The sequence below is a fragment of the Treponema berlinense genome (assembly GCF_900167025.1).
In the GTDB taxonomy this organism is placed as follows: domain Bacteria; phylum Spirochaetota; class Spirochaetia; order Treponematales; family Treponemataceae; genus Treponema_D; species Treponema_D berlinense.
This window is the reverse complement of record NZ_FUXC01000003.1, coordinates 123,799-181,469: the sequence shown is the minus strand read 5'-3', so window position 1 is coordinate 181,469 and position 57,671 is coordinate 123,799. Positions and strand designations below refer to the sequence as shown.

General features: G+C 39.9%; 44 protein-coding genes (2 of these 44 only partly in view). 12 read left to right on the top strand and 32 right to left on the bottom strand.

What is annotated here, in order from left to right; all coding sequences use genetic code 11:
- The 3 genes in view from B5D47_RS04255 to cysS are tightly spaced (at most 54 nt apart) and all read right to left on the bottom strand, a layout consistent with a single transcriptional unit that may run on beyond the window.
- On the bottom strand, positions 1 to 566 hold the 5' portion of the coding sequence (locus tag B5D47_RS04255; protein WP_143592604.1) for an anti-sigma factor family protein. It extends 151 nt beyond the left edge of the window; 566 of the gene's 717 nt are visible here — the first part of the coding sequence; it begins with the start codon at positions 564 to 566; its stop codon lies off the left edge, out of view.
- Positions 547 to 1,104, bottom strand: coding sequence for an RNA polymerase sigma factor (locus B5D47_RS04250; RefSeq protein ID WP_078930587.1), 558 nt, complete (start codon positions 1,102 to 1,104; stop codon positions 547 to 549). The genes B5D47_RS04255 and B5D47_RS04250 overlap by 20 nt, the downstream gene beginning before the upstream one ends.
- Positions 1,105 to 1,158: 54 nt before the next feature.
- Positions 1,159 to 2,703 (bottom strand): cysteine--tRNA ligase, encoded by a 1,545-nt coding sequence (gene cysS / locus B5D47_RS04245; protein WP_078930586.1) that lies wholly within the window; start codon positions 2,701 to 2,703, stop codon positions 1,159 to 1,161.
- A 177-nt stretch (positions 2,704 to 2,880) separates the two neighbouring features.
- On the opposite strand from cysS, the gene murB reads away from it, so the two are divergent.
- The 3 genes from murB (at position 2,881) to B5D47_RS04230 (ending at position 5,713) form a co-directional block, all read left to right on the top strand.
- On the top strand, positions 2,881 to 3,900 hold the full coding sequence (gene murB / locus B5D47_RS04240; protein WP_159443483.1) for a UDP-N-acetylmuramate dehydrogenase: 1,020 nt from the start codon (positions 2,881 to 2,883) through the stop codon (positions 3,898 to 3,900).
- 71 nt (positions 3,901 to 3,971) lie between these two features.
- Entirely contained in the window at positions 3,972 to 5,168 is a 1,197-nt protein-coding gene (locus B5D47_RS04235) for a Crp/Fnr family transcriptional regulator (protein ID WP_078930584.1), read from the top strand.
- Between the two features lie 5 nt (positions 5,169 to 5,173).
- Positions 5,174 to 5,713 carry a hypothetical protein gene (locus B5D47_RS04230; RefSeq protein WP_234969894.1) on the top strand — a complete coding sequence of 180 codons (540 nt, stop codon included), beginning with the start codon at positions 5,174 to 5,176 and terminating at the stop codon, positions 5,711 to 5,713.
- Positions 5,714 to 5,715: 2 nt separating this feature from the next.
- Here B5D47_RS04230 and B5D47_RS04225 read toward each other — a convergent pair whose 3' ends face one another.
- The 6 genes from B5D47_RS04225 to B5D47_RS04200 all read right to left on the bottom strand — a co-directional run bounded on the left by B5D47_RS04225 (position 5,716) and on the right by B5D47_RS04200 (position 11,203).
- Positions 5,716 to 6,156: a DUF192 domain-containing protein gene (locus tag B5D47_RS04225; RefSeq protein WP_078930583.1), complete on the bottom strand. Its 441-nt coding sequence runs from the start codon at positions 6,154 to 6,156 to the stop codon at positions 5,716 to 5,718.
- A gap of 2 nt (positions 6,157 to 6,158) precedes the next feature.
- Positions 6,159 to 7,304 carry a tetratricopeptide repeat protein gene (locus B5D47_RS04220; RefSeq protein WP_078930582.1) on the bottom strand — a complete coding sequence of 382 codons (1,146 nt, stop codon included), beginning with the start codon at positions 7,302 to 7,304 and terminating at the stop codon, positions 6,159 to 6,161.
- 164 nt (positions 7,305 to 7,468) lie between these two features.
- A complete protein-coding gene (locus tag B5D47_RS04215; protein WP_200806545.1) occupies positions 7,469 to 8,449 on the bottom strand; it encodes a PilZ domain-containing protein in 981 nt (326 codons plus the stop codon).
- Between the two features lie 50 nt (positions 8,450 to 8,499).
- On the bottom strand, positions 8,500 to 9,366 hold the full coding sequence (locus tag B5D47_RS04210) for a phosphodiester glycosidase family protein (protein WP_078930581.1): 867 nt from the start codon (positions 9,364 to 9,366) through the stop codon (positions 8,500 to 8,502).
- A gap of 57 nt (positions 9,367 to 9,423) precedes the next feature.
- Complete coding sequence (locus tag B5D47_RS04205) at positions 9,424 to 10,053, bottom strand: helix-turn-helix domain-containing protein (protein ID WP_078930580.1); 630 nt, start codon at positions 10,051 to 10,053, stop codon at positions 9,424 to 9,426.
- Positions 10,028 to 11,203, bottom strand: coding sequence for a hypothetical protein (locus B5D47_RS04200; protein WP_234969893.1), 1,176 nt, complete (start codon positions 11,201 to 11,203; stop codon positions 10,028 to 10,030). The genes B5D47_RS04205 and B5D47_RS04200 overlap by 26 nt, the downstream gene beginning before the upstream one ends.
- 62 nt (positions 11,204 to 11,265) lie before the next feature.
- On the opposite strand from B5D47_RS04200, the gene B5D47_RS04195 reads away from it, so the two are divergent.
- Positions 11,266 to 12,555, top strand: a complete 1,290-nt coding sequence (locus tag B5D47_RS04195) for a vWA domain-containing protein (RefSeq protein WP_078930578.1) — start codon at positions 11,266 to 11,268, stop codon at positions 12,553 to 12,555.
- 201 nt (positions 12,556 to 12,756) lie between these two features.
- Here B5D47_RS04195 and B5D47_RS04190 read toward each other — a convergent pair whose 3' ends face one another.
- Positions 12,757 to 13,161, bottom strand: a complete 405-nt coding sequence (locus B5D47_RS04190) for an outer membrane protein assembly factor BamD (RefSeq protein ID WP_078930577.1) — start codon at positions 13,159 to 13,161, stop codon at positions 12,757 to 12,759.
- Positions 13,162 to 13,410: 249 nt separating this feature from the next.
- On the opposite strand from B5D47_RS04190, the gene B5D47_RS04185 reads away from it, so the two are divergent.
- Positions 13,411 to 14,910 (top strand): glycine hydroxymethyltransferase, encoded by a 1,500-nt coding sequence (locus tag B5D47_RS04185; RefSeq protein WP_078930576.1) that lies wholly within the window; start codon positions 13,411 to 13,413, stop codon positions 14,908 to 14,910.
- Between the two features lie 90 nt (positions 14,911 to 15,000).
- Here the strand turns inward: B5D47_RS04185 and B5D47_RS04180 are convergent, their stop codons facing one another.
- From B5D47_RS04180 to B5D47_RS04155, 6 genes are all read right to left on the bottom strand, one after another.
- Positions 15,001 to 16,617 (bottom strand): mannitol dehydrogenase family protein, encoded by a 1,617-nt coding sequence (locus tag B5D47_RS04180; RefSeq protein WP_078930575.1) that lies wholly within the window; start codon positions 16,615 to 16,617, stop codon positions 15,001 to 15,003.
- A gap of 132 nt (positions 16,618 to 16,749) precedes the next feature.
- Entirely contained in the window at positions 16,750 to 17,421 is a 672-nt protein-coding gene (locus tag B5D47_RS04175; RefSeq protein ID WP_078930574.1) for a GntR family transcriptional regulator, read from the bottom strand.
- 205 nt (positions 17,422 to 17,626) lie between these two features.
- Positions 17,627 to 18,697: a mannonate dehydratase gene (uxuA, locus tag B5D47_RS04170; RefSeq protein ID WP_078930573.1), complete on the bottom strand. Its 1,071-nt coding sequence runs from the start codon at positions 18,695 to 18,697 to the stop codon at positions 17,627 to 17,629.
- A 69-nt stretch (positions 18,698 to 18,766) separates the two neighbouring features.
- Complete coding sequence (locus B5D47_RS04165; protein ID WP_078930572.1) at positions 18,767 to 20,071, bottom strand: TRAP transporter large permease; 1,305 nt, start codon at positions 20,069 to 20,071, stop codon at positions 18,767 to 18,769.
- Entirely contained in the window at positions 20,064 to 20,777 is a 714-nt protein-coding gene (locus tag B5D47_RS04160) for a TRAP transporter small permease (RefSeq protein ID WP_234969892.1), read from the bottom strand. The genes B5D47_RS04165 and B5D47_RS04160 overlap by 8 nt, the downstream gene beginning before the upstream one ends.
- Before the next feature lie 60 nt (positions 20,778 to 20,837).
- Entirely contained in the window at positions 20,838 to 21,827 is a 990-nt protein-coding gene (locus B5D47_RS04155; protein ID WP_078930571.1) for a TRAP transporter substrate-binding protein, read from the bottom strand.
- A gap of 187 nt (positions 21,828 to 22,014) precedes the next feature.
- On the opposite strand from B5D47_RS04155, the gene B5D47_RS04150 reads away from it, so the two are divergent.
- From B5D47_RS04150 to B5D47_RS04140, 3 genes are all read left to right on the top strand, one after another.
- Entirely contained in the window at positions 22,015 to 22,404 is a 390-nt protein-coding gene (locus B5D47_RS04150) for a desulfoferrodoxin family protein (RefSeq protein WP_078930570.1), read from the top strand.
- Between the two features lie 402 nt (positions 22,405 to 22,806).
- Positions 22,807 to 23,613, top strand: coding sequence for a helix-turn-helix transcriptional regulator (locus tag B5D47_RS04145; RefSeq protein ID WP_078930569.1), 807 nt, complete (start codon positions 22,807 to 22,809; stop codon positions 23,611 to 23,613).
- Positions 23,614 to 23,672: 59 nt separating this feature from the next.
- Positions 23,673 to 25,199 (top strand): DUF5312 family protein, encoded by a 1,527-nt coding sequence (locus B5D47_RS04140; RefSeq protein WP_078930568.1) that lies wholly within the window; start codon positions 23,673 to 23,675, stop codon positions 25,197 to 25,199.
- A 114-nt stretch (positions 25,200 to 25,313) separates the two neighbouring features.
- On the opposite strand, the gene B5D47_RS04135 is transcribed toward B5D47_RS04140, so the two are convergent.
- The gene (locus B5D47_RS04135; RefSeq protein WP_078930567.1) at positions 25,314 to 25,967 is read right to left on the bottom strand and encodes a methionine ABC transporter permease; all 654 of its coding nucleotides are present in this window, start codon (positions 25,965 to 25,967) and stop codon (positions 25,314 to 25,316) included.
- Complete coding sequence (locus B5D47_RS04130; RefSeq protein WP_078930566.1) at positions 25,951 to 26,979, bottom strand: methionine ABC transporter ATP-binding protein; 1,029 nt, start codon at positions 26,977 to 26,979, stop codon at positions 25,951 to 25,953. The genes B5D47_RS04135 and B5D47_RS04130 overlap by 17 nt, the downstream gene beginning before the upstream one ends.
- A 169-nt stretch (positions 26,980 to 27,148) precedes the next feature.
- On the opposite strand from B5D47_RS04130, the gene B5D47_RS04125 reads away from it, so the two are divergent.
- Positions 27,149 to 27,811, top strand: a complete 663-nt coding sequence (locus B5D47_RS04125) for a CarD family transcriptional regulator (protein WP_078930565.1) — start codon at positions 27,149 to 27,151, stop codon at positions 27,809 to 27,811.
- Positions 27,738 to 29,060, top strand: coding sequence for a 2-C-methyl-D-erythritol 2,4-cyclodiphosphate synthase (ispF, locus tag B5D47_RS04120; RefSeq protein ID WP_234969891.1), 1,323 nt, complete (start codon positions 27,738 to 27,740; stop codon positions 29,058 to 29,060). The genes B5D47_RS04125 and ispF overlap by 74 nt, the downstream gene beginning before the upstream one ends.
- Positions 29,061 to 29,150: 90 nt before the next feature.
- On the opposite strand, the gene B5D47_RS04115 is transcribed toward ispF, so the two are convergent.
- The 12 genes from B5D47_RS04115 to B5D47_RS04060 all read right to left on the bottom strand — a co-directional run bounded on the left by B5D47_RS04115 (position 29,151) and on the right by B5D47_RS04060 (position 52,212).
- Positions 29,151 to 32,861 (bottom strand): SpiroCoCo family coiled-coil protein, encoded by a 3,711-nt coding sequence (locus B5D47_RS04115; protein WP_143592603.1) that lies wholly within the window; start codon positions 32,859 to 32,861, stop codon positions 29,151 to 29,153.
- Between the two features lie 158 nt (positions 32,862 to 33,019).
- Positions 33,020 to 33,691 carry an HAD family hydrolase gene (locus B5D47_RS04110; protein WP_078930562.1) on the bottom strand — a complete coding sequence of 224 codons (672 nt, stop codon included), beginning with the start codon at positions 33,689 to 33,691 and terminating at the stop codon, positions 33,020 to 33,022.
- A gap of 45 nt (positions 33,692 to 33,736) precedes the next feature.
- A complete protein-coding gene (locus tag B5D47_RS04105; protein WP_078930561.1) occupies positions 33,737 to 34,747 on the bottom strand; it encodes a hypothetical protein in 1,011 nt (336 codons plus the stop codon).
- Positions 34,748 to 35,152, bottom strand: coding sequence for an ExbD/TolR family protein (locus B5D47_RS04100; RefSeq protein WP_078930560.1), 405 nt, complete (start codon positions 35,150 to 35,152; stop codon positions 34,748 to 34,750).
- Positions 35,152 to 35,763, bottom strand: a complete 612-nt coding sequence (locus B5D47_RS04095) for a MotA/TolQ/ExbB proton channel family protein (RefSeq protein ID WP_078930559.1) — start codon at positions 35,761 to 35,763, stop codon at positions 35,152 to 35,154. The genes B5D47_RS04100 and B5D47_RS04095 overlap by 1 nt, the downstream gene beginning before the upstream one ends.
- A 25-nt stretch (positions 35,764 to 35,788) precedes the next feature.
- Positions 35,789 to 37,465 carry a hypothetical protein gene (locus B5D47_RS04090; protein WP_078930558.1) on the bottom strand — a complete coding sequence of 559 codons (1,677 nt, stop codon included), beginning with the start codon at positions 37,463 to 37,465 and terminating at the stop codon, positions 35,789 to 35,791.
- A 67-nt stretch (positions 37,466 to 37,532) separates the two neighbouring features.
- Positions 37,533 to 40,478 carry a tetratricopeptide repeat protein gene (locus B5D47_RS04085; protein ID WP_078930557.1) on the bottom strand — a complete coding sequence of 982 codons (2,946 nt, stop codon included), beginning with the start codon at positions 40,476 to 40,478 and terminating at the stop codon, positions 37,533 to 37,535.
- Between the two features lie 28 nt (positions 40,479 to 40,506).
- Positions 40,507 to 41,898 (bottom strand): hypothetical protein, encoded by a 1,392-nt coding sequence (locus tag B5D47_RS04080; RefSeq protein WP_078930556.1) that lies wholly within the window; start codon positions 41,896 to 41,898, stop codon positions 40,507 to 40,509.
- A 195-nt stretch (positions 41,899 to 42,093) separates the two neighbouring features.
- Positions 42,094 to 43,686 carry a chitobiase/beta-hexosaminidase C-terminal domain-containing protein gene (locus B5D47_RS04075; protein ID WP_200806544.1) on the bottom strand — a complete coding sequence of 531 codons (1,593 nt, stop codon included), beginning with the start codon at positions 43,684 to 43,686 and terminating at the stop codon, positions 42,094 to 42,096.
- Positions 43,687 to 44,138: 452 nt separating this feature from the next.
- Complete coding sequence (locus tag B5D47_RS04070) at positions 44,139 to 48,701, bottom strand: 2-hydroxyacyl-CoA dehydratase (protein ID WP_078930554.1); 4,563 nt, start codon at positions 48,699 to 48,701, stop codon at positions 44,139 to 44,141.
- Between the two features lie 242 nt (positions 48,702 to 48,943).
- Positions 48,944 to 50,455: a hypothetical protein gene (locus B5D47_RS04065; RefSeq protein ID WP_143592602.1), complete on the bottom strand. Its 1,512-nt coding sequence runs from the start codon at positions 50,453 to 50,455 to the stop codon at positions 48,944 to 48,946.
- Positions 50,434 to 52,212, bottom strand: coding sequence for an adenylate/guanylate cyclase domain-containing protein (locus B5D47_RS04060; RefSeq protein ID WP_078930552.1), 1,779 nt, complete (start codon positions 52,210 to 52,212; stop codon positions 50,434 to 50,436). The genes B5D47_RS04065 and B5D47_RS04060 overlap by 22 nt, the downstream gene beginning before the upstream one ends.
- 109 nt (positions 52,213 to 52,321) lie before the next feature.
- Between B5D47_RS04060 and murJ the strand changes: the two genes are divergently transcribed.
- Positions 52,322 to 54,016, top strand: coding sequence for a murein biosynthesis integral membrane protein MurJ (gene murJ / locus B5D47_RS04055; protein ID WP_078930551.1), 1,695 nt, complete (start codon positions 52,322 to 52,324; stop codon positions 54,014 to 54,016).
- Positions 54,017 to 54,103: 87 nt separating this feature from the next.
- On the top strand, positions 54,104 to 55,249 hold the full coding sequence (locus tag B5D47_RS04050; RefSeq protein WP_078930550.1) for a M24 family metallopeptidase: 1,146 nt from the start codon (positions 54,104 to 54,106) through the stop codon (positions 55,247 to 55,249).
- On the opposite strand, the gene B5D47_RS04045 is transcribed toward B5D47_RS04050, so the two are convergent.
- Both B5D47_RS04045 and B5D47_RS04040 read right to left on the bottom strand, forming a co-directional pair.
- Positions 55,246 to 57,177 carry a tetratricopeptide repeat protein gene (locus B5D47_RS04045; RefSeq protein WP_078930549.1) on the bottom strand — a complete coding sequence of 644 codons (1,932 nt, stop codon included), beginning with the start codon at positions 57,175 to 57,177 and terminating at the stop codon, positions 55,246 to 55,248. The genes B5D47_RS04050 and B5D47_RS04045 overlap by 4 nt on opposite strands.
- A gap of 32 nt (positions 57,178 to 57,209) precedes the next feature.
- Positions 57,210 to 57,671 carry the end of a LamG-like jellyroll fold domain-containing protein gene (locus B5D47_RS04040; RefSeq protein ID WP_234969890.1) on the bottom strand. Its footprint extends 1,053 nt past the window's final position, so 462 of the gene's 1,515 nt are visible here — the last part of the coding sequence; its start codon lies off the right edge, out of view; it ends in the stop codon at positions 57,210 to 57,212.

Here is a 57,671-nt window from a genome sequence, read left to right as displayed (position 1 = left end):
GCCGAAACAACCTTCTGGTTTGGATTTAGAACCTGCAAATCGGCATTTTCTTCTTTTGATTCAGTTTTTTCTTCAATCTGTTTGGCAGAACTGAGAGCCGTAGAAATTTTTAAGCTGTCTAAATTTCCATCAACTACAACCCTGCTTTCTTGTATCGGCTTTATCTGGGTTCGGGCAATGGCAGTAAGTTCTTTCTGTTCTTTTGAATTTGATTTTAAACTGAGCGGAGTTACAATAACCGCAAAAACCGCGGCAGCAGCCGCAAAACCGCTCACCCATTTTATGTACGGCCGAATAATGTATGACTTTTCGCAGCGCTCAGCTGTTTCCTTAAAGCGCATCTTTGTCTGGAGGCGGGCAAAACTCTGATCAAGATAGGTCTGGTCAAGTTTTACAGAAAGAGCATCTTCCCTAAAAGGAACAGAAACCTTTTTAAGTTTTTCGAGCTCGGCCTGACATTTTTCGCAACCTGCAACATGGGTTTCGTATTCCTTTAAAAATTCTTCCGGGAGTTCGCCATCGAGATAAATTGAATGAAGATCTTTTTCAGGACAAGTAGACATCATCGCCTCCAATGAGTTTTTCCAGTTGTTCTCGGGCACGGAACATGCGAATTTTTACATTTCCTTCCGTAATTCCCAAAACTTTTCCGATTTCTTTATAATTCAAATCTCCGTATTCACGAAGAATGATTACCTCTTTTAATGTTTTAGGCAGTTTTTTCAAGGCGGCAAGCGCGATTTTTTGAGTTTCCTGCCTTAACAAATCTGTTTCGCCGGAAGTCTGTTGACGTCTGTCTTCGTAAAGAGCCTTTTTATAAGCAGTTCTTTCTCTTTTTTTACGGAGCGCATAATTCAGCGAAGCATTTTTTACTACCCTTATAAGCCAGAATTTTGCGTCGTTCATTGTAGGAAACGACATTTTTTTCTCGCTGGCCTTTATGTAAGAATCGTGAACAATGTCTTCCGCTGCATCTTCATCATTTACAATACGCCACGAAACTTTAAAGAGAAGAATCATAGTTTCATTGTAAATGCGGCGAAAATCCGCGGAGTTTGCAGCATTCAACGGTTTTTCACTGGCTTCCACATTATTAGAAATCATCTTTGCCTCAAAAAGTTACAGGAAAAATAAGAAAAATCTTATTTTCAGTTTATTTTAATTTCGTTTCCAGGTTGGTCCCTGCGGCGTGTCTATAATTGTAATTCCGCGGGCTGCAAGGTCGTTGCGGATCTGGTCGGCTTTTGCAAAATCCTTTGCTTTTTTTGCCGCAGTGCGTTCTTCAACAAGAGCAGTAATCTCTGCAGCTTCGCTGTCGCCTGCGTGGTCGTCCAAATGCGCAGATGATTCTTTTTCGAGTTTTTTTGCAACTTCGATTGCGTTTTCAATCACTTTGAGCGAAAGAACTTTGTCCATCGTAAAAATATCGGCAAGACAGTCAACTGCAGCCCGGCCTTTTCCGTTTGTTTCTTTCTGCATTGCTGCCATTGCAACTGGAGTCAAAAGGTCGTTTTCGAGGCCTTCGCGGAATTTTTTAAGATTTTCGCTTTCGCCGTCCTTGTGCAATTTTTCGGCGATAGAGGCGAGTTTTTCGGCAAAATTTTCTTTTGTAAGTTCCAGTCCTTCATCTTTTGCTTTTAGAATAAGTTTGGCAACGCGTTCATTCAAAGCCGCGCGTCCATTTTTTGCACCGTCCATCGCGTCCCAAGAAAAATAAATCTGCTTGCGGTAGTGTCCGCCCAAAAGAAAAAATCTGTAGTCGAGGGCGTCATAACCTTTGTCCAGAAGAGTCTGCAACCGTAAGAAATTTCCAGAAGACTTCGACATTTTGTTTCCGCCTTCGATTACCAGAAATTCATTATGAAGCCAGTATTTTACCCACGGACCTTCAGCCCTTTCTTCAGCCGAAAAACTTCCTTCTGACTGCGCAATTTCGTTTGTGTGGTGGACAGGAATGTGGTCAACTCCGCCAGTGTGAATGTCGATGTGCTTTCCAAGATATTTCATACTCATAGCCGAACACTCAATATGCCAGCCAGGATAACCGCGTCCCCACGGACTGTCCCAAGTCATCGCCTGATTTTCAAATTTTGATTTTGTAAACCATAAAACAAAGTCGCCCGGATTTCGTTTATTTTCGTCGATAATCGAAAGCTTGCGTCTTCCGGCGCCTGCCTTTAATTCGTCAAGATTTAAATTTGCGAGATCTCCGTAACCAGGAAAAGTCGAAATGTCAAAATAAAGGTTTCCGCCGGCAGTATAAGTGTGGCCGTTAGCTTCGATTTTTTTTATAAGCTCAATCATATCCGAAATATGCTCGGTCGCCTTGCAGATAACATCAGGATGGCGAATATTGAGCGCGTCAATGTCGGACATAAAAGCGTCCGTGTAAAATTTTGCAACGTCGAGAACGCTCTGATGGCGCTCTTCAGCAGTTTTTACCATTTTATCTTCGCCGTCGTCAGCATCTCCTGTCAAATGACCAACGTCCGTAATATTCATGACATGCTTAATGTCGTAACCCAAATAAGTCAAAGTTTTGTCCAGAATATCCAGAAAAACGTAAGCGCGAAGGTTTCCAATGTGGGCGTAGTTGTAAACTGTCGGTCCGCAGCCATAAAAACCGACATATTTTTTATTCGGATCAACAGGAACAAATTCTTCCATTTTGCGACCCATTGTGTTAAAAAGTCTAAGTGCCATATTTTTCTCCAGAAAACTTAATTTATGTATTTGGTGTTGTGGTTTTGCAACAGACCGAAAACTCAAATTTTCACATATATACTAAAACAATTGAGATTTCTATTCAATTATTGCGAAAAAACAATAAATATCAAAACGCTCATAGTTTGCACGGCTTTTTTCTGCTATAATTTTTTTATGAAAAATCTTGCTTTTAAGGATATTCTTTTAAAAAATAATTTTTTTGGCGAAATAAAAACCGGCGAGCTTCTTGCAGGCCACAGTTCTATGCACGTCGGCGGCAGAGCGGAACTTTTTTTGGAACCTTTTGACGAAAAAAGCCTCATTTTAGCTTTAGATGCTGCCGCCAGTTGCGGTTTAAAATATTTTTTGGCTGGCGGTGGAAGCAATGTTGTTTTTCCGGATGAAGGACTTAATCTTGTTATTTGCACAAGAAAACTCGGAAAAGACGAATCTGTACAACTTTTAGAAAACGACAGAATTGTTTGTTCTGCAGGAACAGGCTGGGGTTCTGTCCTTAATTTTTGCAAAAAAAACAACCTTGGCGGATTAGAAGCTTTTACTGCGCTGAGCGGAACTACAGGCGGAGCTGTTTTTATGAACGCCTGCTGCTTTGGTCTTGCAGCCTCTGACAGGCTTTTAAGCGTAAGATATTTTGACACTCAAAAAAACAAGATTTTGACTTATAAAACTGAAAAAAACGACTGGGATTATAAAAAATCGCCTTTCCAGCCCTGCAAAAAAATGCAAAAAGGGGGCGTTGCGGGGGATTTTCCCCCGCTCGAAGGGGAAGCGGAAAACGCGGAAGCGGTTGGAGCGGGGGGAAGGCTTTCCCCTTCTTCTAAAAAAATAATTCTTTCGGCGGAATTTTCAGTAACTTCGGGTTTTGACGACGAACTTTCCTTGCAGGTAAAACAAAAACGCTCTGAACTCGGGCATTTTCGCGCTCCAAGCTGTGGCTCGGCCTTTAAAAACGACCCGGAACGCAAAATTGTCGCTGGAAAACTGATTGATGAATGCGGTTTTAAGGGATTTTCGGTCGGTGGTGCTCAAATTGCGCCCTGGCACGCGAATTTTATTATAAATCCGGAGCAAAAAGCGCGTTCGGCTGATATTCTGGAACTCGTGGAAATTGTACAGGAAGCTGTCCTTAAAAAACAGGGAGTTTTTCTTGAACCGGAAATAATTTTTGCCTGATTTTTGATTTTTCAAGGCTTACAAATTCCGTATTATCCATTATAATTTTTGATTAAGAAGCGGGGAAAATCGTGATTCAGTTACAGTTCGTAAATTTTAAGCAGGGTTCGTATATCACAGTCGAAGGACGTCCTCAGAATAATATTTTTTATATTATTCAATGCGGAAATGTGCGCGTTCATAGAGGGGATTCGATTCCCGGTCAAAAAGAGGAAATGCTCGGTCCTGGAGACTTTATCGGCGTAATTTCCTGCATGTCGAACCATTCGCAGATGGACACGGTGCTTGCGCTTACTGACGTTGTCTGCATTTCTGTCCGCCGCGAACAATATCCTGAACTTATCGAAAAAAACACTCCTGTAGCCATGAAAATTATCCGCACTTTTGCAAACAGAATGCGGCTTTTGAACGACACACTCGTTCTTGCAACCTTAAATAATTCAGCTTCTCAAAGTCCTGAACAGATTTACAGGGTCGCTTCTTATTACGACAAGATGAATAAACCGAGCATCGCCGTTTTTGCTTATTATCAGTATGTAAAGGCCAATCCGGCTGGAATAAATGTTCTTCTCGCAAAAACCAGATTCAACGCATTAAGAGCTAAAAGCAGGGCTGTTTATTTTGAATCGAATCAGGATTTGCTCAGAAAATACCCGAAAGACACGATGATCATGTCTGAACAGCAAAGCGGAGCCGACATGTTCATAATTCAGTCGGGACGCGTAAAAATCTCAAAGGTTGTCGACGGTTCGGAAGTTACGCTTGCAATCCTGAAAAAAGGCGACATGTTTGGCGAAATGGCCCTTCTCGAAAACAAACCTCGCTCCGCCTGCGCAATTGCCGAAGAAGATTGCACACTTATGACCGTAAACCGCTCGAACTTTGACCAGATGGTTCAAACCCAGCCGCAGCTTATTGCAAGACTTACAACAACCTTGGCAGAAAGGCTTTTTCAGACGCAAAGGCAGCTTTTGAACAGCCAGATTCGCGACCCAATCAGCAAGATGACCGATATGCTCGCTCTCCAGATTGAAAAAGCGCGGGTTGCAATCGATCCAAAAAACAAAACTTCGTATCAGACAGATTTAACTCCTTTGGATATTGCCGCTATGTGCGGACTTAGCCAGGACGAAAAAAACATCTTTGTTCCGAAATTTTCACTTTCGCCGGTTATAAAACTTTCGCCGGAAAACAAAATCTTTGTTCCAGACTGTCTTGAACTTATAAAACAAAGTGCCTTTATCCGAAAACAGCACAAGGAACGTTAGTTTTTATGAAAAAAATAAGACTTTTTGCATTCTGCGCATTTGCTTTTTTTAGCTGCGCTGCGCTTTGCTCCGCTCTTCCGAAAGGTTACGGTTCAATTGAACTCGGAATGAGCGTGGACGAAGTAAAATCAGAATTAAAAAAGAACACCGATTTTGGCTATCGAGGCGACAGAGATGTAAGCCTTTCTCCAAAAACAAAACAGGTTTTAATCGAAACTGACGCTTCCAAAAACGCCTATTCTTTTTTTACGCGCTGCTGGTTTCAGTTTGTTGATGATAAACTTTTTTCGATTACGCTCAACTTAAACGAAAAAAAAATCGACCACGCTTCAATTTTTACAAGCCTTTCTAAAAAATACGGAAATCCATCTTCGATAAGCCCGAAACGCTCAGCCTGGCAAGATGATTCTATAATCATGAGCCTTGAACGTCCGCTTACCTTAAAATACATCGATAATGCAAAATTCCAAAAAATGCTCGATGAAGGCAACGTTCAAAAGACAATCGAAGAAAAATCGAAAGATGAATTTTTAGAAAGCCTTTAATTCTATTCTGGCAGAGAAACTTTATCGCCCGTCTTTATTCCATTTTCCTCAAACCAGCCCTTTGGAACTTCGAGGGCATATCTTACGCTTACCGTACTTGTCACAGAAGAAAGCGAAAATGGCGTCATGTCGAAAATGTCGCGGATTGTGCCTGTGCTGTCGATGTATGCAATCGAAAGCGGATGCGGCGTATTCTTCATCCAAAAACTCAAAATCTGGTCGCGCTCAAAAACAAAAATCATTCCTGTTCCTGCCGGAATATTTTTGCGCTCCATAAAACCGCGGTTGCGCTGCGCCTGAGTTTTTGCAACTTCCGCAAGAACACAAACCTGCCCTCTTTTCTGCGTTGTCACCGTCAATTTTTGAACAGGTAGTTTCTGCGCACAAGAAAAAAATGAAAAAATAAAAATATTTGCAAACAAAAATAGAATTGTTTTTTTCATTTTTATACGTCCATTTTTAGCAGTTCTGCAGCAGCAAGCTTGTCATTTGGATCATATTCAAGAACAGTCTGAAAATACGCCGCAGCGTCAGAAGGATTTCCTTCTTTTAGCGCCAAATATCCCAAATTAGAAATAATTTTTGTATTTTCAGGTTCAATAGAAAGCGCTGTCTGCAAAGCTTCTTTTGCTTTTGGCAGATTCTGCTCTTCCATAAAGCAGATTGCAAGCTCATTGTAGGTGTCGGCCCTTTTTCCGCCTTCGAGGGTAAGAGTTTTTTCAAAGGCTTTTTTAGCATCTTCGTATCTTTTCTGCTGTCTTAATCCCCAGCCAAGCATAAACCACGCATTCCAAACCGCAGGATTTTTTTCCAAAAAGACACGAATTTCATCAAGCCCTTTTTCAACTTCGCCCTTATTTATAAAATCGTAAGCAGCCTTAAAATGATCATCTTCCATATTGCGGTTGCTGATTTCATTTAACAGTTCCTGGGCGCGATTTTTTTTATAAAGTCCATTCTCGCCCATTTCGTCGTCTGTCATTTCGCAGGTCAGCGCCAGATAAGTTTCAAAACAACTTTTTGCTTCTTTAAAATTATGCTTTTTAAGATAATAAAAACCAGCATTAAAAAAAGCATCCGGAACAGCCGGCTCTGCATCCATCGCCTGTCTGTAATAAAAAAGCGCGTCAGCATCGTAAGCGTCGGCATCGTCATAAAGACCGGAAGTTCTGTACGAATCCGCGCGCTGATCAAAAAAGAGGGCTGTATTCAAAATTGTCGCAATATCTTCCGGATCAAAGCCGCGAAGAGAAGCGTAAATTTCTTCCGCCAGATCGTAATCCTGATTTTTTGTCTTTAAAATCGCCGCTTCAGTCAGTTCTTTTTTCAAATTCGGGCGCGCCTTTCCAAGAATCGAACGGTAATACAAAATATTTTTATTGTCGCTGTCGTAAGCCATGACAGTAAGCAAACCTGCAAGAATCTGCTCTTCCGTCAATTCTTTCATATTAAAAGTTCCAGGATCATCCTTTTCCTTTTTTTGCACAGGAAGCGGAATTGTCGGATCAATCGGCATTGCCTTTTGAGTAAAATGAAAATCTTCCGGTAATTCAATAAAATAAACTGATTCAAGTGGATCTGTCGGTTTCATAAAAATATTTCCTTATAAAAACTTAATTTTTAAATTCGGGTGGCTTTTTTTACTTCGTAAAAAAAACGGGCTTTCCGGGGTTCCGCTACCGCTCCATTGCTACGCTTCGCTTAAACGCAACGGCTTTCGCCGCCCCTACAATCCCTGCCACATAAGCAACTTTTTTAAGCGTTGCCATTTGTTTCAGGTGTTTCCGGCTGACTTGCCTGCGTTTTTTCAGTCTGCGCAGGAGCATTTTGAGCCGTCTGCCCCGGCTGGGAACTGGCAGGAGCATTTTGTTTTTGAGCCGCCATCTTTGCCTGCATCGCCCTTTGCTGGGCAATCTGGTCGCTTGCAGAAAGCTGGGTTTTTCTTACAGCCGTCAAAAAGTTATTTATATGCAATTTATAAGAAAGCGGAACAATTTTATCTGCAAATGTTATGCTGCAGGCAACAATATCTTTTCTTCCTTCAATCACTTCCGAAGAAACAATCACACCGTTAAGGGTTATAACTTCGTTCGGATCTTCAAATTCAAGTCTGAGCTGGGCAGGTTTATTCGTCAAAAATTGAGAAAGTCCCAAAAGTATAATCTTTGCCCCGGAAAAAGACAAATTGCGTACAATACAGTGGCGAGGAACGTTTTGAATCAAAACAATCGCCTCTTCACGAACAAGCCCGAGTTTGCGTTTAGAATTTTCGTTGATTAAAATTCTTTCTTCGCGACGACGTACCGCATTTGTATTTGCTTCAAGAAGACGGCCAACCGCCTCAATTAAATCGTCTGGCGGACGCTGGTTAAAAGCAATCGTAATTACGGCGAGTTCCGACGAATTCATATACGGAACAATATTTGTAACATGTCCTGCAACAAAAAAACTCATTAAATCATTTTCTGATTCGAGAAAACAAAAGCGCAAATTTATGCCGGAAGTTGACTGGTCAGAAAGAGCCTGAAAAGCACCGCCTTTTGCGCCGACAATAATCTTAGCCTGCAAAAAAGAAGTCGAATTTATGATACAAGGCCATTGTCCGCGATTACATTTTATATAAATTTGCCGAGGGTCAAGACCAAGCGCGCGAATAATATCTTTCGTAAAAGTAATTTCTGTATCCCGATATTGGTCATAATACCGCTGTAACTGCTGAGTTGTTGCAACACCCATATATAAAACTATACTTTATAAAAAAATCACCGTCAACTTAAAAGACTGTTTTATTTTCCAGAGGTGCAAAAACCAAAAAATGCCGCGCATTTTCTAAAATTCCGGTACAAAAGCACATTTTTTCCGTCAATAAAAAGGCTTGAAGAACTTCCGCCGTCAAACTCCAGTGCGTCCGCAGAACCTGCAGATTTAAGGATTTTTGCACATTCGCCGTAAGAAAGCCCCCGGCTTAAATTTTTTCTCTCGCCTTCAACAACAAGCAAAAAAAGCGTTTTTCCGTCAGAAGAAATCCCTGCTGCCGTACGGCTGTTTCTGCTTGAATACGAAAATTCGATTTCTTCATCATCTTTTAAGATTTCAAAAAATCCGCCAAAAACGTAATTAAAATCTTCTATACTGTTCAATTCATTTTGATTTGCAACAAAAGCCTTTAAGCTTCCGTCTTTTTCAGTTTTAAAGCCTAGAGCAGAATATCGTCCGTTTTCTTCAGACAATATTTGTTCTCGAATTTTGTGAATTCCGACAATTTTGCGTTTAGAAAAAAAACGCCCCTTAAACGGCGATGTATTTATCGAAACAAAACTTCCGGACTTTTTGGCAAAACTCGCGGCAGAAATTCCTTTTCCAAGTTCATTTTTTTTAAGTGGATAAGCAGAAATTTTTAAACTCTGCGAACTAAGGTCAATTTTTACAAGATGATAGCGGAGAGGAACGTTTTTATTTTCAAACAAAAAATATTCCGAAAGCGCATTTATTTTCTTCCATTCTATTTTTTCAGGAATATAGGAAGATTCATCAAGTTCAGAAAAAGCCTCGTTTTTTAACGAAGAAAGAGAACTACAGCCCGTAAAAAAACAAAAAACTGCGCAAAAAAGAATAAAATATGTCTTTTTAAAATCCGTTGATTTAAGTTTCATTTTTGGAAAACAAAAAAGGCGTCGGCTTCAATTTTTCTGTCAAACCGCCAGTTTTTTTTATTTAGAATGGATAAATCTCTGAGGAGGCGTTACAGTCCAGATTGCCCGAACCGCAGTATCGCCGATATTTACAAGAGTATGCGGCGAATTTGCAGAAAACGAAACGCTGTCGCCTGCCTGAAGCTCATAAACAAAATTTTCGTAATGAAGCTGGCATTTTCCTTCCAGAATATATCCGATTTCTTTTCCTAAATGTCCGTAAGAGCCACGATAAGTTTTTGCGTCAACAGGAATTGTAATTTCGTAAGACTCAAGCGCGTGCTGACCGTCATTTTTTGACGCTCCGGCAATTTCCTCGTAAAGAATATCGCCTTCAACAATCTGCCTCCGCTCATTTTTATGAGTAACTTCGACTGGACGTGTTTTATGATATTCCTCGAACAAAAACTCAAGGTTTATGTCGAGAACATCTGCAAGAGTCAAAAGGGTATCAATCGCAGGACTCACCTTATTTCTTTCAATTTGGCTTACAAGACTTTCCGAAACTCCTGCTTTTTGAGCAACAGCCTTTAAGGTAAGTCCGCTCCGCTCCCTGACTGTACGGATTTTTTCTCCAAAGTGATACGGAATTTTCTTTCCGTCCTGCTGTTTTTCTGTATTATTAGTCTGCTTTTGCAAAACTGTCATTATTCTGTTTCTCCCGATTCTGTTCCATTACAAAGCGGATAAAATGGTCTTCCAAAGTTCTGTGCGGTCCTTCAAGGTTCAGCCTTTTTCGAGCCTGCGCATTGTCGCGCCGGATTGAATATTGACTGTAAAAATCTTTATAATCGCCACTTACATCGGTCTTTACTTTTTCGCCTAAGAATTTTGAAACTTCATCTCGTCCGATTGAACCGATTCCTTTTTCCCGGAGCAGGCGTTTTAATTTTTGAATCTGCTCGTAAGAAATTCCAAACAAAAACTCTTCCATTGCCTGGCTTACTTCCGGAATTTCAAGCTGAGTGCGGATAAATTTGCTCCAAACTTCATCCATCTGGAACGAAAACATTATCAATTCGCTCGTTCCCATCATCGTTCCAAAAGCCGGTGCCAAAGTCCGCCTTGCCTTCCAGACGCTTGTCAAAACCGGGGCAATGTCCGAAATATTCTGATCCGCCCTGTGTTCCCACAAAAGAAGGAGAGAAGTCGCAAGTTGACGTCTAAAATCCACATTCAAAGAATCGTCTTTTATCAGGTTCAAGTAAACATCTTCCGCAAGAAGCAAAAACATCATCGAAACAGTTTCGTCTTTAAATGCCTGAATCAATTTGCTTGAAATTGCAATTTTTTCCGGTTCAGCCTTTTCAGTCGAATCAAGTTTTGTCTTTAACTCCATGCTGTTGTTTACTTTTAGCGCAAGTTTTGCAAGCGAAGAAAAAGTATGCAGTTTTGCCGTCAAAAATCCTTTTCCCAAAGTTGCCTTGCTCGGAAGCTGGATAAAAGTTTTTCCATAATCCGAATCAATATCAATAAGAAGTTCAATAATATCCTGCGGAGTCCTGGTTTCAGAAGTCAAAGTTACCCTGGAAAGCAATGAAGGAAATTCCGCAATTGCAACAGCAAGCCTCTTTAAGTCCGCCATTCTCTTGTCAAAAATTTCCTTGTGCTGCGGAGAATAGAGCGCAATCCGCGAATTTAACTCATCGCAGAGAACCTTTTGATTTTGTGTCAGAACGACAATTCCACTTTCTTCTGTTTCTTCGGCCATTTCCTGAGTATCCAAAAATTCGCTTAAATCGATTGAAGTAAAATCATTTTCTATAAAGTCTGACTGCATATCTTTATTATTTTCCAATTTTTTTTAGTATATCACAGATTGTTCTAAATTCAACAAATGAAAATTCCGATATTAAAAATATGAAAAAACTTGCATTTTCTTTTTTTATAATGATTTATGGATTTTTCGGAATTTTTGCGCAGACAATGCCAGCGCAACCTTCATCTCTCTTAATAACCGAAAGCGACATTCGCCTCGTTTACGAGAACAATAAAAATTTTGAAAATGCAGAAGGGTATCATCTTTATATAAGAAAAAAGCCCGGAATTGAGTCGATAATGCTCACAGAAACGACAAAAGACCCGTCAGGAACACAGGACAATTACGCCTACCGCGCTCTCGAATACAATTCAATAAACGGAGACGAAATCCGCTATTTAAACGGAAAACCTCTAAAATCAGAATTTGCAAAATATTCTCTCATCGACTCAACGCCTCAAGCAGACGAGCAGTTTGGACAAGCCTTTCATATTTATATTCCGTCAGAAATCGAATACGGTTACGAATGGTCGCGCCACGGAAAATTAAAAATCAACCGTGGAACATTCATCAACATTCGCAGTTTTTCAAAAAAATACGGCGACTACACAGGAACATTTTTGGACAACCCTTTTATGTTCGATCTCGGAAAAATTCCAGAAAAAAAAGTTGAGCTTCCAGCAAAAAAACAAGAGCCTGCTCCCCAGCCACTGCCAGAACCAGAAGAACTGCCACCTCCGGTCAAAGAGCCGATTGTGCTTACAGACGACTACAACCCGGCTGCAGCGGCAAGTTTTAACGACATTGCAAATTTTAACGGCGGACAAATGTGCTTTTCAAAAGGTCCGGATTCAATCGTAGACGACATAACTGCAAGCATTGAAAGAATTTCGCCAAAAAACAAGGTTGACGTTGTTTTTGCAATCGACACAACAGGCAGCATGAAAGATGACGTTCAAAAACTCCGTGAAGAATGGATTCCCCGCCTGACAGAACAGATAAAACAATTCGGAGATTTTAGAATCGGATTGCTACTTTACCGCGACTACAACGACACTTACCGGCTCATGGGTCTTCCGGTAAAACGCTACGAATTCACAAAAGACATAAATGTCTTTACAAAAAACCTCAACAGTTTTGTAATTTACGGAAACGAAGGCGGCGACATTCCAGAAGCAGTTTACGAAGCGCTCTTTGCAAGCCTGACATTTTACAAATGGCGAAAAGACGCCTACAGAAAAATCATTTTGATTGGAGACGCAGAACCTCATCCAACTCCACGCGGAACCGGCAAATACACAAAACAACTCGTAGCCGACACAGCAAAAGCAAAAAATATCGTAATTGACGCAATCATCGTTCCAGACGACAAAAGCGCGCGCGGAAGATAAGGATTATAAGAATTTGGACGGCATTGCACGGTCTAACCCGCTCTTCGCCACTCAGTGCCCTCGGCAGGTGTTAAATTTTTGTCATTTTTAATTCGCTTTTTAAACGGCAAAAACTTTTCTTTAATAAAACGAATTTATAAAAAACAATCAACCTGCTGCTTCGCATGGCTACGATCGGGCGTAAGTTTTTCGTAAAAAAATCTATTCAGCCTTTTTGTGCGGAATTTTTGCAAGTTCAATTTCTGCAAGTTTTTTATAAGCGGCAGGATAAGTTCCCGGCGTTGAATTTTTATAAATATCCAAAAGCTCGTTAAAAATTGGCTCTGCAAGATTGTATTTTTTCTGCTTCATAAAAACATGTCCGATTTCATAACGGGCTTCAATATAGACATTTGCCCAATCAGAAAAACGCTCAACCGCAGTGTTGTAATAAGCAAGAGCTGCTTTATAATTCCCGTTTTCAAAATTCGTCTGTCCATTTTGAATCAATTCCTGCGAAGTCATTTCCGGAATTTCTTTAGGCACAGAACCGCAAGAAAAAAACAACGGCAAAATTAAAAAAATCGTGGCAAAACTGCCGACTGTACAATTCATTCTTTTAGTCATAACGTTCTCACTATATCATTTTTAAAAACTGAAAACAATCAAATTACATAAAAAACATTTTTTCGCTTGCAAAAGTTACACAAGGCGGATAAGTTTGCGCAAAAATCAAGAAAATAAGACAAAATTCAATTGATAAAACAGCAGAATTTCAATATCATTAGTTTAAAATTTTTTGTTATGCAAAATGGGCACGATGGCTGTGACTAAGGACTGTTGCAGGCGTTATGCCTTTTTTTATGGGAGCGAAAAATGGCTACACCATTGGAAAACTATCTTTCTTCTTGTAACGGAAAACCAAACGTTGCAATGACAGCTTACGTTGCAAACCTTCAGCAGGTTGCATCTGTAAATCCTTCAATCGCTGCAGACGTTGTAAACGAAATCGAAAATCAGCGCAGCCACTTAAAATTGATTGCTTCAGAAAACTACAGTTCTCTCGCAACACAGGCAGCAATGGGCAATCTTCTTACAGATAAATATGCCGAAGGCTACCCGGAACACAGATATTACGGCGGTTGTGTAAACGTTGATGCCGTAGAAAACACAGCGGCACATGAAGCAGAAGAACTTTTTGGTGCGGACTACGCTTACGTTCAGCCACACTCTGGCGCAGATACAAACCTTGTTGCTTACTGGGCAATTCTTTCTGCAAAAGTAGAAACTCCAACTTTGCAGGAACTTGGCGTAAAATCTTTAAACGACCTCACTGCAGAACAGTTTGACGAACTCCGTCACCGCTTTGGAAATCAGCGCCTCATGGGTCTTGACTACTCTTGTGGCGGACACCTTACCCACGGTTACAAAATGAACATTTCTGCCCGCATGTTCGAAAGCCATCCATACGGAGTAGACAAAGAAACAGGTCTCCTCGATTACGATGCAATCGAAAAACAGGCAATGGAAGTAAAACCTCTCATTCTTTTGACAGGTTATTCAGCTTATCCCCGCGCAATCAACTTCAAGCGCTTCCGCGAAATTGCAGACAAGTGCGGAGCAGTTTTGATGGTAGATATGGCTCACTTTGCAGGTCTTGTTGCAGGAAAAGTATTCACAGGCGATTTTGATCCTGTAAAATGGGCAGACATTGTTACAACAACAACACACAAAACTTTGCGCGGACCACGCGGCGCTATGATTCTCTGCAAAAAAGAATTTGAAGATTACGTAAACAAAGGCTGTCCAATGGTATTGGGCGGACCACTTCCACATGTAATGGCGGCAAAAGCAATCGCCCTCAAAGAAGCAAATTCTAAAGCTTATCAGGACTATGCACATCAGGTTGTTAAAAACGCGCAGGCACTTGCAAAAGCACTCCAGAACCTCGGCATCCACCTTCAGACAAACGGAACTGACAACCACCTCATGCTTGCAGACATTACTTCTTATGGTCTTACAGGAAAACAGGCAGAAGCGGCACTTTTCCAGGCCGGCGTAACAACAAATGCAAACGCTCTTCCTTACGACAAAAACGGCGCATGGTACACTTCTGGTCTCCGTCTCGGAACTCCTGCCCTCACAACACTTGGCATGAAAGAGTCAGAAATGGACGAAGTTGCAGCCATCATCGACATGGTTCTTAAAGGAACAAAACCAGGCGTAACAAAAGACGGAAAACCTGCAAAACTCAAGATTGTGATGGACGAAAGCGTAAAAGAAGCCGCTTCAAAACGCGTTCAGGCACTTTTGAGCAAATTTGTTCTCTATCCAGAACTCGACTTGGACTTCTTAAAGAAAGAATTTGTAAAATAATTCACTAAAAATTGAATTAACTGCAAATAAAAAAGGCTATGCGATAAGTTTAAAACCTTCCGCATAGCCTTTTGTTTTGCAAAAAGAGTTTTAGTTTTCAACCGCGCGAGAAATCACTTCGCGGACTTTTCCGTTTGCACTTATCATTTCCATAAAGTAAGATTTTACTTTTCCGTACAACTCAGAAGAAACAACGTCAAAACCAAAAATCTTTTCATTTTTTAACAGTTTTTTGATTTTTTCTTCAACTTCAGATTCATCATTTTTGCCGATTACAATTCCTGCAAGTTCATTTTTTACATCTGGAAGAAGCGGATCTGGAGAAAGTTCAAATTCTTTTCCATTATCATCAATTCCCAGAAGATAGCGGAGCCAGAGCGCAAAAACCATAGGCAAAATTTTCAGAGTTTTTACATCAAGTTCTGGATTTGCAAGATATGCTTTTACAGTTTCTCCAAAGCGAATCGAAAGTTTTTGTGAAGTATCAGTTGCAATTCTCTGCGGAGTATCTGGCATAAACGGATTTGGCAAGCGTTTTTCAATTACTTCATCAATAAAGGTCTTCGGTTTTATAATTTTTGGATCAACAACAACAGGCAATCCTTCTTTATAGCCCAAAATTTCGACCATTTTTTTAAGGTCCTTGTCTTTCATTTCATCGCAAATCAAACCGAATCCCAAAAGGCAGCCGGAAAGAGCAAGAGCGGTGTGCAGAGGATTCAGACAGGTGCAGACTTTCATCTTTTCGACTTTATTTACAGTTTCGCGGTCTGTAAAATAAACTCCGGCCTTATCCAAAGGCAGACGGCCATTAGGAAATTTGTCTTCTATTACAAGATACTGAGTTTCTTCGGCATTTACAAAAGTTGCGCAGTAAGTATTTTTTGAAGTTACAATCAGCTCAGTTTCTTCAAAACCGTCTTTTTTAAGCATTTCGGCAACAGCATTGTTTGGACGAGGCGTAATTTTATCAATCATTGTCCATGGGAACGCAATTTTTGTTTCATCTTTCAGGTAATCGACAAATTCAGAAGGAACAAAACCGTTTTTCTGCCAGTTCTCTGCAATTTTAAAAACAGCAGCCGAAAGTTTTTCTCCGTTGTGAGAACAGTTGTCCATAGAAACCAAAGCAAGAGGAAGTTTTCCGGCATTAAAGCGTTCCAGCAAAAGACCTGTAAGTTTAGACAAGAACATTTCTGCTTTTTCAGGCGGATTGGCAAAATCATGCTCATACTGTCCGAGCAATTTTCCGTCCGGAGAAGTAACCGCATAACCTTTTTCTGTAATCGTAAACGAAAGCATTTTTAGGCTTGGATTTTTAAATGCCGCAAGCACAGTCGCCCAGTCATTCTTAAATTCAGGATAAACACAGACAGAATCAACGACAGAAGCAATGATTTCTTTTTCGATGGAACCGTCGGCTTTTAGTGTAACTCCGAGAGTCAAATTGTCATGCGGCTTAAAAAGTTTTTCAACAATTTCAGGATCGTGACATTCGCCGGCAATAATTCCAGTATTCATCAAACCTTTGTTCAAAAGTTTTTGAGCCAAGGCCGCAGGAAAAATTCTAAAGATATTTCCTGCTCCAAAGTGAATCCACTCCGGATTTTTTCTTGTATTTTCTGCAATTTCTTTCGGGTCGAATTCCGGCAGTTTGTAGCCGTTCCATTTTGAACCGTCTTTAATTTCGTTTAAGTTCAGTTTCATAAAATAATCCTCCAAAAATATTTGCGGCAAATTCCGCCTCTTATTTTCAACTGTCCGACTAACAGTCTGTTTTTTTCTCGTTTTTACTTTTTTTGTCTTTATTTTTTCAAAATTTCAATTTTCGCAAAAAAATCAACTAACGCTAAAATATTCAGGATAATTTTTATTCATATCTTCAAGCAAATCAGAAAGAACCTGCATATGCTCTTCATCAACTCTGCTGGCAAGTTCCGTATCTCCGTTTTCAATCGCCTTGACAAGCTCAATATGCTCTTTTTCAACGCTGTTCGCAATTCTGTCGGCATTGTAACTCAAAACCCTTATGCGATGGTCGTTTCCTGTGTGCGAATCAAGAACCTTCCAAAGCCATTCATTTTTCGTTTCCGAATAAAAAAAGTAATGCAGTTCATCGTCTTTTTGCATAAAAGCTTTTTTATTTCCATCCAGAAGACTCGCATGCTGTTCAAGAAGAATCGCCTGCGATTTTGTAGCGCAGATTTTCCGTTTATTTTCGTCAAGACTTTTCATAAACACTTTTAGAACGCCAAGTTCAAGAGTAATACGCAAAAATCTTTCCTGCTTGATAATATCTTTGTCCAAAAAAGCAACACGAGTCCCTTTTTGAGGAAAAACATCAACCAGTTTATCAAGAGAAAGCCTTAAAAGAGCATCGCGGATTGGAGAACGAGAAACATCCATTTCTTTTGCAAGCTGATTTATATTCAGTTCCTGTCCCGGTTTTAACTCCAAACTAAGGATTTTTTCTCTCAATACTTCGTAAACAGAACTCTCTTGCTTTTTCATAGTATTCTCCAAAAAATACAGCACAATTTTTTTTCAGATTCGGGCGGCTTTTTGTTCCGTTCCACTGCACAAAAACCGGGCTGTCCGCCATTACGCTATCCGCTACATTCAAAACTGGCGGCAGTAAAACCGCCACCAGTTTTGAACGCTTCGCGTGGCTCCCATCCACTGCCGCAGGCAGGACGTGTGCTTTAGATAGCTTCCGCTATTTTTTCTGCGATTTTTCCACAGCTTCCCACAATCCCTGAATGTACATTGCTCCGAGCGCACGGTCATAAAGTCCATAGCCCGGCATGCATTTTTCACCCCAGATTGTACGGCCATGATCCGGTCTAACAGGTCCGTCAAAACCAATTTCGTAAAGAGTTTTTACTGCTTCGTACATGTCAAAGCTTCCGTCAGAAGAAAGATGAGCGGCTTCCTCAAAAACTCCAGGTGCAAAATGATGCAGGTTTCTTACATGCGCAAAATGGATTCTTCCTTTGCAAGCACGCATAATTTCCGGCAAATTGTTTTTAGGATTAGTTCCCAAGCTTCCCATACAGAAAGTCAGACCGTTGTATTCCTTATCAACAGCCTTAAGCATTTTTAGAATCGATTCTTTTCCTGTAATAATGCGCGGAAGTCCAAAAACAGGCCATGCAGGATCGTCCGGATGGATTGCCATCTTCATATCGTATTTTTCGCAGACAGGTCCAATCGCCTTCAAAAAATAAACCAGGTTTTCAAAAAGTTTTTCGGCAGTAACATCTTTATAGGCTTCAAAAAGCTCTTTTACTTTTGAAAGACGTTCTGGTTCCCAGCCAGGCATAACAAAACCGTTTGAATTGTCAGTTGTCTTGTTAAAAAATGTCTGCGGGTCAATCGAATCCACAACTTTCTGATCATATGCAAGAACTGTCGAACCGTCTGGACGCATTTTTGCAAGATCAGTGCGTGTCCAGTCAAAAATCGGCATAAAATTGTAGCAGACCATGTGGATATCTTCTTCACCAAGGGCGGCAAGCGATTTAATATAATTTTCAATGTATTTGTCGCGGTCTGCACTTCCAATTTTTATTGCATCGTGAATATTTACGCTTTCGATCCCAGATATTTTTAATCCGGCTTTTTCGACAATTTCTTTAAGACCTTTTATACGCTCACCAGTCCATTCTTCACCGGCTGGTAAATCATACAAAGTTGTAATTACGCCCTTTACGCCAGGAATCTGTCTTATCTGTTCCAATGTTACGGAATCAAAACCAGGTCCGTACCATCTTAAAGTCATTTCCATAAAAAATTCTCCGTCAAAAAATTTCTCATTTTTTTAGGTCGCCTCAAAAATCAAGGCAACCAGAAAAACTCACACCGCGTATCCTAAAAGCTTTGGCAGGAAGAGAGAAACATCAGGTACGAAAGTTACAAGCAAAAGACCTGCAATCATCGTCAAATAGAACGGAAGCATAGCCTTTGTTGTTTTTTCAATGCTGATTTTTCCAACACCGCAGCCGACAAACAGCGCAGAACCAACAGGAGGTGTACAAAGTCCGATTGCAAGGTTAAAGATAAGCATTACACCAAACTGAACAAGGCTCATTCCTGCAACGTTATGAACAACAGGCGCAATAATCGGAGTTACAATCAAAATAAGCGGAGCCATATCCATAATACAGCCAAGAAGAAGCAGCATTAAGTTAATCAAAAGCAGAAGAACAACCTTATTTTGGCTGATTGAAAGAAGAGCTGTAGTAATGATTGTCGGAACTTTAAGCAAAGCCAAAAGGTAACCGAATCCGCCGGCAGCCGCAATCAAAGAGAATACCATTGCCAAAGTTTTTACAGTGTTCATCAAAAGTTTCGGAATCATTGAAAGTTTCAATTCTTTATAAACAAAAACCGAAATTATGAATGAGTAAATACATGCAATCGCCGCAGATTCCGTCGCAGTAAACCAGCCTGCTGTTACACCAACCAAAATAATTACAGCGGTAAACAAAGCAAGAATTGCATCAAGACAAATTTTTACAGCCTGTTTAAAACCGATTGCCTCACCTTTTGGATAGTGGCGGACAATACTCATAACCGCACATACGACGAGGAAGATAATTCCGAGAGTAATTCCTGGCACAAGACCTGCCATAAAGAGCGCGCCTACAGAAACTCCGCCGGCAGCAACAGAATAAATAATCATATTATGGCTTGGAGGAATCAAAACGCCCTGACAAGAAGTTGCAACGGTAACCGCTACAGAAAAATCCCTGTCGTAGCCTCCTTTTACCATCATTGGAATCTCAATTGAGCCGAGAGAAGAAACATCTGCTACAGCCGAGCCTGAAAGATGTCCAAAGAACATTGATGCCAAAACGTTCACGTATGAGAGTCCGCCTCGGAAACGTCCTACAATCGCATTTGCAGCCTGCAAAAGACGGTCAGAAATTCCACCGGCACCCATAATTTCGCCTGAAAGAATAAAGAACGGAATCGCCATCAAACTGAACGAGTTAATACTTTTTCCCATCTGCTGAATAAATGCCATAAGAGGGATGTGAACGTAAACAAGCGTAATGCACGATGAAACGGCAAGAGCAAATGTTACAGGCATTTTTATCAAAATAAACAGAACAAAAGTTCCGAGCAAAAGCCAGATAGCTACTGTTGGATCATACATTTGTCTCACCTCCAATTGTGTTGCCGGCACGCATTTCTTCAATAATCTGCTGGTCGGTTTTTCCGCCAGAAGCTTCTTTGCCTTCAATAATCGAATGGCGATACTTTTTTAAACCGAATAAATCTGTAAGCGCAAAATAGATAATAAAGATTCCGGCAACAGGCATCATGCAGTAAGCAGTTCCAGCCGGCCATTGTGTTGCAGGCAAAGTACTTGCCCAGGTCATCTTTACAAGTTTTATTCCATAAAAAAGAAGAATATATCCAAAGAAAATTGTTGCCAAAGTGTTTACTTTAGAAATAACAAACTGAACTTTTTTTGGAAACATAGCAAAAAACAGCGTGATGGCAATATGAAGCTCTTTTTCAACACCAATTGCCATTGCAATAAATGCTGTCCAAACCATCAAAAGAAGAGCAACTTCTTCTGACCACATAATCGACTTATGGAGCACAAGTCGTCCAAAAACCTGGCAGCTTACAATGATTACAATTACGAGGATAACAAGTTTTGCAAATTCAAGCAGAACTCTGTAAATGCAATCAAAAACAAAAGTTATGCCCGAAACTATTTTTTCAAGAACGTTGTATCCAGGTTTGCAAATTTCAGCCGGAGCAGAAGCAAAAAAATTCTTTATTTTTTCAACAATTGAAACCATAATAAAACCTTTTTCAAAACCTGACTGATATTTTAGTATATCAGTCAAAAAAGTCCAAAAAAGGCAAGTCCGCCTTTCTGGCAAAACCTGCCGTTATTCAATTATAAATTACTGAGCCTGAATGTTTTTGATTACATCTTCGTAACCAGCGCCAAACTGTGCATACAACGGAGCCATTGCAGCCTGGAATTTTTCTTTTTCTCCAGGTTCAAGTTCTGTGATTGTACAGCCTGCTGCACGAACTTTTTCTTCAGAAACCTTTTCTTTAGCAGCCCAAAGCTCACGTTCAAGTTTTGCAGATTCTTTAGCACATTCCTTGATAATCGCCTTGTCAGAATCAGAGAATTTGTCCCATGTAAGCTTAGAAACAAGCTGCATTTCTGGAACGCGGGTATGTTCATCAAGAACGTAGTATTTTGCTACTTCGTAGTGAGAAACTGAGTCGTATGAAGGCCAGTTGTTTTCTGCACCGTCGATTACGCCAGTCTGAAGTCCAGAATAAACTTCGCCGTAAGCCATAGGAGTAGCGCTTGCACCAAGAGCGGCAACCATTCCCATCATAAGCTGAGATTCCTGAACACGAATCTTAAGACCTTTCATATCGCTGAGTTTTGTAATAGGGCGTTTTGAATCGTAGAAGTTACGGGCGCCGGCATCAAACCAAGAAAGACCGATCAAGTTGTTCTTGTCCATTGAGTTAAGGAATTTTTCTCCGATTGAGCCGTCAAGAACGCGCCACATCTGAGCAGCATCTTTATAAAGATATGGAAGCTGAAGAACATTGAGCGATTTTTCAAATTCACTCAACGGCGAAATAGAAACACGTGTAAAGTCAATAGCGCCAAACTGAAGCTGTTCAATTACAGCCTTTTCATCACCCAACTGTCCGCCATGATAAACATCAATGTGAATTCTTCCGTTTGTCTTCTGTTCTACAAGTTCAGCAAATTTGTACGCAGCCTTTGTTGTCGGATAATCCTGAGCCTGGTTTTCTGCATAACGGAGAACCATTTTTTCGGCTTTCTTTTCTTTACATCCTGTCAAAGCCAATCCAGCAGCAAGCAAAGCGCAAGTTGCAGCAACTAAAGTTTTTTTCATATCGAATTCCTCCAAAAATCTTATCACTAATATACTAAAATATTAGTTAATATCATTGTGTAGCCTTTATACCTTTTTGTCAAATTTTTTTTAACAAATTCTAAAAAAAAATTAAAAAAATTCTTTCACTATTTTTTTTTTTACGTGTTATTCTTGAATAAAGGATACTTTTATCAGGAGGTAAAAAATGCAGTTGAAATTCTTTTATTGTCCGCATTGCGGCAAAATCATCTCAATCGTAAAAGATTCTGGGGTCGAAACAATATGTTGTGGACAACCTATGAAACCGCTTATCCCAGGAACAACAGACGGTGCAAAAGAAAAACACCTTCCGGTTATAACCGCCGACAAACAGAAAATCACAGTAACAGTCGGAGAAACTCTCCATCCTTCGCTTCCAGAACACTACATCGAATGGATTCTTCTTCAGACAGACAAGGGAATTCAGCAGAAAATGCTAAATCCGGGAGACAAGCCTGAAGCCGAATTTGTAATTCTTCCAGACGAAAAAATCATAGCAGCTTACGAATATTGCAACCTGCACAAGCTATGGAAAACCGAATATACAGTTCTGTAATTTTGATTTTTGTTTCAAACAAACTGTCCGGAAACAAAGCGTTAATTGCTTTTCCGGGCAGTTTTTTTTTATGTAAAAAAAGGTGCCTATAAAAAAATAAGGTTTCCGCATACACAGAAACCTTACACGACTTAAGATTGAAAAAACTCCACACACAAAAGCCAATCTGTTGTCAATTACGAAAAAAACTTCTCCTCCGAAACTTTTTTACATCTCTTCTCCGAACTTTGCTTGCTGTAAAACAAATCAAGTAACCTTACACTAAGAAGTATAACAAACCGTTACAAAAAAATGAACTTTTAGGACCCGTGTTTTGTGCGATTTATCCAAAGATACCCGAAAAATATCCAAAGATACCATTATATTGAATAAAAAGCCGAAATATTTGAGTTTTTTTTCCGTATGCTTTATAATAAAAATGTGCGGACTTATACAAAAAAAGAATTAAAACCTTATAAAATTCTCGATATTCTCGGCATGATTTTTGCAGCCATTGGAACATTCAACAATTTTTATCAGGGAGTAGACCATCCTCCATTTACCGAGTCTTTTTTTTATCCTTACACAAACATATTAGTTCCTGCAGTCAATATTTTTACTCTTGTAGCTACAATCGTTTATCTTTTTATACCTAATCAAGTTTGGTTTTTGTTCTTCCTGTATTTGCTCGAAACAGTAAACCTTATTTTTACAGGTTTTCCAGTTGTAGGAATTACACTTTACATCAACTTTTTTGCATTTTTTTGTGCCGGCGGATATGCAAAATCGCACTTTAAGATAAAATTCGCAGTCGCGGCGCTAATTCTTATAAGCATGATTTCTTTAGAATACAGACATTCCCTTACAGACATAATTTATTACGTTGCCTTTTCTTCTTTTGAAATGGGATGCTACTTTCTTTTGTATTTTATGCTGCAAGAACGGCTCAGTTTTCTTTTTAAGGATGTTGATGTTCCGGGGCTTGCTCCAGAAATCACATTGCCGCCAAAAGGTTCTGTGCTCAATTTAAAAGAAATGGGACTTTCAGAAAGACAGATTTCGTGCATCCATTACACGCTAAGTACTAACTTCAATTTTAAGAAAATCGCAGAAGAACTTATTACAAGCGAATCAACAATAAAAAAAGAAATGCAGTACCTTTATAAACTTTTTGGCGTAAAAAACCGTGAGCTTCTGCGCCTTCTGCTCATCCAATACACGATTGGCTAGACAAGTTTATTTTATTGAAGCAACTTGACATATAACCTTGATTTATTCATATTTAAAGTATGACAAAGAATTCAGGACTGTCTTTTTTCCAAAAACTCATTTCTTCGATTTTTGGTGGCAACGATCCGGAAGCCGAAAAAAACAGACAATTAAAAATTATTGCAAAAAACCTTTCGCGTTCAGGTTATAAATTTTACAAGGCTGGTTCCGACCAGGTTCTTCCTCAGTTCGGAAAATTTTTCTACGATATTTACAAGATAATTTCTCCAGCCCAGTTATTTTTTCAAAATCAGCCGAATCCTAACTTTTACAAAAATATTGTAATTGATTTTTCTCTGACAGAATCCCAAAAAAAACTATCGGAAAATTTTTCGGAAGAATCGATCTTGGCTTTTTCAAAAAATGTGCCGTTTGAAAAGTTAAAGGTAAAATTAAAACAGGATCTTGAAAATTTTCTGGGAGAATTTGACTCTGACAAAATAAATTCGATTGATTCTCTTTACACAAAACTCGTCGGATTTAAATCCTTTTGTCTTTACGACTTTTATTTTCTGTTAAAAAAATTCGATTCAACGTTGAGAGAAGGTGAATTTAACCGTGCTCCAAAACTTGAATCAATCGAAGGCGCTTACATTGCCGAAGACCTTAAAAACTTTGCAGAAATTTTAAATTCGTTGCCGTTGAACGAAGAATGGGACGATTTAATGGCAATGTTTAAAACCACGCGTGGAGTTGAACTTGTCAAGCCAAATCAATGGAACAAAATCGTACAAAAGTTAAGGCAACTGCGGGATACACGCGTTTTTAACATGATGATTGAACTTACGACAAAAAACCCGGCGTATGTGACAGACTCTGCCGTAAAACAGGAGCACATAGTTGAATCCTTTATCGAATCAACAAAAAATCAGACCGCAAACACTATAAAAAAACTTGAAAACGAGCAGAAAAATTCAAAAATTGACAGTCTTTTGGTGCAAATTTTCAACACAGATTCGATTGTTATTTTAAAAAATTATACAGAAGCTGGAAGCGCTCCGCTTGAACGAAAAAATCTTGGAAGCTTTGAATATGCAAAGCCTTTGAATTATTTAAAAGCCTTTCTTGTTGAATTTGTAAAGCGCGATGTGCGGGAATATGCGGACCTTGTTTTAATCCGCGGAAAATGGACTTTGCCGGAACTTTCCACAGAAATGAGCAATAATTACCACCAGATGTTTGAAGCAAGCGATGAAATTACGCAGTTTGACGGAAAATTAAACGAAGAAGCCGAAATCGGAATAAAAATAAAGACACTTTTGCCACGGGCAGACCGCGACAGAGAGGCAAATAACATTATCAAAACAACTTTGCGAGACATAAACTCTTTGGCAAGAGAGTATCTTGTAAACACGACAAAATCCATGATCAATTTTGCGAAGATTTTAAAGTCTGTAATCGAAGACCATCAGAAGCCGAAAGGCGAAATCGTTATGAACTGGAAAGAACTGGATCGTTTTGCAGAGCATCCGATTAACCAGCTTGGTGTAGAAGTTTACAAAAAAATATATCTTTTTGTTCAGTTGATGCAAAATGAACTGCAATAAACTGCAATGCGCCAGGAACACGGAAGGCGGCAAAGCCGGTGCAAGGCACCGAGGGTTACCGAGCCTGTAGTACTCCGACCCGCGAAAGCGGGTGGCGCCCTTTTTTCTATTTTTTTATCTTTTTTTAAGAATTCTTTCTGAAAGTTTTGTTCCTGCAAACTGAATCAAAGCAACCAGCAAAATTATTACAACTACGGAAGCGAGCATTATGTCTGTCCTAAAGCGCTGATACCCGTAACGAATTGCAAGGTCGCCAAGACCACCGCCGCCCAAGGTTCCAGCCATTGCTGAATATGAAATCAAATTGATGATTGTAAGTGTAATTCCGCTGACTACCGACGGCAAAACTTCCGGCACTAAAACTTTTCGGATAATCTGCCAGTTTGTTGAGCCCATTGCCCGTGCCGCGGTAATTACGCCAGGATCAATTTCGATAAGCGCGGTTTCGATTACACGGGCAACAAAAGGTGCGGCAGCAAGACTTAGAGGCATAATCGTTGCAGAAGTTCCAATTGCGGTTCCTAGAACAAAACGCGTAAACGGAAGAAGGACAATCATTAAAATTACAAAAGGGAAAGAGCGCAAAACATCGATTATGCGGCTTAAAACCATATTAAAGAGAGGTTTTGGCATAATTCCTGTCGAACTTGTTATAAAAAGCAGAATTCCGAGCGGAAAACCAATTATAACGGCAAAAAGTGTCGAAAAAAACACCATTTGCAGGGTCTGGAGAGTTGAAATTCCAACTAATTCAAATATTTGAGCCATTTTTTTCTACCTCGATTCCGTTTTTATTAAGATATTCTATTGCACGGCTGATTTCTGATTCTTCGCCAATAAAATCGACCAGCATTTTTCCGACTTTTTTGCCCTGAACCGACTGGATTCCTCCAGCACGCACGTTAAAATCAATGTTGAAATTTTTTGCCAGCTGAGAAAGTGTTGTGGAATCGGTTTTGTCGCCGATAAAATGAAGCTCGTACTGACCGCCGTCTAGGCTCCAGCGGACAAATTCTTTTTTGTTTTCTTCCTGTTGAGCAGAAATTCTTGAAAGGAAGTCCTTTGTAACATCCGTTTTTGGTCTTATAAAAATTTCTTCCACGCTGCCCTGCTCAACAACCTGTCCTTCGTGCACAACTGCAACTTGTGAACAGGCGTCCCGCACAACTTCCATTTGATGAGTAATCATAACAACCGTGAGATTCATTTTTTTCTGAATTTCGCGGATTAAGTTTAATATTTGATGAGTGGTCTGCGGATCGAGGGCGGAAGTTGCCTCGTCGCAAAAAAGAATGCTTGGATTATTCGCAAGCGCGCGTGCAATCGCAATTCTCTGTTTTTGTCCGCCAGAAAGCTTGCTTACAGGCGATTTTGCACGGTCTGAAAGCCCAACCAGCTCCAAAAGTTCTGCGGTCCGTTTTTTTATTTCTGATTTTGGTGTTCCACAGATTTCCAAAGGATAAGCGATATTTTGTTCGGCTGTGCGGCTCGAAAACAGATTGAAATTCTGAAAAATCATTCCAATTCTTCGGCGGCGGGCAATCAGTTCTTTTGGCGAAAGATTATCCACTCTTTCGTTGTCGTACCAGACTTCTCCAGAATCAGGCTTTTCCAAAAGACTTATTAAACGAACCAATGTTGATTTTCCGGCGCCTGATTTTCCTATAATTCCAAATATCTGATTTGAAGGAATGAGAAGATTCACCTTGTTTACGGCATGAACCGCAGGCGAATTCTCTCCACTGTAAACCTTATCAAGATTTTTTAATTCAATAACCATAACTGTTCCTGAATAAAATAACAAAACTGATTTTTTTTAGAGATATTCAAGTATTTTACAAGTTTTGAAAAAAAATCACAATCACGAAGGAGTTTTGAGTTGAGTTTTGCCAAAAACTGATTTTTTTTGATGTTCCATTTTATAAAATTTTGTGATATAATAGTTTACTATGAGTACACAATTTTCTCTTAATGAAAAAATAGTTTACCCTTCACAGGGTGTTGGTGAAATCAAAGAAATTTTTGAAAGAAAAAACGGCGACTCGACCGTTCAGTATTACAGAATTTATCTTGAAGTTTCGGATATGATTGTAATGGTTCCGGTTGCAAATTCTGAAAAACTTGGACTTAGAAAAATTGTTTCTGCTGACGATGCTCAAAAATCACTTGAACTTTTAGGTCAGCCGGTAGAATCTGTCACTTCTGACTGGAAACAGCGCTATCAGGACAACTTGAACCTCCTCAAAAAAGGAAGCATTGAAGATATTACAAATATTGTCCGCACTCTTTATCACCGCTCAAAGGTAAAAGAATTGCCGATTCAGGAACGCAAACTTTACGATACCGCACGCAAGCTTTTGGCAGACGAAATTGCAATTGCGCTTGGAATTTCATCAAAAGAAGTTGAATCTATGCTCCATGCAAAACTCGAACCGCTAAATGCTCTTCACGAAAAGAAAGCGATTCAGATTGACGACGACGATGACGACGACGAATTTGGCGATGAACTCGGAGGCTCTTCAAGTTCTATGAACGACGATGATGACTCTGACGATTCCGACGAATCTGACAATTCTGATTCAGACGACAACGGAGATGATGACGAAGACTAACCGCTCAAACGAAGAACTGGCACTGATTGTTGTTGCTGCCGGTTCTTCAAGCCGAATGGGCGGCATAAAAAAAGAATATCTTCCTCTTGAATCTGGAACCGTACTTTCTACCGCTGTAAAGGCTTTTTTAAGAACTTTGCCATTTTCTGTTGTGGCTGTAACTTTTCCAAATCAAGAAAATCCGGAACTTTTAAAATCCGCAGAAGAAAAATGCAAAAACGCTCTTTTTGAAGATAAAGAGTTTAATAAAATTGCAAACAATACGGAATTTATTTTTGTTCCAGGAGGAGCAAGCAGACAGTCCAGCGTTTTTAACGCCCTGCTGAAAATAAAAGCGAATTTTCCAAATTCAAACCCAGTTGTATTTATACACGACGGCGCACGGCCTTTTGTTTCAGAAAAAATAATCAATTCAACTTTTGCCGCAGTTCAAAAATACAGCGCCTCTGCTCCAGGAATTCAACCTACAGACACTCAGAACGAAATCGATAAAAATGGCTTTATAAAAAGGCATTTGGTACGAAGTCAATTAACGGCTGTTCAAACTCCGCAGGTTTTTATGCTGAATGAACTTGTCGAAGCGCACAAAAAAGCCCAAAAAACAAAAAAAGAATACACAGACGACACTGAGATTTGGGATTTATTTGTTCCTGAAGGAAAGGTAAAAATCATAGACGGTGACATTAAAAATAAAAAAATTACATATAGAGAAGATTTTTTTACAGAGCCGGAAATAAATGCAAAAAAATCAAACGAAACAAACAAAGGAAACAAAATGATTCGGACAGGTCTTGGCTACGACAAACATGCGCTTGTTGCCGGGCGCGCTCTTATGCTTGGCGGCATAAAATTTGACAGCGAACTTGGCGAAGACGGACATTCTGACGGCGACGTTCTTTTGCACGCAATTACAGACGCTCTCCTTGGAGCCTGCGGAATGGGCGACATTGGTTCTTTTTTTCCTCCGAGCGATCCAAAATGGAAAGACGCGGATTCAAGAATGCTTTTAGGAACTGTTTGGAATAAAATTACGCAGGAAGGATGGAAACTCGAAAATCTTGACTGTGTAATTGCCCTCGAAAAACCAAAATTTCTCCCACGCAGACAGGAAGTTATCGATTCGATTGCAAAAATTCTCCAGGTTAAAAAAAATCAAGTTTTTGTAAAAGCAAAAACAGGAGAAAAACTGGGAGATGTAGGACAAAGCCGAGCCGTAGAAGTCTGGGCTACCTGCCTTCTTTCTAAATAATCTGGATTCTGCACCGCTCTTACGGGCTGTAATAAAAAAAGCGGGCACTTTTTTGTGTCCGCTATAAATTCACCTTTTAAGTAATATTTTTTAATTCAAAAAACCGTTGCCTTCGACAAGAAGGTCGATTTCGCCTACACTGCGCTTAAGCCGTTTGGCAATCTCTTCGTTTGACCAGCCCTTTCTGTGCAAAGAAATTACCGATTCTCTCAACGCCAGCGAAATTCCCTCTTCTTTTTCCATTGGATTCTCTTTTAAATCCTGTTTTGTAATTTCAAGAAGGAGGTTCATTTTTTGGTCAATTTCAGTTTCGAGTGTGTGAAGCCTTGTTTCTGTACGGGCAATTCCTTCACGTCCTGTCTGAACCTGTTTTACACGTTCTTCGGTTTCGGTCAAGATATTCTGTAAAGATGACAATTGCTCAACTGCATCGCTGATTTTTGAACGGTTGCTGACAAGACTGTCAATATTTTTCTGAACATCTTCAATCTGTCGAGGGAAACTGTCTACGTGCCTATTTGCATCGTTAAGACGAAGTTCCAGCGATTTGAGCTGGTCAAAAGTCTTATCAACTTCTCCGGCAATTGCTTCGATTTGGCTGCCCTTTGTTTCCAGACGGTCGTAACGGTTGGAAATATCTCCGAGGGTTTCCTGAAATTTTCTGACGTCAAGTTGAATCGAAGTGAGCTGGTCGCTCGTCGAATTTAGTTCTTCGATTTTTTGATCCATTGTCGAACTCAATTCGACAAGTTTTGCAAAATTCTTTTCAATTCCATCAATTCTAACTTTTTCGCTATTAAATTTCTGAAGTTTTGAATTGACGTCATCATTCATATTTTGAATTGAATTAAAACTTGCAGACAGTTCATTTACGGTCGTCTGAAAATTTTCTACACGGGTAATTTCGTTTTTGAGTTCGTCAAGTTCCGATTCAAGCTGAGCTTTTAATTGATCCGCTTTTTGATAAACCTGCATCTGTGTCGAGAAGGCTTTTACTTCGCGGTCGATTTCGCTCATTCGGGTTTGCAAATCAGCGGCATCGTTCTGCATTCTCATTACGAGCTCCGCCTGATGAGTGTCGTTGGCCTCGTTTGCTTCCTGAATTTTAGTACGAAGTTCCCTCAGAACCTTTTCAGAATCTGCGCTCTGCTCTTTTACACGGCGCTGAGTTTCGTTGAGCATATCCTCGTAAGATTTATTCATCTGCGCGACAATAGATTCGGAACGCTCTTTATATGAAGAAATTGAATCTTCGACATCTTTTTTCAGATTCTCAATCGTCTGGCTAAGTTCAAGCTGTTCGTTTTTTGTTTCCGTCCTGAAACTTTCAATATTTTGATTCAAATCATCTTTAAAAGCAGAAATTTTTTGTTCGGAACTTTCCTTTACGCCGTTCAGCTGGTCACTGAACATAGTTTTTGCCTGATCAAACTGATTTTTTAACTGGCCTCGCCAAACATTGAATTCACCAAGCATAGCATCAATTCCATTTTGGTTTGTGTCTGCATGGGCTTTTACAGTTTCTGCAAGTTCCATAAGTCTTGATTGAATATCTTTTTCGGCTTTTTCAAGCTGACCGTCCATTCGCTGAGCATATGCGTCGAGCGAAGTTTTTACAAAATTGCCCTGGCCTTCTGTCGCTTCGTGCAGTTTTGTCCGGCTTTCTTCCGTGTAATTTTTTACAGACTGGTCGATCTCGTCAATTCTGGCACGCAAAGACTGAACAGAATTTTCAATTCCTATCTGCACATTCTGCAACTGGCTCTGATTTTTTGCAGAAATTTCGGAAAGCTGATTTTTTAATTCTTCGTTGTGCTGATTTTCAATTTCGCGTCTTGAACTTTCATATTCGGAGCTGAGGACGGCAAGTTTTGAGTCCATGCTGTTTTTCCATGAATTCAAATCTTCTGTAATCGAATCTCCGCGTTTTTTTAAGTCGTCGCCAAATTTTACCTCAAAATCGGCAAGTGTCGCACTTACGTTGTCGCTTGCAGTCGCTTTTATTGAATCGAGATTTTTTTCAAGATTTTCAATTTGAGAGGTAATTTCTTCATTATTTCGTTTGATTGCTGATTCAAATTGAGACTGCTGGTCTTTCTGAGCTTTTGAGAACTGGTTAAAGTCGGAAACAACTGAATTTTGAGTACGTTCAAGCGCTGTTCTGAGATTGTTTTCCAAAGTATCAATGTCGCTTGCCGTCGTTTGCAGTTTGTTAAAGCGGTATTCCATGTTGTTGCGGTATTCTTCAAGCTGCTTGTCAACATTTGCCAGAAGTTCCGTTTGCTTTACGTCGTATGCCGAAGAAATGCGCGTCATAGTGTCGCTGAGCATTTTGTTAATACTGGCAATTTTTTCGTCTGCCTGAGACTGGAAACCTTTGAGTTTTTCATTTGCCTCTTCAGCCGCATTTTTAATCGTCTGAGCAGTTGCGGCCGCTCCCGTCTGACTGTCAGACATTGATTTTTGAATCTGTTCAACCGCAGCATTCAATTCCTGATTCAAGGCAGAAACGCGAGAATTTACATTTTTTTCGATTGCATTGATTTTTTCTTCGACGGTCGCTTTGTAAGTATTAAGGTGCTTTTCTGCAATTTCCTGAAAACGGACAAAAGCCGCCTGTTCTTTTTCGTCCGCATCGGTAACCGATTTTTCGTACAAATTTCCATATCGTGAACGAATTTCTGAAGTCTGTTTTTCAAAAATTTCACGGAGATTTTTAAGATTTTTTTCGTTGCTTTCTGATTCGGACTTGATTTCTTCAACCGTCTGGCTTGTGTTTTGAGCAAAAGTCTTTATCTGTTCGTCAAAAGAAGCAACCTGCTGCTGGAACAAATTTTCGAGGGCCGCAACTTTTGACTCAAGCGATTTTGAAAGATTTTCGGTTTTTACGCTCAAACTTGAAGAAAATTCTCCTGTTTTTTTTCTAAACTCGCCTTCAAGAATTTCAGTTTTTTCGTTTATTGAAGCTACAAACGCAGAATTTCTCTGCTCGAGGGATTTTTGAATTTCTGAAATCTTTAAAGTCTGCTGTTTTGAAAGTTCTTCTGTGCGTTCATTTACGCTTTTTATAAATGAATCCGCTCTAACCTTTGCCTGCTCTGCAAGTTTTTTGAATGCCGCATCCTCGAGATTTTGCGCTTTTTGAGCCGCATTGTCGTAAGCAGATTTTATTCCTTTTTCAATTTTATCAAGAATCTGCTCTGAGTGAGCCGACGCAGCCTGAACATTTTTTTCAATTTGAGAAGCCTTGTCGTTGAATTTTGTAAGCATGTCAGCGCCAAGGACTTTAAGGCTGTCATTATTCTTTGTCCTGAACTCTGTAATAATCTGCGGAATTTTTTTCTCTAAATCCTCAACGGATTTTTTTCCAGACTCGATTTTTGCATTGAGTTTTTCAACAATCACGCTTTCTTTTTTTACCGCCTGAAGATTTTCTTCAACACGGTCAGTCATTTCCATAAGTTCGTGAATGGCTTTTCCGTAGGCATCGACTTTTTTTGCAATGTTCGTAACCGCATCAAACTGGCCGTCAAAATTCTGGCTTATATTTTGAAAATCCGCAATCTGTTTTTCAATTCGTTTTACAGCAGCAGCCGCAGAAGTATGATGTGCGTCCCATTCAGCGGAAAGTCCGTTCAACTTTGAAGTTTGTTCCTTAAAATATTCATCAAGCTGGTTGATACGGGAATCCGCATAATGTTTTACTTTGTTCATTGAATTGTTTTCTCTGTCCAACGAATGTAAAACAAAGACAACAGCAACAGCGACAGCCGTAGAAATAAGAATTGCAAGAAGAGTCATTTTTACCCACCCAAAAACAGACTTTTTTTTAATCTTAAAAGTTTTAATGCTCAAAACCGCACAAAATTGCGGTCAAAGCTGAATAATTTATTTTATGGAAAAGATTTTTGGGAATTTCTAAAAACCGCATCAGCAAATTTTTAGAGAATTCCATAGAATTATTTTATCACAATTTCTGTCAATTGACGATAGTTTGAAAAATTTATATCAGCAGATTTTAAAGGACAGTGAAAAATTTTCCGCCAAAACGGCATTATGTAAGCGCTCAACATTCCAGCGTTTTTTGAACCGCGGACATCATATTTTATGGAATTTCCAACGTAAAGAATCTGCTCCGGCTTTAAGCCAAGTTCATTTGCAAGAATTCCGAATGGAAAAATTGAAGGTTTTAAGGCTCCAAGACGTTCTGTTCCCAAAATTACGTCGCAGTAAGAAGAAAGACCCCACAAATCGCCCTTCTGCTCCGGAGGAAAATCCGACAAAATTGCAATTTTGTAACCGGCTTCTTTTATTTTTTTGAAAGATTCTTCAACATATTTAAAAGTTTTTATTTTCTTAAAATATGGAATAAGTCCGTCGTAGACAATTTCTTGAATTTTTTTCTTTGATTCGGGAACCGAAAGTCCGGTCAATTCCGAAAAAAGCCGTGCCTGATATTCATAAAAATCCGGCAATGGCGCAGTGTGATGCAAGATTTTCCGGACTTTATTGTATTTTAAGTAAAAAGCAAAATTTTTCAGAAAATATGGAATTATCCGCACGTAAAACTGAGGAGAAGAATAAAGAGTTCCGTCAATATCAAATGCTACAGCAGAGATTCCATCTAACATTCTTCGATTATAAACAAAAGCAAAATATTGAACAATCCGAAAAAATTATCTTTTTTCGATTTTATACGGAAAACTTGCAGTTGCCGAAGAAGTATCCTGATTAAAACGCCATGTAGAAATTTGTGTCGAAATTTCATTTTGAACGAGAGATGTTATAATCGCTCCTGGAGTGATTTTTATGCTGTTTAAATCGACATGTCCGTTTGCAAGAACAGTAAATCTTACCGTAAGATTTTTTGTCGTATCAATTGTCGCCGATGCGGCTTCCGAAAGCGCAATTACCGGCTTTGCAGGCTCCAGCAAAGTTCTAGAACTTCCATCGTTCATAAGAAGGGCGATTTTTCCGTTTGGAGCGCTTGCACTTTTTACGGTAGAACTTGCAGTAACGCCGTTACCGAAATTTGCGCTGTAAACCGCAGAAGAAATTTTTTTAAGCGCAGCAGAAGTTGAATCTGAGGCAGAACCAGCGGTTTCGGTCTTGCTTCCGGCAAAAACGGCAGAATCCTTGTCGACAGCTTTTCCGGCAGTTCCTTCAAAAACATCAGCCTTTGAGCTGTTTGCTGTAACTGGCACGCTGGAATTTTCAGAAACATTTTCCACCGCCTCATCATCAAACTGGCTCCAGTCAAATTCTTTTTTTGCCGGCGTTTTTTTTGTCCGCTGCTCCGCCATAAGTTCGTCTACGCTTTTTTGCAAGGTTTGAACGGCAGGTTTTTCGGAAACAGAGGATTTTTTTGATGCGATATTTTGTTTTGTCTCAGTTTTTTTTTCAGAAACAGGTTTTGACGGTTTTTGAGCAGATGCTTTTTGTTCGGGCTGAGGTTTTGACTGCGATTGTTTTTTTATTTCCTGATTTTGAGGTTTTGGAGGGGCTGCTTCCTGTTTTTTTTCTGTAATTTTTGGAGTTGAAGTTTCGGAAAGTGTAATTTTTACAGTTTTATAAACCTGCTTTTGAGGCAACAGCGCAAAAAGAGAAAATAAAATGCAAATAAAAATCCAAATGCCGGCAGTTCCTGTCAAAGCATACAAATTTCTTTTTTTTTGCAGTCTTGTCATTTAGTCAGTCGTCCTTAAATTCACCGAAACAAATCCATTTTTCCGTAAAACATCAAAAATTTTTACAATTGTTCCATTCGTCACTTTTTCGTCGGCTTCAAGCGTTACAGGATATTCTTCACGCTTTTTTCCTTCGGTGTCAAAATTTTTAAGTTTTTTGTCCATGGATTGAATTGTAATTTTTTCGTCATTAAAAAACAGTTTTCCTGTGGCAGTGGCTGTAATTGTAATTCCAGCAATTGACTGAGCTTGAGAAGTTTCGCTTTCAGGAAGATTTACATTGATTGCAGGCAAAACGGCAAATGTCGTAGAAACAAGGAAAAACAGAATTAACTGAAAAACAACATCAATCATCGGTGTTAAATCCGCGCCAGCAGAAACACCTCTTCTTCTTCGTATTTTCATTAAAGCAAATGTCCTGTCAATTTTAAGACTACTTCCGTTACAGAAGATTCAAGAATCACGATCTCTTTGTTTACAAGACGCGTAAAATAATTTGAAAAAATCATTGAAGGAATTGCAACAAAAAGACCGGCTGCCGTCGTCACAAGAGCTTCGGCGATTGCTCCTGCCAAAACAGCAGGATTTCCCATGCTCGCTCCAGCGCCAAGAACGCCAAAAGCCTTGATGTTTCCGGTTACAGTTCCAAAAAGACCGAGCAAGGTGGAAATATTTGCAATTGTTCCAAGAAGTGTAAGACAATGTTCGTACTGCGGAATTACAGCCTCCATTTCGGTTTCAACAATTTCTTTTAAATACTTGTCTTCAAGGTTCCGGACAGAAATCGCCTTTTGAACAACCTGGGAAAATGGAGTTTCGCAGGCAACGCATAGCGCCGTAGCAGCTTCGTAATCTTTTTTGAGCAAAACCGCAATCAACTGAAGTTTTAAAAGTGAATCGTTTTTGCGTAAATTCTTAAAGTAAAGAAGGCGTTCGATAATAATGTAAGTTGCGGCAATTCCACAGAGAATAATCGGAATCATCAAAATTCCGCCGGATTTTATTAAACTAAACATTTTTTATTTTCCCCCATTTTATTTTCTAAAATTGAAATTTTACAAGTGCAGTTATATGTCCGCAATTCTGTTTGTATTGACTGTGGGCAAAAGCCCTCGTCTTTACGGTAACCAATTTTATAATATCTGTTGCTTCGAGAGCAAGGCGAATTGAATTTGAGGCTCTGACAGAACCAGAAAAATCAAGAACCGGCACTTTTTCAGCATCGTCTCCGAGATTTTTGGTAATGGAAGCCTTTAAATTCCACAAATTGTCCGGCTCAAAAATAACAGAAGCCGTCAAACTCTGTTCATCTTCGTAAGACGGAACATCGAGCCAGTAAGACTTCCATGAGCCTGAAAACTTTAATTTTTCAAAATCCGCTGAAAGTTCGGCAACCGATTTTAATTCAGTCCGATTTTCCTGCTTTATAACGTAAAAACCTGCTGACGACGGAGAAGTCTTGTAATCTGGAGTCCAAACTCCGTTATCAAAAACAGTTTTTCTGAATTCTCCGCTCAAATTTACGCTGAAAAAATCCTGAACAGGAACCGAAGCCGAAATTTGTCCATACCAGTCGCTCTGCTCGGAAGAAAGACAGTAAAGCGCTGCAAATAGATACTTTTGCTCAAGATTTCCGGCAAATTCCAAAACAGAATCAAGTCCGCCTTCAATTTTCAGACAAAGCGGTCTAAAAGAAAGTCCGTATGGAATTTCAGCTTTTCCACCGAGCAAAAACGGAAACAGGACATTTTGCTTTCCAATGGAATTTCCCGCAATCACACCGGCAGAAGCATAAACTTTTACATTTTCGTCCGTCCAGTCAAAATTCAGTCTGAATTCGCCCTTGTGAACAGCTTCCGCGCTCGAAGCCTCAGGCGCTTTTTCGAGAGAGTCTGTTTCTTTTACGTTGAGCTGGGTTTCGTATTTTGCGAGGAAATTTACATCAAACATTGAATTTTTCCAGCCTGCCGAAAATTGAGGAACAAACGAAAAATATTTTGAACTTTTTTCCCATTCGCTTTCAAAAACTGAATCAGAGGCTGATTTTGTTCCATAACGATTAAAATAAGAGCCGTTTCCTCCAAGCTGAATGTACCAGCCATTTTTTAAAGACCATTTTGCCGACATTTTTCCGCCAATGTCGTTCCAAAGATAATCCGTAAAAACTGGAGATTTTGACTGCAAACCTTCATTTTGATTTTTGTACCAGCCAGAAAAAATGAATTCCGACTTTTCGTTCAAGAATTTTTTTTCCGCTTCAATTCCAGTTTTTCTAAAAAAATAACCGTCGGCAGCTTTTTTATCCGCAAAATCTTCTGCATTTTTGTGAAAAAACGAAACCTTAAAAGGTGAATTTCCGCTCATTCGGTAAATATCAAAATCGCCGGCAAAACTGAACGGAAAACCGCCGCCAATGCTGCCTTGGGCATAGACATTTTTTTCGTCAGAAGAATTTTGAACGTACTGCTGCGAAACCTGCTCTTTTTTCTGGACACTTTCCATTTCCGGCAATTCAAGGCTGCCGGTATTTTTATCTGGAAGAATTTTTTTATAATCTGGAACACTGTCTTTTCCAGCCGTCAACGCTCCTCCGGAAATTACAGTTGTCACGTCTGGAAGTTCGATTTCGTTTTCTGAAGACTGAACTTCTCCTTCTGTCTGCGCAAAAACAAACGTTCCGCAAAAACATGCTGCCAAAATTAAAAATATCTTTTTCATTTTTTTTCAAAAAACCTCTCATCAGTTAAATTCGGTTATTTTTTTAGCAAGAATTTAGCTTGCTAAATCAGTTTTCATTAAGATTTACAATTCTCTGAACATCGGCAGCGTACTGACTTTTTGGGTACAGATTTATAAGGGTTCTTGCCGTAGAAAGGGCATCTGCCTTTTTGCCAGCCGCATCAAACGCTTCTGCCGCACCGTAAAGTGAACGTTCGGCAATTTCGCTGTTTCCGCATTTCCGTCCAAATTCCGCCGCAGCCAAAAACATATTTGCCGATTCGGCATTTTTATTCTGCGACCTCAAAATATCTGCCAGCAAGACAGCGTTTTTTCCGGCAAGCTCAATTTCATCACCGTTATTCTTTTGAATTTCAAAAAGTTCCCATGCAAGATTTTCCGCCTTTTTCTGCTGTGGCTTTTCAAAATAAATTTTTGCAAGCTCAGTGCCGATTTTTCGCCCATTTTTTGTTTTGCTTCCGCCGGCACTTTCATATTCCTGCTCTTTTTCAAAAATTTCCTTGTCCGCTCCAGAATTCAAAGCCTGCAATTCCCGTTTTAAGCTGGAAACTCCGTCTTTTTCCGCCTGATTTCCGTATTCAAGGAGCATTTTATCTGCAATTTTTAAGGCTTGTGAATATTTTTTCTGCGAACGATAAATCTCAATCAGTTTTTTTTCAGAATCATATTTATAGGAAGAATTTTCCGACTTTTCGACAATTTCCATAAAATAAAGCGATGCTTTTTCTGTTCTGCCAATTTTTAAAAGGCTGTCCGCTTCAAAGTAAAGCGCCGCAGGATAAAATTTTCCAGACTGATATTTTTTAAGGTAAGATTCAAAAAGCTGGGCTGATTTTTCATAATTTTCGTTTACATAAAAAAGTTCTCCGCGACGGAAAGCAGACTCTTCTGCAAGTAAACCGGCATTTTTTTCTTCTGAAAGCTCGGAATAAGTTCTATCTGCCTGAGCAAAATTTTTGTTTTGAACAAAAAACTGCGCCATCAAGTAGCGGCATTCAAAGCCAAAACTGTTTTTTTCGGAAGAATAAGATTTTAAAAGTTTTATAGCCTCGTCGTATTTTTTTGAATCTGAATAAATTCCTGCAAGCAAGAGCACGGATTCATTTTTTTGCTCCTGATTTTTAGAAGAAGCAAGCGCGTTTCTGGCATTTTTTTCCGCTTCCGGATAATTTTGAATTTGAGCGGCACATTTTGCCGCTGTTGCCAAAGCCTGGAAATTCAGGGCATTTTCCCCGCTGTTTTTTACAAAACTTTCCAAATTTTCAAGGGCGTTTTTGTATTTTCCGAGCTGGTACTGACTGTATCCGAGATAAAATTTCGCCAGATTTGAATATTTTGAATCAAATTTTTTATCAGAAATCGATTTTTCAAAGTATTTTTCCGCTTCCGGCCAGTTTTTCTGGTTAAAAAGCGCAAGAGCCTTCATGTAATCTGACTCGCTTCCGTGCGCATTTTCTGCCTGCTCAACCGTAGAAACCAATTGTCCGGCATTTAAAAGCGTGCGGATATAATCAAGTCTTCCGTCGTTATCAAGAAAACCTTTTTTTGCAAGCGCATAAAAAATTGAATCTGCGTCAGACGATTTTCCCATTTTTGCAAAAATTCTGGCTTTTAAAAACAAAAATTCATCATCAGAATAGTTTTCGGAATTTAAAAAATTCAAGGCCCCCTCATAATTTTTGAGGGAATATTCAGAAAGAGCCACCCAATAAACCAGAGTTTTTTTTGCCGCGGAAGAATTTTCTTTCAAAATCTGGGATTGAGCGGTTTTTAAGGAGTTTTCCCAATCTTCAGAAAGCCCGAAATACCTGGTTTTTGCCGCAATCGCATCCGAATAATAAAACTTTTCTTTTTCAAAACCACATTCATTCCAGCCGGAATTTATTATTTCCAAAGAATTTTTTGCAGCCGTTTTTAGATCTTCTTTTGAAGTCAAAAGATTTATTTCGGCAGAATAAAGCAAGGCAAGCTGTTTTAGCTGAACTGAATTATTTTTTTCGGCATTTTTAAAATAAGAAAGCGATTTTTCATATTTTTTTGAATTGAATGCATCGATTGCAAGCCTAGTCCAAAATTCGCTGACAAGTTCCGGTTTTTCTTTTTTTAATAGTTCCGCCTTTTCGATAACTTCGGCAGGATCTTTTTTGATTTGATTTTGATGGGCACTAGAAACAAGGTACGCTTTTTGCATTGCGAGGGCGGCAAGGCTTGAAGGCCCTTCTGTCAAAACTTTCACATAACAGTCATAGCAGTCAGAAAATTTTCCAAGATTTTCAAGAGCCTGGCCATAAGCAAGAAGAATTCTGTATTTTGCTTCCTGCGAAAAATCAATTTTCTCAATTTGTCCAAGTTTTTCAAGCTGAATAAAATATTCTTCGCATTTTTTAGGATTTCCGGCGCGAACACAGTTTTCAAAAAAATTTACGCACGTTTCTTCATATTCTCCAGACGAAAAATTTTTCCCGTTTTGAACAACATATTCAAAACACTCTGTTGCTGTCTCAAACTTTTTTAAGCGCACAAGAGTTTTTCCAGAATACAAGATTGCCTGAGAATAAACCGATTTTTTTTCCAGTCCTGCATTTTTTAAGATTTCCGCGCTTTTATAAAAATACGGCAAAGCGGCATCGTTTTTATTCAATTCAAAAAGACCGCGGCCAGTCCAAAAACAGCGGGCCGAATTAAGCTCAGGACTATTTTTTGCAGATTTTTCGGCGGCAGAAAGAATTTCAAGAGAATCTTTTATTCTTCCCATTTTAAAAAGACTTTCGCCCTTAAAAACCATCGCTTTTGCTTCGTAAACAGATTTGGACTCTGAACTCAAAATCTGGTCTGCATAAAGCACAACTCCCGGATAAAATCCGCTGTCATAAGCATTTTGCATTTGAAAAGCCAGAGAAGATTCGCTTTGAGCAAAAGAAACTGCTCCTGTAAAAACGCAAAACAACGCTCCAAAAATTATTTTTTTTTCAATTTTTTTCAATTTTTTCATAAAGTCACTTATTTCAAGAAAATATTTTCTACTGCAAATAAAAATTATTTTCAGTCAAAACCCTGGAAAGATGAATAAAGCTTCCCTTATATTTTTCAGCGAACTGTTTAAAAGTAAGTTCCCTTCCATTTTCAAAAATCACACAGTTAAACCGTCCGTTTTTGTCATAAAACGGAAAAATAACTGCGCAACGGTCGAACGCGAAAATTTCAGAATCAGACAGTTTTTTGTCCTGCAAAGGACGTTTTATTGCCGCAAGATAGCAGTAAGTCGGTTCAGTCGAAGCGAGCACAAAAAGAAGAGGCTTTAGCTTTTCAATCTGATACCCCGAATTTTTAAGATAGCCGGCAGTCTGGGTAATTCCGCGGTCTGTAACTTCGGATGCAAAAGGTTCAAGAGTCACGTCAACACCAGAATCTTTCCACAAATAATTTCTATGAGATTTTACCGAAAGAGCCGCAGCTGCAAGGTTTCTGCACCAATCAAGCGAAAAAGAAAGATAGTAATTTTGAGAAATTATGCTTTTTTTGCCAGTTTTATTTTCTTCGGAAGTCGGCATAACAAGAGGATTTCGATAAAGAAAACTTCCGGTTACAGGTTCAACAAGACCGTCGCAAATCCATTTTAAAAATCCAGCATCGTCCACAACAACAGGATTTTCGATTTTTCCAGAAATTTTTTCGATTTCTTCAAAATCAATTTTCCGCTCTTTGCCAGACGAAATAAAAATCGGTTTTCCATTTTCGTCGTAACAACTGTCCGGACAATAAACAACTCTTTCAAGATTTTTGCGAATTGCCGCGATCATCTGCAATTTTGATTCAAACTGTCCCTGCTGACGGTCAGCATATTTCCATGGAAGAAGATTTTCGGTCAAAGAAAAAATCTGCTCAAAAGAGAGCGTATAAAGTTTTTCAAACGGAATTCCTAAAGGAACATAGTGGGCAGCGTAAAGTCCGGAAATTACAAAATCTGACAGAGTTTTTGCTCCAGACGGCGCAAACTGCACAAATTCATCGCTGTCTTGCGAAAAATAAATTCTCAAAAAAAGAGGTTTTGAGGTTTTTGAATCCTTTACAAGAACCCAGCCTCCGCACGAATCCCCGGCAAAATTGTCAACAGTCCGTTTTTCTACACCTTTTTCCGTAAAAATTTCAGTTTCGAGCAAAGTTTTTGGAGCAACAACAACTGCAAAAGTCGAATCAGTTTCTTCCATTCTAATCTGGAATTCCTGACCAACAGCGTTTTTTTCAATTTCTGATTTTTTCTCACGAAGCTGGCCCAACTCGCCAAAAAACCAGGACTCGGCCTTGGTGCGCCGAATTTCAGCGGAATCGGGAATATTGAACCTGTTAAAATCTGCAAAAGCACAAAGCCCCGCAAAAAAAACAAATATGCAACCAAAAATTTTTTTATTCATTATAAAAAAATAACACGAAAAGCAAAAAAGTTACATAGACAAAATATAACGATAATGGGTGCGTGCCGTAAAAACGGCACCGGGCTTTGCAGGGTTCCGCGCCTTACGCGCTCCATTGCTGCGCAACGCGCTCCGCGCGCCCTTCCAATCCCTCGCACAAAAAAAAATTGCCGCCATAAACGACGGCATAAAGTTTTAATAATAAGGATAAACAGCAGCCTGCTCAGGCTTCTGTTCAATAATTACATCGCGCCAGCGTTTGCCCCAGTTGTAAACGGATTCTCCAAAATCAACAGTACCATCATCGCTCAAGACAAACTCTACTGGAATATTTTGACGTATTTCCGCAGTGTACGGAAGCGTTTCATCATCATAATGCGTAGCATTTTCGTTCTTTGTAATCTTAGTTTTATAATCTTCACTTTCAAGGTTTATGCTGCCACCTTCGTACTTTCCGTTTTCGTCAAATTCAGAAGGACGAATAGTTTTTGTATAAACGTTTTTATCACTTCCCACATTGATAACAGCTTTATAAGTTGTATTGCCACCTGAAGGGAAAATCGAATATTTTATACCGCTGCTTGTGTCTTCGCTGCCATATACCGCCATTAAATTAAATGTTTTTTTTCTAACTACATTGTTTTCATAGATGTCTTTAACTATAAAAGCAGGTTTTGGATTTTCCGTTTTATTAACTGAATAATAATTACTTTCTTTGCAAGTCTCATAATATTCTACAAGCTGCTGTTTTTCATCAAACGCATAACAATTAAGCAGCAGATTATTTTTGTCATAACTTTTAAACTCATTCGGCATGTAATTTCTGATTAAGACAAAGTTCATAGCTTTTAGCGCATCTTCAAAAGCAACAGAATTATTCTCTGAATCTACAAAATTGGCATAGTATTTTGAATGCCATTGTTCCTTTATAAATCCAAGTCTGTCTGTCAAATCTTCTTTTCCCAATACCAGAAAATTATCACTATAAAAGTAATGCGGAGTTGTTTCTTTAGATTCTTCAAAAAAATCTGATTCTGAATAGCCATTTGGAATTACAGCTGGCACAATATTCTTTTTTAGCTCAGTAAATTCCGGCAGTGTACCATGCTTTACAACAACCTTGCCTGCAACTCTTATCAAAAGCACATTTTTGCCGAAAGTTTTTTCAGCATATTCTTTTGTTTTTTCGATTGCTTTTAATGTGGTAAGCGCTGCGCCACCAATCTCTGCAGCCACACTGCGCGCACTGCCTGAATTTTCTGTAATTGTGTTAGAAACTACGGTGTAGTCCAGACCGTCAATTTTTACAACAGAACCGACACTAAAACTTGCGGTTTCAGTTGTGTCTGTTTTTTCTGAACAGCAGTCGATCGCCTCTTGCGCCGTGGCGTATTCCTTTTGACACTTGGCGCACACATAGACTTTTTCCGTTATTGTCTTTGTCTTTATGGAAACGTTTGCCACAGAAACAGGGCTGTTTTCTATGCCTTTTTTTACTGCAAAAGCCTTTAATACAGTGTCTTTGCCGAACGTTACGGCCTCTGTGTACTTTTCGCTTTTTTCTGTCGGCTCAGTTCCGTCTGCCGTGTAATAGATTGCGGCACCTTCCGTCTTGCTTGCCATTGCTACCTTTACGCCGGCTTCTCCTGCGTCTTCCGCGGTAAATGTTACTGCCCCGGCGTAAGTTTTATCAACATACTCTGTTTCGATTTCCTCTTTGCAGCCGAAAAACACAAGCTCTATTGCCATTGCCGCAAACACGGCAAAGATTCTCGATTTTTTCATCATAACTTCCTCCATAAGATGAAACTAATTTAAAATAAAAAAAGACCGTCATACTGCGGCGCACAAAATTTTGCACGTTGCAATATAACGGTCTTCTAATAACTGAATAAATTGTATTTTAGAGAGAATTATCTTCTGTTCTGTTCTGTTCTGTTCTGTTCTGTTCTGTTCTGTTCTGTTCTGTTCTGTTCTGTTCTGTTCTGTTCAAGATTATGTCTCTCCGGATTTCTCTGTCAAGCGTCAGTATAACATATTTTTTTTAATTGTGCATCGTTTTTTTTTAACGTTTTTTTGCGTCAGACTATGGAGCAGTGTCGGCGGATTGTTTTAACAATGCGCCGACAAAGACCGCAGGCGCGCCATTGCGCGCCGAGGACTTAGAGCGCAAGCGAACTGCGCAACAGCCGGCCGGCGCATAGCGCCGGAGACGCCCTGAATTTTAATTTCAAGCGCTTTTAGTCGGCAGTTGTTGCCGGCACAAGATTTTTTGCGTCGACAGGATCGTCGTCAACAAACTGGCTTCCGCCAGAAGCATACTGCAAAATCGGATCAACCGGACCTTTTTTAGTCCAAATCTTACCGTTTTTCATTTCGTCCGGATTTTTTCCAATCGGCGCATTAGAAAGCAAAAGCTTTACGCGGTTCAACTGGTTTACTTCCGAAGCTCCCGGATCGTAGTCTATAGCACTGATGTTCGACTGAGGAAAATGCCTTCTCAACTCTTTTATCATGCCTTTTCCGGTAATGTGGTTTGGAAGACAGGCAAAAGGCTGTACACAGGCAATTGAAGGCGCTCCGGAATGAATAAGTTCAATCATTTCTGCAGTCAAGAACCAGCCTTCTCCGCTTATGTTTCCAATCTGGCAAATTCCTTCAACTGATTTCATCATTTCCCAAATGTCGGTCGGAGTTGTAAAGCGGCGGCTGCGTTTTAGGCAACGATTTATGTAATATCTGTAGAAATTCAACAGTTTAATAATCAGTTTTCCGGTTTTTTCTTCTTTTTTCGGGAATGCGAGTTCTTCGTATCTGAATTTTCCATCGGCCATTGTGTAGTAGACAAAATCCATAAGATCCGGCATTACACATTCTGCGCCTTCATTTTCGATTACTTTTACAAGGTCGTTGTTTGCTGTCGGATGGAATTTTACAAGGATTTCTCCTACAACACCAACACGAGGCTTTTTAACCGGAAGAATCGGAAGTTTGTCAAAATCACGTACAATTCCGCGGATCATCTTGTGATAACCCAAAATTGAAAGCGACTTTAACTGTTTTATAACCTTTCCATTCCATTTTTCGTAAAGAGCGTCTGCGCTTCCTGGAACAGCTTCGTAAGGACGAACTCTGTACAGAACGCGCATAAAAAGGTCACCGATAAAAGCTGCCATCATTGCGCGATGAACAAGCGGCAAAGTAAACTTAAAGCCCGGATTTTTTTCAAGTCCGACTGTATTGAGAGAGATTACAGGAATCTGTCCCCAGCCTGCATCGTTCAAGGCACGGCGGATAAAACCGATGTAGTTTGTAGCGCGGCAACCGCCACCAGTCTGCGTAATTAAAAGTGCGGTTTTGTTGAGATTGTACTTTCCGCTTTCGAGCGCGTGCATCATCTGTCCGGCAACAAGAATCGACGGATAGCAGGCATCGTTATTTACATATTTTAGGCCGGCGTCTACGGCTTTTGGATCGACCGCATCAAGCACAACAAGTTTGTAGCCAGAATACTTGAATGCCGCTTCCAGAAGTCTCATGTGAATCGGCGACAATTGAGGACAGAGAATTGTATATTCGTCCTTCATTTTTTCTGTAAATACAACGCGCTGGTAAGCAGAAGATTTTACCGTCACCTTTTTTCGAGAACGCTGACGTGCTTTTACGGCGGCAATAAGAGAGCGGATACGGATTCTTACGGCTCCAAGGTTTGAGCCTTCATCAATCTTTATGAGAGTGTACATCCGGCTCTTTGCCTTCATGATTTCATCAACCTGATCGGCTGTTACAGCGTCAAGACCGCAGCCAAAAGAAGTAAGCTGTACAAGCTCAAGGTTTGGCATTCCTGCGACAAAATTTGCAGCGCGGTAAAGGCGGTTATGGTAAACCCACTGGTCAACAATGCGAAGAGGGCGCTCAACAGAACCAAGATGGGCAACTGAATCTTCTGTAAAGACAGCAAGGCCGAGTCCGTGAATCATTTCCGGAATTCCGTGGTTGATTTCCGGGTCGAGGTGATAAGGACGTCCTGCAAGAACAATTCCGTTTCCACCGCTTACAACAAGCTGTTCAAGAGCTTCTTCTGCCGCTGCCTGAGTGTCCGCCTTAAATTTTTCCTGTTCAATCCAACCGGCGTCAATGGCATCGTAAACCTGCTTTTCTGTCAAAACCGGATAATAAGTGTGGATTTCTTCATAAAAGCGTTCTTTGAGGCGGGTTTTGTCGTAAATCGGCAAGAACGGATTCAAGAAGAGCAAATCTTTTGAATTTATTACGTTGTCAAGGTTGTGTTTTAAAACTTCCGGATAAGAAGTTACAACCGGACAGTTGTAATGGTTTCCGGCACCTGCATCTTCCTGTTTTTCGTAAGGAATACAAGGATAGAATATGAATTTGCATCCCATTTTTAAGAGAGACTCGAGATGGCCGTGGCTGATTTTTGCCGGATAACATACGGATTCAGACGGAATGGAATCAATTCCGCGTTCATAAATCATCTTGTTTGAACGAGGACTGAGTTTTACCTGGAATCCCAATTTTGTGAAAACCGTAAACCAAAGCGGATAATTTTCGTACATATTGAGAACGCGAGGAATTCCAACGCTTCCCATAGGAGCATCTTCCGGTTTGAGCGGAACATAATAGTTGAAAAGACGTTTGTATTTACAGTCAAAGAGGTTTGGAAGTTCAATGGAAGATTCTTCAACACCAGTGTTTTCTTTGTTTGAACCGTCAACAGTTTTTGTGTCCTTAAGTTTATGGCGTTCAAGTCCTTTTTCGCAGCGGTTTCCTGTAATAAACTGGCGCTTGTCGTTTCCTGCGGTAAATGTATTGATTGTAAGAAGACAGTTGTTCTGGCATCCACCACAACGAGTAAGTTCAAGTTCAACCTTAAATGAATCAAGCTGTTCTGGAGTTGCAATGTTTGAAATCACCTTTGGAGGAATCCAATTCTTTTCCTGTCCAGGTTTTGGAGCTGTCAAATCGCACCACTGGTCAAAGGCAATCAAGGCTGAACCGTAAGCACCCATCAAACCAGCAACGTCCGGTCTGAAAACTTCTACACCAGAAATTTTTTCAAAAGCGCGGAGAACGGCATCATTGTAAAAAGTTCCGCCCTGAACAACAACTTTTTTTCCGATTTCTGAGGCACGGCGCAGTTTTATAACCTTAAAAAGCGCATTTTTGATTACCGAATATGAAAGTCCTGCAGAAATATCATCGATTGTAGCGCCTTCTTTCTGAGCCTGCTTTACACGGCTGTTCATAAATACAGTACAGCGTGAACCCAAGTCGACTGGTTTTTTAGAAAGAAGAGCTTTTTGCGCAAATTCTTTTATGTCGAGGTTCATTGAATTTGCAAAATTTGCAAGGAATGAACCACAACCGGCAGAACAAGCTTCGTTTAACTGGATTGAAGTGATTGCACCGTCTTTCATGCGCAGACACTTCATGTCCTGACCGCCAATGTCGAGCAAAAATTCAACTCCAGGAACAAAGAATTCCGCGGCGCGATAGTGAGTAATAGTTTCTACTTCGCCAGCATCAACTCCGAGAGCCGCCTGGAAAAGCGCTTCGCCATAACCTGTCGAAACAGAACGCGCAATATAGCAGTCTTTCGGCAAAATTTTATAAAGAGTTTTTAAAACGCGGACAGCAAGTTCGACAGGATTTCCTGCATTTACATCGTAGAAATCCCAGAGGATTTCGCCTTTTTTGTTGATGAGAACGGCTTTTGTTGTAGTTGAACCGGCATCAAGACCGAGAAATAACGGACCGTGTTCATCTGCAAGATTTCCGCGCTTTGCCTTGTCCTTTGCATGACGCTCACGGAAAATTCTTAAATCCTCTTCGTCCTTAAAAAGCGGTTCAAGGCGCTGAACTTCGTTCAATTCCGCACCATTGAGATTTTTAAGGCTGTCCTTAAATTGGGCAATAGTCAAAAACTGTTTTGGAGTTTCTGCTCCTACACAGGAAAGTTTTTTTTCGGCAGAATATGCGGCTCCGGCAGCAACAAAAAGCTGAGAATCTTCAGGAACGATTGTCTCTTCCGGAGTAAGCTTTAAGGTTTCGATAAAGCGCTGACGCAACTGATCCAAAAAGTGAAGAGGTCCGCCTAAAAATGCTACATTTCCGCGGATTGGTTTACCGCAGGCAAGACCAGAAATAGTCTGGTTTACAACCGCCTGAAAAATCGAAGCGGCAATGTCTTCGCGGCGGGCACCTTCGTTAATGAGCGGCTGAACGTCTGTTTTTGCAAAAACACCGCAGCGGGCGGCAATCGGATAAATTGTTTCGTAACCGGCCGCAAGCTTGTTAAGACCGGGAGCGTCGGTTTCGAGCAAAGCTGCCATCTGGTCGATAAAAGCTCCAGTACCGCCGGCACAGGTTCCGTTCATGCGCTGTTCAACACCGCCGGTAAAATATGTAATTTTTGCGTCTTCGCCACCAAGCTCGATTACAACGTCAGTCTGAGGAATAAGTTTTTTTACGGCAGTTGTAGCCGCAACTACTTCCTGAATAAAAGGAATATTAAGCCACTGGGAAACAGAAAGACCGCCTGAACCTGTAACTTTTACAGAAACAGTATTGTTTTCGCCCAGTTTTTTTTCAACTTCTTCCAGAGCCTTTGTAACAACCGTGATAATTGTATTGCGGATATCCGCACGATGGCGCTGATAATCGCCGTAAATTACTTTATCGTTTTGATCAAGACAAACGACTTTTACAGTTGTAGAACCAACATCGATACCAATACGGATTGGAGTCGATGCAGGAGAAAATTTAACATTGGAAAGTTCCATCAAATACCTCAAATTTTACGGATGTATATATATGAAAAGTTATAAAATTTTAGTTTTTAAACTTCTGATAAATTTAGCACTTATATTTTGAAAATTCAACAGATTAGGCAAATTTGCCGCTTTTATAGTAGAATTTGAATGTTTTTGCAAAAAACTTACGCCTGATTGCAGCCGCGCGAAGCGTTCGACTTGTCGAATGAAACGGCGGAAAGCAGGTTAGAGCAAAAAATGCCGTCCAAATTCTATTTTTTTTGAACTTCTGGCTCCGGAATCACAAAATAAACGCGGGTTCCTGCAGAAAGCACGTCTGGATTAAAGTTTTTTGTAGTATTTTTTGGAGCGGCGGTATAGTTTTGGGCGTTTTTTGTTACTGTAAGTTCGCAAACAATGCGTTTTCCGTCGCGAATTTGCGCGTCAAACGTTTGAATTTCCGGCGGAACAAGGGCTTTGGCTGAATTTGCGACATAAAGTTTTAGATTATTCTTGTCCGAAGAATTGATTATGCAGGCCTGGGCCGGGAATGTTTTATCTGAAAGGCAGATTTCTTCAAAAGTGTCTTGAAACTCTGAAATCTGGGCATTTTTTTGCGAAATTTCGGTTTCTAAGCCGTCGATTTGAGTCTGCATCTGCTTTTGAGCCTGCGCCATTTCTGTCGTAATCGAAAAAGCCAGCCGCTGCATTGCAGGAACGTAATGGCGGATTGTGTTTTCGAGCGGAATTGTTGAAAAACGGTTGGCAATCGTGTTTAAGCCGTCGAGATAATCCGCTGCATTTTTGACAGAAGAAGAAAAAACTTCTGACGGCGACTTGAATTCCGATAGGTAATCCGAAGATTCAAAACGGGAATTGAACTGGATTTCGGCTGTTGATACCGCATTTTTTGGAATTCCCGTTTCTAAAATTATCTGGTCTTGAATAGCAGACTGGCTGCGTGCGTCAGGGTCGAGAAGGTCGATTTTTGCCTGATATGTTTTTCTGACTTTTTCGACTGCTTCGCGCTGCTGCTTTACGGCTTCGCGCTGCTGTAAAATCATCTGGGTTTTTAATTCGCTTATGCGGTTCTGGTATTTTTTTTCGAGGTTGCGAATTTGTATGTCGTTGAGCTGTTTCTGGCTGTCGAGAACCGCTTCGTCTGCCTGGGCTGCAGAGAGTTTTTCTGAATCGTAGCCAGAAAGTTTTTCTTTAATTTCTGCAATTTTTGCGTCGGCAGCCTGGATTTCCGGCTCGTATTTTTCGCGTATGCTTTTTATGGATTTTTTGTATTCTTCCTGGATTTGCAGGGTTTTTCGGGCAATTGCATCTTTGCTTGAAACTTTTGAAACTGTCCGCAAAACGTATAAATCATTCTCGCGTTTCTGGTCGGCTGCGTTCAATTCGTCATCGCGCTGAGAAACAAGCATTTCTTTTGCCTGAAGTGCGCTTGCATAAAGAGATTCTGTTCTTCCGGCAGAATTGAGAAGAGCACGAAGGTTTAAATCGTTGAAAGTGTCGATATTAACCTTGATTTTTCTGTTTTGAGAAGTGATAAAAAGCGTAAGTCCGGCAACCAAAAGGCTTACGACAACGGCGCACACGCAAAGAATTATAACTACGGAACGGTTTTTGTGCTGTTTTGTACGCGCGTATTCTTCTTCGAGGTTGTATTGCGCCGCTTTTGAATAGCTTAAATTTTTTAATTCGTCTTTTAAAAAAAGCTGAACTTCTTTGTGAGTTTGAGCTTCCTGAAGTTCGTTTATTTTGTTGTCATTGTCCATATTCCCATCCAGCCGTCAGGAGCATTGAGTCTGCCCATTCTTTCCAAAAAGACCTGAGCTGCTTCAAGTCCGCAGTCTTTAAACGATTTTCGAGCCGAGTTCCAGTCGCCTGAGTAATAGGCAGAAAGCGCGGTTTCGAAAAGTCCAAATTTTGTTTTTAGTTCAGGCTCGCCTTCTTCAAGGCTTACAGGGAAAAATATTTTTTTGCCTTCTGTTTTGCCTTTTACCTGAACAGTGTCGATTTCGTAGAAAGTGTATTTGTCCGAAAATTTTTCAACTTCGTTTTTTACGTATTCCGAGCAGATTACAGGAAGATGATAAATTCGCGTCAAACCTTCAAGCCGGCTGGCAGAGTTTACATTGTCGCCGATTACAGTGTTTGTCATGTGCTCGTCTGAGCCGATATTTCCGTAAAAGACGTTTCCGCCGTCAATTCCAACTCCAACGTCGATTAAAACAGCCTTAAAAACCCGGTCTTCGGCTTCGGTCAAAGTCCGTTCTTTTTCGATTTCTGTCCGGCGAAGAATCATTTTTTCGCGCAGCTGCGCCGTCAGTCTTGTAATGTTCCAGGCAGATTCCACAGCCTCAAAGGATTTTTTCTTTGAAGAGGCAGTTCCGTAAATGGCAAGAATCGCATCTCCGATAATTGAACCGATTACTCCGCGGTTTTCGTGCACAGCGTGGATTACACGGTCGTAATGAACGTTTAAAAGGTCGATTATGTCGTTTCCGAGGGTTTCCGTTCTGTAAGTAAAACTTTTTATGTCTGAAAATAAAATCGTCAGGTTGCGGCGTTTTCCTTCAAGCCGAATTTGATGCTCGTTATAAGCTTTTGCAACAACGTCTTTAGAAACAAATTTTTGAAAAATTCCAAGAAGGTTGTTGATTGTCGAAGAAAGTGAATTAAAACTTGCCGCAAGATAAGTTATGTCATCGTTCGGAGAAGAAGACAAATCGATTATTTCGAGCTTTTGATTTTGCTGCATCTGGTAAAGACTGCTGGTGATTTTTTTGACATTTGCAAGAATTTTTCCAAAAACCTTAAATCCGATGATTAAAAAGGCAACCAGAAGAATAAAAATTATAAGCGAAATTACGGCAAGAACGACAAAAGTCGAATGATTTGTGTCTGCACGGGATTCGCCACGGATAAAGTAGCACTGCCAGTCTTCCTGATATTTGTAAACCCCGAAATATGAACCTTTTTCCGTCTCAAAATTCAAAGAACCGTCAAAAATTCCGTTTTCGTAATCCGAATTTATCCGGGCAAGCGCATCTTTGTCAAAAAAACCGTAGTCTTTTTTTTCCTGCTGCTCAGTTTCGCCAGAATTTACATTTTCCGGTTTCTGAGCGTCGTCAAGCTGAGAGTGAAAAATTTTCTGTTCGTCTGTTTCTGTTCCGTCAGCATAAACTTCAAAAAGAATGTTTCCCTGTCTGTCGATTGCAGCCGCAAAACTCTTTGGAAAATCAAAACCTTTTTTTGAAACGCTCTTCAACGCTTCAATACAAGTCTGTCTCTCGCCGTTAAAAGAAAAAATCTGATATTGATTTCCTGCAGCTGAATACAAATCTTTGAGCCGGCTTACCATAATCGTGTTGTTTAAATTGATAATCTGTTTTTGGCTCAAAAGTAAATTAATCGTATTTGTTGTAAAATTTGAAAGCAATAAAAGAACAGTAAAGACTGCGACAATTTTTAAGGAAATTGGCACAATTCTCGTCTGCCCGACCTTTTGAAAAAACTGTTTTCTGGACATTTTAGATTTTCTCCAATTTTTAGTATAAAACCGCAATCCTAAAACCGCAAGAAAACGAATTGAAAAACATCATTGCAAACACCGGTTTAAAAATATATTCTCTATAAATATGAATACAGAAAACAATTCTCAGGCAAAAAATATCGCTGACAGACAAAAAAAATCAAATACAAAAAAATCACTTCTCGCTTCCGGGCTTTCTCTCTCATTTTTTACGCTTTGTTCCAGAATTCTGGGACTTGTCCGCGAAATGACAAAGGCCTCGTTTTTAGGAACTTCAAAATTTGCGGACGCATTTGGAATTGCCTTTATGATTCCAAATCTTTTGAGAAGACTTTTTGCCGAAAACTCAATTTCGGTCGCTTTTATTCCGACTTTTCGCGGTTATCTTGAAGATTCTGCAACTTCTGGAAAAGATTCAGATGAATTCAAAAAAACAAAGGAATTTTTAAATTCAACAATAACGCTCATAAGTTTTTGTACAACCGTTGTTGTAATTCTTGGAATCGCATTTTCCCCACTGATTATTCCGCTTTTTTTAGACGAGTCGGATTCTGTTTTGACGGCGGAAGCAGTTCTTCTTACAAGAATAATGTTTCCTTACCTTTTTGTAATTTCGCTTGCGGCTTTTTTTCAGGGAATTTTAAACGGCGTAAAAATTTTCAGTCCTTCCGGTTTTACTCCGGTTCTTTTTAACTCGATTGTAATCGCCTGCACTTATATTTTTACTCCGCTTCTTACAAAAAATGTCGCCGATGCTGAACTTCGAGCACAAATGGCGGCACGCGCAATGTCGTTTGGAGTTTTGATTGGCGGTTGTGTCCAGGCAATTTTCCAGCTTCCTTTTGTAATAAAAACAGGCTGGTTTTGCCATTTTACTTCACTCAAAAAAGCGTTTAAAAATCCTGGCACTAAAAAAGTTATCGCGCTTGTAGGTCCGACAGTGATCGGAATGGCTGCTTATCAGCTGAATGATGTAATTTCGACGGCTCTTGCAGGAAAAGCTGGAACAGGAATTGTTTCTTCTCTCCAGTACAGTCTGCGTCTTCAGGAATTGATTCTGGGAATTTTTGCTGTTTCGATTGGAACCGTAATTTTGCCGGATTTGAGCGGACTTGCAAAAACTCAGAAATGGGAGAATTTCAACAGGCTTCTTTCGCAGGCAATTAAAATTATCGCATTGATTTCGATTCCTGTAACTTTTTACTCGCTTGTGTGCGGCAAAGAAATTATTTCGCTTGTCTATAAATCGAAAAATTTTAATGATGAATCAGTCCAGCTTACTCTTACGGCATTTCGCTTTCATATTGCAGGACTTTTTTTTATTGCAATGAACAGAGTTGTCGCTCCTGCTTTTTATGCGCAGGGAAACACAAAATCCCCTACTCTGGCAGGAATTCTAGGACTTGCAATAAATATGATTTTTGCGCTTATCTTGATAAAACCTATGAGCGGAGGCGGAATCGCCCTGGCACTCACCCTCGGAAGCCTTGCAAATTCCATTTTGCTGTTTGTTTTTCTTAAAAAAAATAAACAGATTGACGTAAAAGCCGTTGTCGGCGGAACAATTTTGTATTCAATAAAAATGGCAGTTCTTTCGGTAATTGCCGCAATTCCGGCAACCCTCGTTAAAAACGCAACATCTGCTTTTTTTGCAGGCCGCGGAAGACTTGTAGAATTTGGAGGAACTGTAGTTTTGACGGCAATAGTTTTTGCTTTTGCAGGAATTTTACTTTTACTTATAACAAAAGATCCTGTGCTTGCAAGTGCTAAAAATATGGTTCTAAAAAAAGTAAAAAAATAACTTGAAAAAGTCGGCCAGAAAACAAGCCGTCCGAACAAAAATAAAATTTATGCTAAAATAAAATTTGATTTAGGGAGATAATTCTAAATGAAAAATTACACAAAAGATGAATTAAAAAAAATATATGCTGCCAGACGTGAAAAACTTTTTGCGTTTATGAAAGAAAACAAAATCACCGCGGCAGTTTTTGAGGACACTGAAGGCCGTAGAGATTTGAGCGTCCGCTATTTTACCGGACATCCTTCGGACGCGCTGTGGATTTGTTCTAGCGACGGAAAAAACGCTCTCGTTCCCTGGGACGAAAATCTTGCAAAAGAGCGGAGCGTCGACGTTAAAATTGTTCCATATAATGAATATGACAGAAAAAACATTGAAGCCGTTCGGGAAATTTTAAAGTCCTTCAAAAAAAATGATCCGCGCCTCAAAGTTGAAGTTTCGCCGGCAACTCCGTATCCTCTGTTTTTAAAGTACGTAGACGCGCTGCAAGGCTGGGACGTTTTGTGCAGAGAAAATTCCGTTCATGACTTTGTGCTCTCTCTGCGCGCCTGCAAAGATGAATACGAAATTGAATGCACAAAAGAAGCGGCAAGAGTCGGCGACCTGATAATCGAAAAAATCGAAAATGGAATTGATGACGGCTCTATCAAAACAGAAATGGACGTTTCGCTTTTGATTGAACGAGAATTGAGGCTCAACGGCTGCGAAAGAAACGGTTTTGACACTTTGGCCGCAGGTTCTTCAAGAAGTTTTGCAATCCACGCTTTTCCAGGTTACACGAGTGCTCCATGGCCTGGCAAAGGGCTTTCAATTCTTGACTTTGGAGTTGTTTTTGAAGGCTACACTTCCGACACTACGCTCACAGTTGTAAAAGATGCAACCGATGAGCAGAAAAAACTCGTTGAACTTGTAGAAAAAGCCGCAAAAGAAGCTCTGCCTTACTATAAAAACGGTGAAAAAATCAAAATGGCAGGTCTTGTTGCTGACGAAGTTTTCAAAAAAGCAAAGCGCGAAATGCCGCACACTTTGGGACATGGAATCGGACTCGAAATTCATGAATTTCCGCGGGTAAGCGCAAAGCAGACCGACGACCTTGTTTTTAAGCCGGGAATGATTGTCACTCTTGAGCCTGGACTTTACGATTCAAAACTTGGTGGCGTACGTCTTGAAAATGACGTTCTTGTTACCGAAAACGGAAACGAAGTAATTACGCACAGCAAGATTATCTACCGTTAAAAAGGAAGTTTTTTGAGCAGATTTTCCATTGCGTAAACAAGATTTTTATCTGGAATTTTGTTTAAAAGTTCCTTTACGATTTCAAAACCGTCGGACAAAAGTTGTCGGGAAGATGAATTTTGTCCGATTTTTTGTCCAGATGGCTGAACAAAACCGCTTTCAATAAGTTCATTTGCCTTTTCAAAGAGGCCTTTTTCGCCCGAAAGCCGGGAAATTACAAAATCAAGGAGAATGCGGGTTTCGCTGGTCTGAAATTCGCATTTTTTTTCTTCAGGCAAGAATTCCAAAAGCTCGCGAAGTTTTATAAAAAGCTCAAGATTTGGATTTTTAGGAAGTTCTTCAACAAGTTCCGGTTCAATAAAGTCAAACGGTTCGAAGGCTTTTATTTCCTGAGAAAAAACAGAAAGTCCGTCCGGGAGATTTTGTGTTTCCCCGTCAAAACTTTCAAGTTCCGGAATATTTTGAGTTTCTGCGCCAAAACTTTCAGATTCCTGGAGATTTTTAATTTCTGCGCTAAAACTTTCAGGTTCCTGGAGATTTTGAGTTTCTGCGCCAAAACTTTCAGGTTCCGGGATATTTTGAGTTTCTGCGCCAAAACTTTCAGTTTTCTGAAGATTTTGTGTTTCTGCGCCAAAACTTTCAGGTTCCGGAATATTTTGAGTTTCCCCGTCAAAACTTTCAGGTTCCGGGGGATTTTCTGTGGCCGGCGGCTCTGAAGTTTTTAAGTCTTCCGTTTGCTGGTTTTCCTTAGGACTTTCTTCTGGCGGATTTTGTTTTTCTTCCGTCAATTCCGGCTCATCATTTTCATCTTGTTCATCTTCTTCCGGTTCGGGAATGTATTCATCTTCAAAATTTTCCTGGCCAAAAGTCTCAAAATCGAAATTTTCATCATCGCCGAGTTTTAATTCGTCAAGGCTAGAATTTTCTTCGGTTTCGTCTTCTTCATTTTCTGCTTCCGCCGAAGTTTTGTCTTCCGGTTCCGTAAGATTTTCTTCGGTCTGTTCAGATTCAATTTCCGTCTTAATTCCGGCATTTTCTTCGTCTGAATTTTCTTCTTCAAAATCAGATTTTTCGCCGTTTAAATTTAATTCTTCTGAGGCTGATTCTTGGTTTTCCGGCTGAACTTTATTTTCGACCGGATTTTCATCATCTTTGTTTTTTTCAACAAATTTTTCCACATATTTTAAATTTTCTTCGAGACTTTTATCATTTGGATTGACCGACAAAGCGCGTTTTACAAGTTCGTGCGCTTCTGGAGCACGATTTATTTTTACGAGAAGACGCGAAAATCCGCCGACTGCATCGTTCCAAAGCGGTTTTGAACGCAAGGCCTTGGAATATGCTTCGCAGGCTTTTTTGTAATCACCGAGCTCTTCGTAACTTTTTGCAATATTTAATAGAAGAACAGGATGATTTGAGTCGACATTCAGACCGCGCAAATACCAGTGGACGGCTTTTTCGTGTTCGTTTTTTTGAGCATAAATCGTTCCAAGATGATTGTAAGCAAGAACATCTTCCGGATTCATTTCAATCGTGTCTTCAAAACATTCGATTGCATTTTCTGTGTCGCCCATGATTTTGTAGGTAAAACCAAGATTGTACGAAACCTGAGGATTGCCGCTGTCAAAAATCAAAGCCTGTTCAAGAATAGCGATTGAATCTTCGTACATTTTTAAACGCCGGTAAATTCCGCCAAGAGTGATTAAAGAATCAAAATCGTCTTTTGAAAGCCCGACTATATTTTTAAAGACAGGAAGAGCAAGGTCATCACGGCCGCTTTTCATATAAAGGTTTCCAAGCTGCTTTAAAAGTTCAACGTTGTTCCTGTCTTTTCGCAAAAGCTGGCGGTAAAGGCGTGCGGCAAGATCAAAATCCCGCGCCAAAGTTGCAGAACGTGCTCTCGAAAGCAAAAGTTGATTTTGAACCATAAATCTTCTCCAGTCAGTTAATTCAGCGGAATCTATTTTTTTGCAAGCCGTTTTGACGGACGGGCAAAAACTTCATTGGAAAGTTCGCCGTTTATGTTTTCGTCCAGTTTTGAATATGTCGAAACCGCAAAATAGTAAATCGTTCCGTTGTTAAGTCCTGTCAGCGTAATTGAAGTTGAATTTCCAGCATTCACAGGAGAAACGCCTTCAATTGCAGCCCTGCCAAGATATTCTCCAGGTTTTGAGCCGTAATAAACGTAGTAACCGCCGGCATTGTCGTCAATCGAAAAACGCCAGCTTAAAGTAACTTCTCCGTCGCCGGGAACTGCCTTTACAAAAAACGGAGGGAGCGGAGTTTCGGGTTCTGTATATTTTACGGTTAATTCCGTAATTTTCGGAGTTTGCTGGCAATTTCCGTCCGGCAAAAGTTCGGAAGCAATTTGAAAATATTGTCCGCTAACGCCTTCTATTTTTTCGTCCAGCGAAATTTCTTT

Coding starts and splice junctions, on each gene's coding strand:
- B5D47_RS04250 (WP_078930587.1), bottom strand. CDS start 1,104: ATGATTTCTAATAATGTGGAAGCCAGTGAAAAACCGTTGAATGCTGCA.
- cysS (WP_078930586.1), bottom strand. CDS start 2,703: ATGGCACTTAGACTTTTTAACACAATGGGTCGCAAAATGGAAGAATTT.
- murB (WP_159443483.1), top strand. CDS start 2,881: ATGAAAAATCTTGCTTTTAAGGATATTCTTTTAAAAAATAATTTTTTT.
- B5D47_RS04230 (WP_234969894.1), top strand. CDS start 5,174: ATGAAAAAAATAAGACTTTTTGCATTCTGCGCATTTGCTTTTTTTAGC.
- B5D47_RS04225 (WP_078930583.1), bottom strand. CDS start 6,156: ATGAAAAAAACAATTCTATTTTTGTTTGCAAATATTTTTATTTTTTCA.
- B5D47_RS04220 (WP_078930582.1), bottom strand. CDS start 7,304: ATGAAACCGACAGATCCACTTGAATCAGTTTATTTTATTGAATTACCG.
- B5D47_RS04215 (WP_200806545.1), bottom strand. CDS start 8,449: ATGGGTGTTGCAACAACTCAGCAGTTACAGCGGTATTATGACCAATAT.
- B5D47_RS04210 (WP_078930581.1), bottom strand. CDS start 9,366: ATGAAACTTAAATCAACGGATTTTAAAAAGACATATTTTATTCTTTTT.
- B5D47_RS04205 (WP_078930580.1), bottom strand. CDS start 10,053: ATGACAGTTTTGCAAAAGCAGACTAATAATACAGAAAAACAGCAGGAC.
- B5D47_RS04195 (WP_078930578.1), top strand. CDS start 11,266: ATGAAAAAACTTGCATTTTCTTTTTTTATAATGATTTATGGATTTTTC.
- B5D47_RS04190 (WP_078930577.1), bottom strand. CDS start 13,161: ATGACTAAAAGAATGAATTGTACAGTCGGCAGTTTTGCCACGATTTTT.
- B5D47_RS04185 (WP_078930576.1), top strand. CDS start 13,411: ATGGCTACACCATTGGAAAACTATCTTTCTTCTTGTAACGGAAAACCA.
- B5D47_RS04180 (WP_078930575.1), bottom strand. CDS start 16,617: ATGAAACTGAACTTAAACGAAATTAAAGACGGTTCAAAATGGAACGGC.
- B5D47_RS04175 (WP_078930574.1), bottom strand. CDS start 17,421: ATGAAAAAGCAAGAGAGTTCTGTTTACGAAGTATTGAGAGAAAAAATC.
- uxuA (WP_078930573.1), bottom strand. CDS start 18,697: ATGGAAATGACTTTAAGATGGTACGGACCTGGTTTTGATTCCGTAACA.
- B5D47_RS04165 (WP_078930572.1), bottom strand. CDS start 20,071: ATGTATGATCCAACAGTAGCTATCTGGCTTTTGCTCGGAACTTTTGTT.
- B5D47_RS04155 (WP_078930571.1), bottom strand. CDS start 21,827: ATGAAAAAAACTTTAGTTGCTGCAACTTGCGCTTTGCTTGCTGCTGGA.
- B5D47_RS04150 (WP_078930570.1), top strand. CDS start 22,015: ATGCAGTTGAAATTCTTTTATTGTCCGCATTGCGGCAAAATCATCTCA.
- B5D47_RS04145 (WP_078930569.1), top strand. CDS start 22,807: ATGCTTTATAATAAAAATGTGCGGACTTATACAAAAAAAGAATTAAAA.
- B5D47_RS04140 (WP_078930568.1), top strand. CDS start 23,673: ATGACAAAGAATTCAGGACTGTCTTTTTTCCAAAAACTCATTTCTTCG.
- B5D47_RS04135 (WP_078930567.1), bottom strand. CDS start 25,967: ATGGCTCAAATATTTGAATTAGTTGGAATTTCAACTCTCCAGACCCTG.
- B5D47_RS04130 (WP_078930566.1), bottom strand. CDS start 26,979: ATGGTTATTGAATTAAAAAATCTTGATAAGGTTTACAGTGGAGAGAAT.
- B5D47_RS04125 (WP_078930565.1), top strand. CDS start 27,149: ATGAGTACACAATTTTCTCTTAATGAAAAAATAGTTTACCCTTCACAG.
- ispF (WP_234969891.1), top strand. CDS start 27,738: ATGATGACTCTGACGATTCCGACGAATCTGACAATTCTGATTCAGACG.
- B5D47_RS04115 (WP_143592603.1), bottom strand. CDS start 32,861: ATGACTCTTCTTGCAATTCTTATTTCTACGGCTGTCGCTGTTGCTGTT.
- B5D47_RS04110 (WP_078930562.1), bottom strand. CDS start 33,691: ATGTTAGATGGAATCTCTGCTGTAGCATTTGATATTGACGGAACTCTT.
- B5D47_RS04105 (WP_078930561.1), bottom strand. CDS start 34,747: ATGACAAGACTGCAAAAAAAAAGAAATTTGTATGCTTTGACAGGAACT.
- B5D47_RS04100 (WP_078930560.1), bottom strand. CDS start 35,152: ATGAAAATACGAAGAAGAAGAGGTGTTTCTGCTGGCGCGGATTTAACA.
- B5D47_RS04095 (WP_078930559.1), bottom strand. CDS start 35,763: ATGTTTAGTTTAATAAAATCCGGCGGAATTTTGATGATTCCGATTATT.
- B5D47_RS04090 (WP_078930558.1), bottom strand. CDS start 37,465: ATGAAAAAGATATTTTTAATTTTGGCAGCATGTTTTTGCGGAACGTTT.
- B5D47_RS04085 (WP_078930557.1), bottom strand. CDS start 40,478: ATGAAAAAATTGAAAAAAATTGAAAAAAAAATAATTTTTGGAGCGTTG.
- B5D47_RS04080 (WP_078930556.1), bottom strand. CDS start 41,898: ATGAATAAAAAAATTTTTGGTTGCATATTTGTTTTTTTTGCGGGGCTT.
- B5D47_RS04075 (WP_200806544.1), bottom strand. CDS start 43,686: ATGATGAAAAAATCGAGAATCTTTGCCGTGTTTGCGGCAATGGCAATA.
- B5D47_RS04070 (WP_078930554.1), bottom strand. CDS start 48,701: ATGGAACTTTCCAATGTTAAATTTTCTCCTGCATCGACTCCAATCCGT.
- B5D47_RS04065 (WP_143592602.1), bottom strand. CDS start 50,455: ATGGACAATGACAACAAAATAAACGAACTTCAGGAAGCTCAAACTCAC.
- B5D47_RS04060 (WP_078930552.1), bottom strand. CDS start 52,212: ATGTCCAGAAAACAGTTTTTTCAAAAGGTCGGGCAGACGAGAATTGTG.
- murJ (WP_078930551.1), top strand. CDS start 52,322: ATGAATACAGAAAACAATTCTCAGGCAAAAAATATCGCTGACAGACAA.
- B5D47_RS04050 (WP_078930550.1), top strand. CDS start 54,104: ATGAAAAATTACACAAAAGATGAATTAAAAAAAATATATGCTGCCAGA.
- B5D47_RS04045 (WP_078930549.1), bottom strand. CDS start 57,177: ATGGTTCAAAATCAACTTTTGCTTTCGAGAGCACGTTCTGCAACTTTG.